45 protein-coding genes and 1 pseudogene (2 of these 46 cut by a window edge) are annotated in these 57,671 nt (G+C 69.0%); 18 read left to right on the top strand and 28 right to left on the bottom strand.

Translation table 11 applies throughout. From position 1 onward, the window contains the following. Positions 1-211: the beginning of a hypothetical protein gene (locus tag VAB18032_RS12870; protein ID WP_013733274.1), read on the bottom strand. Its footprint begins 1,217 nt before the window's first position; 211 of the gene's 1,428 nt are visible here — the first part of the coding sequence; it begins with the start codon at positions 209-211; its stop codon lies beyond the left edge, outside the window. Positions 212-456: 245 nt separating this feature from the next. Here VAB18032_RS12870 and VAB18032_RS12865 point away from each other — a divergent pair, with 245 nt between their 5' ends. From VAB18032_RS12865 to VAB18032_RS12855, 3 genes are read left to right on the top strand one after another with little or no spacing between them, the layout of a single operon-like run. Then, on the top strand, positions 457-1,050 hold the full coding sequence (locus VAB18032_RS12865) for an MOSC domain-containing protein (RefSeq protein ID WP_013733273.1): 594 nt from the start codon (positions 457-459) through the stop codon (positions 1,048-1,050). A gap of 22 nt (positions 1,051-1,072) precedes the next feature. Continuing rightward, complete coding sequence (locus VAB18032_RS12860) at positions 1,073-1,621, top strand: RBBP9/YdeN family alpha/beta hydrolase (RefSeq protein WP_013733272.1); 549 nt, start codon at positions 1,073-1,075, stop codon at positions 1,619-1,621. Between the two features lie 29 nt (positions 1,622-1,650). Further along, entirely contained in the window at positions 1,651-2,178 is a 528-nt protein-coding gene (locus VAB18032_RS12855; protein WP_013733271.1) for a metallophosphoesterase family protein, read from the top strand. On the opposite strand, the gene VAB18032_RS12850 is transcribed toward VAB18032_RS12855, so the two are convergent. Together VAB18032_RS12850 and VAB18032_RS12845 are read right to left on the bottom strand one after the other, a co-directional pair. Further along, on the bottom strand, positions 2,175-3,398 hold the full coding sequence (locus VAB18032_RS12850; protein WP_232510881.1) for a serine hydrolase domain-containing protein: 1,224 nt from the start codon (positions 3,396-3,398) through the stop codon (positions 2,175-2,177). The genes VAB18032_RS12855 and VAB18032_RS12850 overlap by 4 nt on opposite strands. A gap of 79 nt (positions 3,399-3,477) precedes the next feature. Beyond that, positions 3,478-5,112, bottom strand: a complete 1,635-nt coding sequence (locus VAB18032_RS12845; protein ID WP_013733269.1) for a hypothetical protein — start codon at positions 5,110-5,112, stop codon at positions 3,478-3,480. Positions 5,113-5,404: 292 nt separating this feature from the next. On the opposite strand from VAB18032_RS12845, the gene VAB18032_RS12840 reads away from it, so the two are divergent. After that, positions 5,405-6,628 (top strand): DUF2786 domain-containing protein, encoded by a 1,224-nt coding sequence (locus VAB18032_RS12840; protein ID WP_148272263.1) that lies wholly within the window; start codon positions 5,405-5,407, stop codon positions 6,626-6,628. Between the two features lie 71 nt (positions 6,629-6,699). Here the strand turns inward: VAB18032_RS12840 and VAB18032_RS12835 are convergent, their stop codons facing one another. Continuing rightward, positions 6,700-7,137, bottom strand: coding sequence for a DUF6223 family protein (locus VAB18032_RS12835; RefSeq protein WP_043720592.1), 438 nt, complete (start codon positions 7,135-7,137; stop codon positions 6,700-6,702). A 217-nt stretch (positions 7,138-7,354) separates the two neighbouring features. On the opposite strand from VAB18032_RS12835, the gene VAB18032_RS12830 reads away from it, so the two are divergent. Further along, positions 7,355-8,563: a sensor histidine kinase gene (locus VAB18032_RS12830; RefSeq protein ID WP_013733266.1), complete on the top strand. Its 1,209-nt coding sequence runs from the start codon at positions 7,355-7,357 to the stop codon at positions 8,561-8,563. Then, entirely contained in the window at positions 8,560-9,240 is a 681-nt protein-coding gene (locus tag VAB18032_RS12825; protein ID WP_013733265.1) for a response regulator transcription factor, read from the top strand. The genes VAB18032_RS12830 and VAB18032_RS12825 overlap by 4 nt, the downstream gene beginning before the upstream one ends. 7 nt (positions 9,241-9,247) lie before the next feature. On the opposite strand, the gene VAB18032_RS12820 is transcribed toward VAB18032_RS12825, so the two are convergent. The 4 genes from VAB18032_RS12820 to VAB18032_RS32545 are packed head-to-tail and all read right to left on the bottom strand — an operon-like array spanning position 9,248 to position 11,590. Continuing rightward, the gene (locus VAB18032_RS12820) at positions 9,248-10,360 is read right to left on the bottom strand and encodes a Gfo/Idh/MocA family protein (protein ID WP_013733264.1); all 1,113 of its coding nucleotides are present in this window, start codon (positions 10,358-10,360) and stop codon (positions 9,248-9,250) included. Beyond that, positions 10,330-11,040, bottom strand: coding sequence for a ThuA domain-containing protein (locus tag VAB18032_RS12815; protein WP_013733263.1), 711 nt, complete (start codon positions 11,038-11,040; stop codon positions 10,330-10,332). Before VAB18032_RS12815 ends, VAB18032_RS12820 begins: the two co-directional genes overlap by 31 nt. Beyond that, positions 11,037-11,342 carry an alpha/beta hydrolase gene (locus VAB18032_RS32550; RefSeq protein ID WP_013733262.1) on the bottom strand — a complete coding sequence of 102 codons (306 nt, stop codon included), beginning with the start codon at positions 11,340-11,342 and terminating at the stop codon, positions 11,037-11,039. The genes VAB18032_RS12815 and VAB18032_RS32550 overlap by 4 nt, the downstream gene beginning before the upstream one ends. Beyond that, on the bottom strand, positions 11,318-11,590 hold the full coding sequence (locus VAB18032_RS32545) for a hypothetical protein (RefSeq protein WP_050814598.1): 273 nt from the start codon (positions 11,588-11,590) through the stop codon (positions 11,318-11,320). Before VAB18032_RS32545 ends, VAB18032_RS32550 begins: the two co-directional genes overlap by 25 nt. Positions 11,591-12,006: 416 nt before the next feature. On the opposite strand from VAB18032_RS32545, the gene VAB18032_RS12805 reads away from it, so the two are divergent. Then, the gene (locus VAB18032_RS12805) at positions 12,007-13,665 is read left to right on the top strand and encodes a family 43 glycosylhydrolase (protein WP_158309497.1); all 1,659 of its coding nucleotides are present in this window, start codon (positions 12,007-12,009) and stop codon (positions 13,663-13,665) included. Between the two features lie 104 nt (positions 13,666-13,769). On the opposite strand, the gene VAB18032_RS12800 is transcribed toward VAB18032_RS12805, so the two are convergent. After that, positions 13,770-16,670 carry an immunoglobulin-like domain-containing protein gene (locus VAB18032_RS12800; RefSeq protein WP_013733260.1) on the bottom strand — a complete coding sequence of 967 codons (2,901 nt, stop codon included), beginning with the start codon at positions 16,668-16,670 and terminating at the stop codon, positions 13,770-13,772. Positions 16,671-16,915: 245 nt separating this feature from the next. On the opposite strand from VAB18032_RS12800, the gene VAB18032_RS12795 reads away from it, so the two are divergent. Then, positions 16,916-17,836: an NADP-dependent oxidoreductase gene (locus VAB18032_RS12795; RefSeq protein WP_013733259.1), complete on the top strand. Its 921-nt coding sequence runs from the start codon at positions 16,916-16,918 to the stop codon at positions 17,834-17,836. Between the two features lie 107 nt (positions 17,837-17,943). Here VAB18032_RS12795 and VAB18032_RS12790 read toward each other — a convergent pair whose 3' ends face one another. Then, positions 17,944-20,502, bottom strand: coding sequence for a M20/M25/M40 family metallo-hydrolase (locus VAB18032_RS12790; protein ID WP_158309496.1), 2,559 nt, complete (start codon positions 20,500-20,502; stop codon positions 17,944-17,946). A gap of 575 nt (positions 20,503-21,077) precedes the next feature. Between VAB18032_RS12790 and VAB18032_RS12785 the strand changes: the two genes are divergently transcribed. Continuing rightward, positions 21,078-22,397, top strand: a complete 1,320-nt coding sequence (locus VAB18032_RS12785) for a serine/threonine-protein kinase (RefSeq protein ID WP_232510792.1) — start codon at positions 21,078-21,080, stop codon at positions 22,395-22,397. Here VAB18032_RS12785 and VAB18032_RS12780 read toward each other — a convergent pair. Then, the gene (locus tag VAB18032_RS12780) at positions 22,336-22,917 is read right to left on the bottom strand and encodes a hypothetical protein (RefSeq protein ID WP_013733256.1); all 582 of its coding nucleotides are present in this window, start codon (positions 22,915-22,917) and stop codon (positions 22,336-22,338) included. The two genes, VAB18032_RS12785 and VAB18032_RS12780, sit on opposite strands and share 62 nt — an antisense overlap. Before the next feature lie 436 nt (positions 22,918-23,353). On the opposite strand from VAB18032_RS12780, the gene VAB18032_RS12775 reads away from it, so the two are divergent. Next, positions 23,354-25,477: an N-6 DNA methylase gene (locus VAB18032_RS12775; RefSeq protein WP_148272262.1), complete on the top strand. Its 2,124-nt coding sequence runs from the start codon at positions 23,354-23,356 to the stop codon at positions 25,475-25,477. A gap of 47 nt (positions 25,478-25,524) precedes the next feature. Here the strand turns inward: VAB18032_RS12775 and VAB18032_RS33530 are convergent. The 8 genes and pseudogenes from VAB18032_RS33530 to VAB18032_RS12740 form a co-directional block, all read right to left on the bottom strand. Beyond that, positions 25,525-25,644, bottom strand: a pseudogene (locus VAB18032_RS33530) (hypothetical protein); the annotation flags it as partial. A 72-nt stretch (positions 25,645-25,716) separates the two neighbouring features. After that, on the bottom strand, positions 25,717-27,375 hold the full coding sequence (locus VAB18032_RS12770; RefSeq protein ID WP_013733254.1) for an ABC transporter permease: 1,659 nt from the start codon (positions 27,373-27,375) through the stop codon (positions 25,717-25,719). Then, a complete protein-coding gene (locus VAB18032_RS12765) occupies positions 27,375-28,289 on the bottom strand; it encodes an ABC transporter ATP-binding protein (protein WP_013733253.1) in 915 nt (304 codons plus the stop codon). Before VAB18032_RS12765 ends, VAB18032_RS12770 begins: the two co-directional genes overlap by 1 nt. A 110-nt stretch (positions 28,290-28,399) precedes the next feature. Continuing rightward, positions 28,400-29,092 carry a TetR/AcrR family transcriptional regulator gene (locus tag VAB18032_RS12760; RefSeq protein WP_013733252.1) on the bottom strand — a complete coding sequence of 231 codons (693 nt, stop codon included), beginning with the start codon at positions 29,090-29,092 and terminating at the stop codon, positions 28,400-28,402. A gap of 134 nt (positions 29,093-29,226) precedes the next feature. Continuing rightward, entirely contained in the window at positions 29,227-30,462 is a 1,236-nt protein-coding gene (locus VAB18032_RS12755; protein ID WP_013733251.1) for an RCC1 domain-containing protein, read from the bottom strand. Positions 30,463-30,801: 339 nt separating this feature from the next. Continuing rightward, positions 30,802-31,623, bottom strand: a complete 822-nt coding sequence (locus VAB18032_RS12750) for an alpha/beta fold hydrolase (RefSeq protein WP_013733250.1) — start codon at positions 31,621-31,623, stop codon at positions 30,802-30,804. A gap of 19 nt (positions 31,624-31,642) precedes the next feature. Further along, positions 31,643-32,212 carry a DJ-1/PfpI family protein gene (locus VAB18032_RS12745; RefSeq protein WP_013733249.1) on the bottom strand — a complete coding sequence of 190 codons (570 nt, stop codon included), beginning with the start codon at positions 32,210-32,212 and terminating at the stop codon, positions 31,643-31,645. A gap of 88 nt (positions 32,213-32,300) precedes the next feature. Beyond that, positions 32,301-33,044 (bottom strand): GntR family transcriptional regulator, encoded by a 744-nt coding sequence (locus tag VAB18032_RS12740; RefSeq protein WP_013733248.1) that lies wholly within the window; start codon positions 33,042-33,044, stop codon positions 32,301-32,303. Positions 33,045-33,484: 440 nt separating this feature from the next. Between VAB18032_RS12740 and VAB18032_RS12735 the strand changes: the two genes are divergently transcribed. From VAB18032_RS12735 to VAB18032_RS12705, 7 genes are all read left to right on the top strand, one after another. Then, positions 33,485-34,870 carry a sugar ABC transporter substrate-binding protein gene (locus VAB18032_RS12735; RefSeq protein ID WP_232510791.1) on the top strand — a complete coding sequence of 462 codons (1,386 nt, stop codon included), beginning with the start codon at positions 33,485-33,487 and terminating at the stop codon, positions 34,868-34,870. Between the two features lie 14 nt (positions 34,871-34,884). After that, a complete protein-coding gene (locus VAB18032_RS12730; RefSeq protein ID WP_013733246.1) occupies positions 34,885-35,817 on the top strand; it encodes a carbohydrate ABC transporter permease in 933 nt (310 codons plus the stop codon). Then, entirely contained in the window at positions 35,817-36,728 is a 912-nt protein-coding gene (locus VAB18032_RS12725) for a carbohydrate ABC transporter permease (protein ID WP_013733245.1), read from the top strand. Before VAB18032_RS12730 ends, VAB18032_RS12725 begins: the two co-directional genes overlap by 1 nt. Then, positions 36,728-37,795 carry an ABC transporter ATP-binding protein gene (locus VAB18032_RS12720; protein WP_013733244.1) on the top strand — a complete coding sequence of 356 codons (1,068 nt, stop codon included), beginning with the start codon at positions 36,728-36,730 and terminating at the stop codon, positions 37,793-37,795. The genes VAB18032_RS12725 and VAB18032_RS12720 overlap by 1 nt, the downstream gene beginning before the upstream one ends. Next, positions 37,795-38,871 carry an ABC transporter ATP-binding protein gene (locus VAB18032_RS12715; RefSeq protein ID WP_013733243.1) on the top strand — a complete coding sequence of 359 codons (1,077 nt, stop codon included), beginning with the start codon at positions 37,795-37,797 and terminating at the stop codon, positions 38,869-38,871. The genes VAB18032_RS12720 and VAB18032_RS12715 overlap by 1 nt, the downstream gene beginning before the upstream one ends. Positions 38,872-38,963: 92 nt before the next feature. Further along, positions 38,964-40,424 carry an NAD-dependent succinate-semialdehyde dehydrogenase gene (locus VAB18032_RS12710; protein ID WP_013733242.1) on the top strand — a complete coding sequence of 487 codons (1,461 nt, stop codon included), beginning with the start codon at positions 38,964-38,966 and terminating at the stop codon, positions 40,422-40,424. Between the two features lie 125 nt (positions 40,425-40,549). After that, positions 40,550-41,767, top strand: coding sequence for an iron-containing alcohol dehydrogenase (locus VAB18032_RS12705; protein ID WP_013733241.1), 1,218 nt, complete (start codon positions 40,550-40,552; stop codon positions 41,765-41,767). 65 nt (positions 41,768-41,832) lie between these two features. On the opposite strand, the gene VAB18032_RS12700 is transcribed toward VAB18032_RS12705, so the two are convergent. The 3 genes from VAB18032_RS12700 to VAB18032_RS12690 all read right to left on the bottom strand — a co-directional run bounded on the left by VAB18032_RS12700 (position 41,833) and on the right by VAB18032_RS12690 (position 50,418). Continuing rightward, a complete protein-coding gene (locus VAB18032_RS12700) occupies positions 41,833-45,108 on the bottom strand; it encodes a hypothetical protein (RefSeq protein WP_043720577.1) in 3,276 nt (1,091 codons plus the stop codon). Between the two features lie 181 nt (positions 45,109-45,289). Next, on the bottom strand, positions 45,290-46,096 hold the full coding sequence (locus VAB18032_RS12695; RefSeq protein ID WP_043724016.1) for a TIGR02452 family protein: 807 nt from the start codon (positions 46,094-46,096) through the stop codon (positions 45,290-45,292). 107 nt (positions 46,097-46,203) lie between these two features. Next, a complete protein-coding gene (locus tag VAB18032_RS12690) occupies positions 46,204-50,418 on the bottom strand; it encodes a HEAT repeat domain-containing protein (protein ID WP_081476091.1) in 4,215 nt (1,404 codons plus the stop codon). Positions 50,419-50,693: 275 nt separating this feature from the next. Between VAB18032_RS12690 and VAB18032_RS12685 the strand changes: the two genes are divergently transcribed. After that, positions 50,694-51,650 (top strand): SCO2521 family protein, encoded by a 957-nt coding sequence (locus tag VAB18032_RS12685; RefSeq protein ID WP_013733237.1) that lies wholly within the window; start codon positions 50,694-50,696, stop codon positions 51,648-51,650. A 6-nt stretch (positions 51,651-51,656) separates the two neighbouring features. On the opposite strand, the gene VAB18032_RS12680 is transcribed toward VAB18032_RS12685, so the two are convergent. The 6 genes from VAB18032_RS12680 to VAB18032_RS30055 form a co-directional block, all read right to left on the bottom strand. Next, entirely contained in the window at positions 51,657-52,634 is a 978-nt protein-coding gene (locus tag VAB18032_RS12680) for an SCO2522 family protein (RefSeq protein WP_043720571.1), read from the bottom strand. Next, positions 52,619-53,548: an SCO2523 family variant P-loop protein gene (locus VAB18032_RS12675; RefSeq protein ID WP_013733235.1), complete on the bottom strand. Its 930-nt coding sequence runs from the start codon at positions 53,546-53,548 to the stop codon at positions 52,619-52,621. The genes VAB18032_RS12680 and VAB18032_RS12675 overlap by 16 nt, the downstream gene beginning before the upstream one ends. Continuing rightward, the gene (locus tag VAB18032_RS12670) at positions 53,548-55,470 is read right to left on the bottom strand and encodes an SCO2524 family protein (RefSeq protein ID WP_148272261.1); all 1,923 of its coding nucleotides are present in this window, start codon (positions 55,468-55,470) and stop codon (positions 53,548-53,550) included. Before VAB18032_RS12670 ends, VAB18032_RS12675 begins: the two co-directional genes overlap by 1 nt. A 148-nt stretch (positions 55,471-55,618) precedes the next feature. Further along, complete coding sequence (locus VAB18032_RS12665; protein ID WP_013733233.1) at positions 55,619-56,407, bottom strand: SCO2525 family SAM-dependent methyltransferase; 789 nt, start codon at positions 56,405-56,407, stop codon at positions 55,619-55,621. Between the two features lie 125 nt (positions 56,408-56,532). Next, positions 56,533-57,483, bottom strand: a complete 951-nt coding sequence (locus tag VAB18032_RS12660) for a P-loop NTPase fold protein (RefSeq protein ID WP_013733232.1) — start codon at positions 57,481-57,483, stop codon at positions 56,533-56,535. Next, a protein-coding gene (locus VAB18032_RS30055; protein WP_013733231.1) for a WD40 repeat domain-containing protein crosses the window boundary here: on the bottom strand, positions 57,438-57,671 show its final stretch. Its footprint extends 1,668 nt past the window's final position; the window shows 234 of its 1,902 coding nt (coding positions 1,669-1,902); its start codon lies off the right edge, out of view; the stop codon is at positions 57,438-57,440. Before VAB18032_RS30055 ends, VAB18032_RS12660 begins: the two co-directional genes overlap by 46 nt.

Here is a 57,671-nt window from a genome sequence, read left to right as displayed (position 1 = left end):
CGACCATGGCCGCGTTGAGCTGGTTGACGTCCAGGGCGAGGGTCGCGGCGTACAGGTCGCGGTAGTTGCCCAGCACGTACTCGTGGAGGAAGTCCAACGACAGGCGCTGCGCGGCGGCGGTGGAGCGGAACTCGCGCTGGGCGGTCGAGGTGATCGCGGCGTTGACGAACATGACCACGTCCTCGCACGCGATCCGATCCGCCCGCGACATGACTGCGACTGCACCTTCTCTCGTCACCTGGGTGCCGGCCGGGGAATGGGGGCACGAACTGCGAAGCATCGCTTCAGAGGCGGGTTCCGGAAGTCGCACCGAAGTCCCGCGGCCGGCCCCGGCCACGATACCGGTCACGATCAACTCGTCGCGGGGCGTGGATTGGTGACGAAGTGCCTGCGGGCGGGGTCTCGGGTGGCGAAACTGTTTGGACGTCGTGGATGCGCATGAGGGACAGTCGAACGATGGAGAACTCTGTCGCCGTACGTCATCGCTCGATGGACGAGATCATGGCGGGGCTGCACCTGGTGCGGCAGTCCCCCCGGGCTGCTGGCACCCTGGCGTTGGCCGTACGCCGGCCGGCCGTCGACGCCCGCGAGGTGCTGTCGGAGGCCGAACTGGACGCGAGCGTCGGGCTGCTCGGCGACAGTTGGGGTCAACGACCCAGCAAACGCACGCCCGACCGGTCACCGCACCCCGACATGCAGCTCAACGTCATCAACTCCCGGTTCATCGAGCTGATCGCCGGCGCCGATCGCGACGCCTGGGCGCTGGCCGGTGATCAGCTCTACGTCGACCTGGACCTGAGCGTCGAGGCGCTGCCGGCCGGTACGCGTCTGGCGATCGGCGACCGCGCGGTCATCGAGGTGACCGACCAGCCGCACAACGGTTGCGCCAAGTTCGCCGCCCGGTTCGGACGCGACGCCCACAAGGTGGTGTGGACGGAGGAAGGTCAGCGGCTACGGTTGCGCGGCCTCAACGCCCGGGTGGTCGTCGGTGCGACGATCCGGGTGGGCGACGCCATCCGGCAGCTCCCGCCCGGGCAGCTGCTGCCATGACCTCGGGGAACGGCTGGCGACCGTGACGCGTCACCTGGTCGTGCCCGGTCGAGGTGTGCCGTCGGTCGACCACTGGTCGCGCAGCTGGGTGCGGGACCGTCCGGGGTTCCAGTGGGCGCCGGAACCGCCCGGGCCGCCGTACGTCGCCGCCGAACGGGTCGCCGCGCTGCACGCTGCCATCAGCGCTGATGCGGAGCCGGTGATCCTGGTGGCGCACAGCGCGGGATGTCTGACCGTCGCCGTCTGGGCCCGCCAGCACATCGGTCCCGTCCGGGCCGCTCTGCTGGTCACACCGCCGTACCTGGATCCAGACTGGAAACCCGGCCCGGGCGAGAGCGTCGATGTCATCATCGACCACGTGCCACGCGAGCCCCTGCCCTTCCACTCGATCCTGGTCGCCAGTCGCACCGACCCGAACGCCACCTTCGCGCAGTTCGAGGCGTACGCGCGGGATTGGGGTTCGGAGCTGTTCGACGCGGGCGCCGTCGGGCACCTGGACTCCAAGACCGGGTTCGGTCCGTGGCCCGACGGCGAGGATCTGCTCCGGTCGCTGGCCGCGGTGACGGGCTGACCCGGGCCGGTCGGGGCTACGCTGCCGGGATGCGGCTGGTCATCATGGCGGACACGCACGTGCCGAAGCGGGCCCGTGACCTGCCGTCCGGGCTGTGGGCCGCCGTTGACGCCGCCGATCTGGTCATCCATGCCGGCGACTGGGTCAGCGTGGAACTGCTCGACGAGGTGGAGCGGCGCAGCGCCCGGCTGATCGGTGTCCACGGCAACAACGACGGCCCGCAGCTGCGTGCCCGGCTGCCGGAAATCGCCCGGGTGCAGGTGGCCGGGATGCGGATCGCGGTGGTGCACGAGACCGGTCCCGCCGGTGGCCGGGAGCGCCGCTGCGCGGCTCGTTTTCCCGACTGCGACCTGCTCGTCTTCGGGCACTCCCACATCCCGTGGGACAGCGACGCGCCCGGTGGTCTGCGGCTGCTCAATCCCGGCTCGCCGACCGACCGGCGGCGGCAGCCGTACGCGACGTACCTCACCGCCGAGCTGGCCGACGGCCGGCTGGACGCCGTCACCCTGCACGAGGTGACGCCGTCCAGCCGGCCGCAACGCCGTCGGTCGCCCTAGGGTGCCGCCACCACCGCGTCGTTGCCCGGCATCCGGGTCACGCTGGGCAGCTGCGGCACCGCTTCTGCCGAGCGGCTGCTGACATCGCTGGTCGGGCACATCGCGGTGAGCAGGAAGGTCTGCCAGGCGATGTCGAACGGGTGCGGGTCGGGAAGACCGACCTGGTAGTGGCTGATGTTGATGCCGGAGGACACCTGGCGGGTGCCGTCGCGGCTGTGCAGGGAGTAGGTCAGGTGACCGAACACCGCACCGTCGTGGCCCAAGAACTCGCCGCACGGGGTGGGCAGCGAGTAGATGCCGAGACCGTAGGTGCCGGCCTCGGGCAGCCCCGGCAGCATCGGCACCCCGTCGAGCATCTGCTTGAGGGTGGCGGGGCTGAGCAGGTCTCCGTCGAGCAGCGCGCGGAAGAAGGTGTTCAGGTCCGCCGTGGTGGAGATCATCTCGCCGGCCGTCCATCCCCAGCTCATGTTGAACTCGCTGAGGTCGCGTGCGCCGAACGGGGCGAAGTAGGCGCCGCTGTGCGGGCCGCGGATCGTCGGATCGGTGCCCGGGAAGCTCGTCCCGGTGAGCTTCAGTGGCCGCAGGATGCGCCGCTGCACCTCGGCCGGGGCGTCGTTGCCGGTGACCGCCTCGATCAGCAGTCCGGCCAGCACGTAGTTGGTGTTGGAGTAGCTGAACGTCGCACCGGGGGCGCCGGTCGGCGGCATGGCCAGGCCGGTGGCGACCAGGTCCGCCGGGGCGTACGTGGTGACCTGCATCTGGTTGATCGACGCATACGAGTCGATCATGGCGTTGGTGTAGTTGCCGATGCCGCTGGTGTGGTTCAGCAGCATCCGGACGGTGACCTGGTCGCCGCGCTCCCCCGGTACGGTGTCGGGGAGCCACCTGCCGACCGGGTCGTCCAGGCCCAGCCGTCCCTCGTCGACGAGTTGCAGCACGGTGGTGGCGACGAAGGTCTTGGTGATGCTGCCGATGCGGTGACGCATCTGTGGCTGCATCGGTCGAGGTTTGGTCAGATACGCCTGGCCGGCGGCGGCTCGCCAGTCGTGCCGACCGTCGCGCACCTCGGCCAGGACGCCGGGCACGCCGGCTTCGGGTACTGCGGTGAGCGCGGCGCGCAACTCGACGCGGTCCGGCCTGCCGGCGGACGGTCCGGGCTGCGCTGCGGCGGATGCGGGTACGACAGCGATCGTGGCCGCCAGCATCACGCCGGCGGCCACGATCTTCCGTGTCCGAAGAGTACTGAACATAGCTACATGGTCGTCGTGTCCCCGGAGAAACGCACCCTTCGCCGGGAAATCATCGCCCGACTCGTACGGCCAACCGGTCGAGATACTTCACCTGCAGCCACCCGAACGCGACCAGGAAGATCAGCATCATCGGTAGCGGCAGGACCGCGCCGAGGGCCAGTTCGTCGCCGCGCATCCCCCATCGGGCGTACACCATGAGGGCCTCCAGCGGCGCGGGCCGGTACATCGGTGTCGACGCCACGACAAACGGCCAGAGCACCTGTGCGGCGGTGACCAGCCAGGTGACCAGCCCGACCAGCAGGATCATCGGCGCCGCCGGGGCGAGCATGGCGCGCCCGAACCCGGCGCCCGCCCGCCACCGGGGCTCCAGCCCGCGGAACAGCACGGTGAACAGGAACAACGCGGGAATGCTGACCCAGCCCGGCGGCACCAGCCCGAGGAAGGTGTTGAGCTGGTCGAAGTCGCGGGCCCGCAGGTAGGACTCGATGGCCAGCGGCCCGGTGCCGACGAACAGCCACGGCGCGAAGGGCAGCAGGAGCAGCTCGCTGAACCGACCGAGGGGACGCAGGCCCCCGATGGCGAAGCCGGCGGCCGCCGCTACCGCGACCGTGACCACTGCCGACAGCAGGGTCGGCAGCCAGGTCGCCGTCAGCATGCCGCTCAGGTCGGGGGACGGCATCGGCACGGTCTCGTTGGTGAACCGCAGGCTGCGGCGCAGCCACGGCCAGGCCGCCCACAGCATGACGGCGACCACGACCGCCCCCGCGACCGCCAGCCCGATCCGGGCCTGCCGATCACCGGTCGACTCGGTGACCGGAGCGGACTTGCTGACCGCGCCGTGCGGCTGCTCGCGGTGCGTGACGGCCTCGTCGACCACCTCGATGCGGACTCTGGTGAGCAGCAACAGGGCCGTCGCCGCCAGGCCCAGCAGGGCCAGCGGGAGCAGCAGCATCACCGCTGCTGCGGAGCCGCCACCGAGGTTCATCTGCTGCAGGGACTGCAGGACCACATACGTCATGGGCGTACGGCTGTTGCCCGTGATCAGCGTCGGGGTGAAGGTCTGCAGGGTGAGCGCGATGATGCCGAGCATCAGCAGACCGGCGACGGTCAGCGCGGCCGGCAGGGCGTCGCGGCGGTGCGGCCGGCCGCGGAGGGTGCTGAGGAAGGCCGTGGTGGCGACCGCCACCACCAGTCCGGCACCGGTGACAGCGGTGAACTCCACGAGGGTCGCGAGGGGACGGTCCAGCATCGTGCCGGGTTCCATCCGGTCGAGGCGCCAGCCGATGAGCAGCGCCACGGGCGCGTACCCGGCGACCGGGAGCACGACCAGGGCCCGCAGCGCCAGCCGGGCCGGGCGCCCGGCGCGGTCGGCGAGCAGCGCCAGCACCGGGGCGACCAGCAGGGCCAACAGCAGCGGCACCAGCGCCAGGAGCAGGGCCGAGCCCAGGTCACCGAGGAATCCCCGGGTGAAGAGTTGCTCGTAGTTGGCAGAACCCACACCCTCCGCCGGGCCGAGCAGTTGATCACGCTGCGTCGAGCGCCACACGGCCTGCACGGTGGGGAGCAGGTACGACCAGGCGAGAGCGAGTAGGGCGGGTAGCAGCAGGACGAATCCGATACCGATCCGGGTGCCGCGATCCGGTCCGGTACGGCCTGCCGTCATCGTGGGTGCTGCCAGGCTCATGGTGCTCCTCGTCTCGTCGGACTCCGTGGCCGGGCCTGACGATAGGGGCAGCGATCAAGACGGCGCCACCTGACGAACGGGTGCACATCATCGATGTCGCCGCCGTTGAGTACGGGTACGTCGGCATAGCTGAGTACGGATACTCAGTGCGGACGGATCGCGCCGCCCGGCGGCTTCTCGGGGCGGCGGGCGACAGCTCCGTCGGGTGTTGTCGCGCCCGGGGTGAAGTGACCACCGTCGCTGATCCGGCCACTGGCCGAAGGGCCCGGCCCGGACTCCGTAGCCTGGGCTGGTGACATCGGTGCGGGAGCGGATCAGGGCGGTTCTCGCCGGGGCGATCGACTACGAATCAGGGCTGGACGCCCTGGCCGTGACGCGGTCGACCGAGGTCGATCCGGAGTTGGTGGCCGCGAAGGACGAGGCGTGCGCGCGGCTGTGGCGGGGCGGATGGCAGCCGGCCGAGGTGCACCGGGTGGTCGCCCGACGGGGTCAGCCGCGCCAGGCCGAGCTGGTGACCGACGCGGTCGCCGCGCACCTGCGGCGGTTTCCCCGCGACGCCGTCGACGGGCGGTGGCTGGCGCAGGCGGACGCTCTCGGCGCGCAGGTCTGGTGGACCGACGACGCGACGTACGTCGACGAGCTTGCCGCCCGCTGGCGGCTCGACCGGGTGGCCGTACTCGATCTGCTGGTGGGTCTGCTCGTCATCCTGGCCGCGCTCCCGCCGATCGAGGTGCTCGTGCCCCCGCCGGGGTCCGCTCCCCCGCCGGCCGGCGGGTCGGGCGGTGCCGGGTCGTCCCGGATCGACGCCCGGCTGCTGGACCGGGTACGCGCCCTGCTCGCCAAGGCCGAGTCCACGACCTTCCCGGCCGAGGCGGAGACGTACACCGCCAAGGCCCAGGAGTTGGTCACCCGGCACAGCCTGGACGAGGCGCTGCTGGCCGCCCGGGGCGGTGACGCGACGCCGGTGGTGCCGTACGCGCGGCGCATCGGTGTGGATCATCCGCATGAGCGGGAGAAGGCGTCCCTGCTGGATGTCGTCGCCCGCGCCAACCGCTGCCACACGGTGTCGTCACCGGAACTGGCGTTCAGCACCGTCTTCGGCTTCGACACCGACATCGACGCGGTCGACCTGCTCTACACCTCCCTGCTGGTGCAGGCGCACCGGGCGATGGCCCGGGCCGAGCCACCGGGCGGCAAGGCCGGCCGGAACCGCCTGAAAGCGTTCCGGCAATCCTTCCTGGTGGCGTTCGCCGTCCGGATCGACGAACGGCTGACCGACGCGGCACAGCGCGCGTTGGCCGAGGTCACCGCCGGGAGCGGCGGAACGGGGGTGAGTGACCCGGCCGACCTGCTGCCGGTGCTCGCCTCCCGCGACGAGCAGATCCGCGAGACCATGCGGCAGGTCTTCCCGCACACCGTGCGGGCCCGGGCCAGCCGGGTCGACAGCCACGAGGGCTGGGAGTCCGGTCGGCAGGCCGCCGATCGCGCCACCCTACCGACCGACACCCGGCCGTGACGCGCGCCGTTTCGCCGAAACGGTGATTTCCCGCAGCTCCGCATTCCGCCGTTGCGGCGAAACGGAGTCGATCACAGGGAGCGGGCCATGGCCAGCCCACCGAGTCCCAGGCTTGCCAGCCCCACCACCAGGGCTACGACGCCGCCGACGATTCCGTAGCCGGTGCCGGGTCCACCCTCGGCGGCGGCCACCACGTACCCGCCGAGGACCACCCCGATCAGCCCCGCCACCAGGGCGATGGTGGCCCCGAGCCGCCCGGTGCCGATGCGGCTGCGGGGGCGGGTCACGGCCAGCCCGCCGACGACCACACCGGCCAGCGCCGCCAGTGCGCCCACCAGACCCACGAGTCGCCCGGTGGTCAGGTCGTACCCGTCGATGGCTGCTGCCGGTCCGTCGGCGGTGGCCGGGCCGCCGAGCCCGGTCGCGCCGAGCAGTACGGCGAGTGCGACGACTCCGATCACGGCGGCAGCGGTGACGGTCAGCACCTGTCGGATCCTTGATGAGCTCATTCCGTTCTCCTGATCGGCTGGACGGCGATACGGACGCTGTCGGCTTCGGGGGACGCTCAGATCGTCGCGGCGGTGCGGGTGCCGTGGCCTCCGGCAACGGATGGCACCGGCTACGCAGATGGGCGTAGCCGGTTCGGGGCTTGCTACGCCGGTCGTCGTAGCCGGTCGCGCGGTTGTGCGCAGTGATGGCCGTGCGTGTCGGCGGTAGGTTCACGGAATGGAACACCGAGCCGGGTCGCGTCCCCTGCGGGTGGTGGCGCATGACGTGGTGCTCGCGCTGCTCGTCACCGTGATGCAGGTGCAGGGCACGGTCGCCAAGGTCGCCGTCGAGGGCGCGCCACGGCCGCTCACCGACTTCGGGAACCTCGGATACGCGCTGCTGGTGGTCAGTGGTCTGGTCCTGGCCGTGCGCCGTCGGTGGCCGGTGGCCGTGTTCGTGACCGCCGCGCTGGCCAGCCTGGTGTACTACGGTCTCGACTTCCCGGACGCGCCCGGTTGGCTGGGCTTGTTCGTCGCCCTGTACACGCTGGCCGCCTATGGTGACGGACGTCGGTCATTGGTGATCGCCGGTGTGGGTGTCACGGTGCTCGCCGTCGGGTGGTTGGTCGCGGCGGCGGACATCGAGCCGCAGGCCGCCATCGGTTGGGTGTTCTTCCGTATCGGCGCGTCGGTGATGAGCGCGGCGCTCGGCGAATCCGTCCGGTCCCGGCGGGTCATCGCCGCCGACGCCCAGCGGCGTGCGGAGTTGGCCGAACGCAGCCGTGAGGAGGCAGCGCGGGCACGGGTCGACGCCGAGCGCCTGCGGATCGCCCGGGAGGTGCACGACACCGTGGCGCACGCCATCGCCATCATCAACGTCCAGTCCGGAGTCACCGCGCACGTGTTGGACAAGAGACCGGAGCAGGCCCGGGAGGCGTTGCGGGCCATCGAGCTGACCAGTGCCCGGGCGCTGCGGGAGATGCGGACCATTCTCGGCGTACTGCGTGACGACCACGACTCTCGGGTGCCGCAGGCGGGCCTGGAGCAGGTCGACGAGCTTGTCGCCAAGGCGCGTGAGGCCGGACTCGACGTCACTGTCGAGGCGTCCTCGCCCGTTGCGTCGTTGCCGAGCGCGGTGGACGGTGCCGCCTACCGCATCCTGCAGGAGGCGTTCACCAATGTGATCCGTCATGTCGGTCCGACTCGGGTGACTGTCGTGTTGAGCGCCGGGGTCGACGTCCTGGAGGTTCGGGTGACCGACGAGGGCCGCCGCACCCCTCCGCCGGGTGACGGTACGGACGGGCGGGCCGAGCCTGGGCGCGGGATCGTGGGCATGCGTGAGCGTTGTCAGCTGCTCGGCGGGGAACTCGACGCCGAGCCGACGCGGCGCGGAGGGTTCGAGGTCCGGGCCCGGCTGCCCCTCGCACCGGACGGGTCACGCCGGTGATCACGGCAGAGTCGCAGATCAAGGTGCTGCTCGCCGACGACGAGAAGCTGGTGCGTTCCGGGTTCAAGCTGCTGCTCGACCTGGAAGACGACATCACCGTGGTCGGTGAAGCGACGGACGGTGCCGAAGCGGTGGAGGCTGCTCGCAGCGCCCGCCCGGACGTCGTCGTGATGGACATCCGGATGCCGAAGCTGGACGGCATTCAGGCCACGACCCAGATCAGCCGGATGCGCGGGCTGGAGCGGGTACGCATCCTCATCCTCACCACCTACGACACCGATGCCAATGTCTTCGACGCGCTGCAGGCCGGTGCCAGTGGCTTCCTGCTCAAGGACGCCGGACCGGCCGAACTCCTGCACGCCATCCGGGTGGTCGCCGCAGGGGATGCGCTGCTCGCCCCGCGGATCACCCGGCGTCTCATCGGCCAGTTCACGGCACGGCGGACGGCCGCCGGCGCCGCTCAGGAGCGGCTCGCGGTGCTCACCGACCGGGAGCGGGAGGTGCTGGCGCTGGTGGGGCGGGGTCTGAACAACGACGAGATCGGTGGCGAATTGTTCCTCAGCCCGGCGACCGCGCGTACCCATGTCAGCCGTGCGATGGCGAAGCTGGGTGCCCGTGACCGGGCGCAACTGGTCGTCATCGCCTATCAGACCGGGTTGGTCAGCCCCGACGTGTGACCGCGTGTCAGCGGTCGGGCGCGGAGAGCCAGTCGTCGGTCGGGGTGAGCGGGACGGCTGCGGGGCGCTCGACTGTCGTCGTCAGTTCGATCCGTCGGCCCTCGGTCGCCGACCGGAGCAGGGCGGTCATGATGTCGAGGACGTGCAGCGCCATGTCACCGCTGGCCCGTGGTGGGCGTGTCTCGTCGGCCCGGACCAGGTCGATCAGGCCGATCCCTCGGGAGCCGGCGACGTAGCCGGCCTGCGGTGCGAGGGCGTGCCACTCGGGGTCGCCGAGCGTGAGATGGCGGACGGTGCCGTCGAAGTTGTTGGGATCGGGTACGGCGAGGGTGCCGGCCTCCCCGTGCACCTCGATCGGTGCGGCGGTCGTGGCGACGCCGTCGAAGCTGGTCGTGAGCGTCGTCAGCACACCCCCGGCGTGTTCCAGCACCCCGGTCACGTGGGTCGGCACCTCGACCGGGATCCGCTGCCCGAGGCGGGGGCCCGAGCCGATGATCCGGGAGTCACGCAGTTGGCTGGCGGCCCCGATCACCGCCCGGACCGGCCCGAGCAGGTGGACCAGCGCCGAGATGTAGTAGGGCCCCATGTCCAGCAGTGGGCCGCCGCCGGGGACGTAGTAGAAGTCGGGATGCGGGTGCCAGCGCTCGTGTCCGGGGGTGACCATGACGGCCGATGCGGCCAGTGGGCGGCCGATCAGTCCACCGTCGATCGCGGCTCGGGCGGTCTGCGTACCGGTGCCCAGGACGGTGTCCGGCGCGCAGCCGATGCGTACGCCGGCCGACGCCGCCCGGTCGATGATCGACCGGCCCTGCGGGAAGGTGGCGGTGAGGGGTTTCTCGACGTAGACGTTGCGGCCGGCGTCGATCGCCGCGCCCGAGACCTCGGCGTGCGCCGACGGGATGGTCAGGTTGAGCACCGTCATCACGTCGGGGTGGTGGAGCAGCCGCTCGACACTGACCGCCTCGGCGCCGGGAATCGTGGCGGCGGCGGCGACGGCCCGCTCCGCGTCGATGTCGGCCACCGCGACGATGCGCACGGCGGGATGGTCGGCGAGGGTGCTCAGGTACGCGCGGGAGATGAACCCGAGACCTACGATGCCGATGCCGTGCGGGTCGCCCACACCATTCCCCTCTCGATGACGGTCCGCACGCTCGGGTGTTCCAGCACGTCGAGGCTGTGTCCGGGGGTCGTCACGACGATGCGCCCGGCACCCCAGTGTCGGGTCCAGATCGCCGGCGAGGTGACCGGCCGGTGCCACGGTTGCCATTCCCGCGTCGGGTGGGTGGTGGTGGCCAGGACGTCGATCAGGTCGTCGTGCAGCACCCAGTACTGCTCGGTGACCAGGTCGAAGTCCTCGATCCCGGCGGTGATCGGGTGCTGCCGACCATGGTCGGTGATCGTGATCGAGTGGGGCAGGAAGGCGTCCTGTTCCCCGCCGCGGCGATCGCACGGCGGGACGCTCGGATGGGTGGCGAACTGGCCACCCACCAGGTGCAGGTAGTCCGAGCAGGCGCGGAAGGAGTCGACGATGCCGCCGTGCCAGCCGGTGAAACCCGTTCCGGCGGCGACCGCCGTGGCCAGACCGGCCACCTGCTCGCCGGTGATCTGCGACATCGTCATGCACTGCACGATGAGGTCGGTGTCGGCCAGTGCGGTGGCGTCGGCGTAGATCTCCGTCGACCCCTCCACGCGTACCGTGTATCCGTTGACTTCGAGGAACGGGATGAACAAATCCGTCGCCTCGACCGGCCGGTGTCCCTCCCAGCCGCCTCGGACCACCAGGGCTCTACGCCGCGTCACACCCGCTCCTTCCCCGCTGCACCACTGTCGGTCGGTCGACGCCCCGCGCCGTCCGGCCATCGACAACCGTACCCGCTGCCTCTGACAGCGCTACCCCGTGCGGTGGTGACGTCGGCGACGACGGCGGGCTGCGTCATGAACACGGCGTGGCTGGCCGCAACGTTGGTGATCTCCGCGCCGATGCGCTTGGCCATGTGCTGGAGCGTCGCCTGGTCGAAGGCCTTGTCGTCGGTGGCGATGACGGCCCAGCTCGGCTTGTCGCGCCAGGCGGCGTGCTTCACCGGCGTCCCGAAGGCCGACATGTTGATCGGTACCTGCGTGTCGCGGAGGAGGAGGCGGCGTCGGCGGCGAAGGCGGCCTTGAACGTGTCGTGGTTGAGGAAGCCGTAGCCGTCGTTGCCGACGTCGATGATGAAGTCGGGCCGGCTGCTGCGGTAGTGGCTGGCCGCGCCGGATGAGCGCAGCGCCCTGGTGTCGGTGTGCCCGCCGCTTCGCGAGTCGATCCGCGCGGCACGCCCTTTCCCGTGGTGGACTGTCGGCCTGGCGGGCATGACCGGGCAGACGCGCCGCAATCGCCACAAAGGTCAACACCCTGCTCAGATGACATTGACGCCCTTGACATTCTCCAGATTGCATAGTTAACATTGCCGAAATCTTGTTAACGCTAACAGCGCGTCTGGTCCGAGGAAACAGCATCGGATACGACCGAGCACAATGCTCGCGCACCCGCGAACCGGCCCTGCGGGATCCCTCTCGATTACCTTTGAAGGTCGCCTCACCACCGACTAGTCACACCACAGGCCGGTCAACCGGAAAATCGGACTCTTCCGCTCGCTGTTAGCGCTAACTCCATCGCACGGAAGGTTGGGGAATCATGGCTGACGAAAGGGCCGGAAAGCGACGTCGAGGCATAGCGGCTATCGGCCTCGCTCTCGCGGTAGGCGTCGGGATAGGCCAACTGACACCGGTGGCGCCGGCAGCAGCGGAAAAGCCCGAGAAGCCGGGGGCGCAGGGCGTCGGACCCAAGACGCAGCTCGCGAAGGTGCCGCTGAGCGGCGTCGACATGACACAGACGTACGTGAACCCGATCAACCTGCCGGGGATGGCGGTACGCCACATCGTCGGGACGATGCCGCCCACGGACGCGAATGTCGCCAACACCTCGCAGATTCCCGCCAGCTTGAACCTGCCGACGTGGACGGCGGCGTCCGGACGGACTCTCTCCAGCCGGTCCAGCGTCGGTTTCACCAGGATCTCGGAGAACTCGGCGCGCACCGGGGCGGACTGGTCCGCGGTGAACGTCGACGGGACCATCTATCTCTACGCCTCCGGTGCCATGCAGAACGCGCCGAACAACAACCGCACCGTCTGGTCCACGACCGACTACCTCACCTGGACACCGCACGAGATGAACCTGGGCCTGGTGGCGCCCACCGTCGTGCAGGTCGGCGACACCTTCTACATGGCCGGCAACAACACGCCGGTCTACCGAGCGGACTCCCCCACCGGCCCGTGGACCAGCATGGGCAGCTTCCTGCGCCCCAACGGTCAGGTCCTGAGCGTCGGGGACGTGCAGTTCTTCCTCGACACCGACGGCCGGCTGTACCTGACGTACAACATCGGCTCGCCGATCATGGGCGCCGAACTCGACCCGAACAACCCTCGCCAGCTCATCAGCGAGCCGGTGGTGCTCTGGACCTTCGACCCACGCCAGGAGTGGCAGCACATCGGCGACAACAAGGCCACCTACACGCACGGATACGTGGAGGGTTCGCAGCTGTTCAAGCTGGGCGACACGTACTACCTGCAGGTCGCGTCCGGCGGGACGGAGTTCACCACGTACGCGACAGGTGTCATGACGTCGGACCGGCCGCTGTCCGGGTTCACGGAGACGCAGCGCAACCCGATCGGCGCCGGGAACAACCACCCCAGTTCGGTGTATCCGAACGCCGGGCACGGCAGCTTCGTCGTCGACAATGCGGGCAACCTGGTGTTTTTCTACACCTACGTCATCGCCTACGAGGAGTTCTTCGAGCGGCGCCTCGGAATGGACGTCTGCACCGTGATCCCCAACGGCCCGCAGAAGGGTGCGATCGACTGCGAGTTGTCCAACACGCCGCAGCTGGCCCCGGGCAGGAAGATCTCGGGCCGCGACGACGTCGGGCTCTACAACGTGGCCACCAACAGCCAGGCGTACTGGTCGAGCAGCTACGCGCCCGGACGTAACCCGTACTACGGCAGCGACCGGTCCCTGTCGACCTGGTGGGAGCCGGCCGACACCGACAGCGCGCCCACCTACATCAGGGGCTTCGGCACGGTGTTCCACATCTCCGCAGCCCAGATCCAGTGGAAGGAACTCGGGCGCACGTTCACCAAGGACAACGCCGTGCAGTACACCCTGGAGTACAAGGACATCCCCACCAACACGTGGCGGACGCTTGTCGACCGGAGTACGAACACCACCGCGTACACGGCTGACTACGTCACCTTCGACCGGGTGCTGACCAACGCGGTCCGGCTGAAGATCCTGGGTACGACCGAGAACGTGAAGGTCGGCGTCCACGAGCTCAACGTGTTCGGGGAGAACTACCACCTGGTCGCCTCCAAGGGCATGATCACCCCGTAATCCGGTCACCCGGGGCGGCACGAAAGGGAGCGGGCGAGATCAACCGATCTCGCCCGCTCCTTCTTTGTGGCGGTTTCCACACCGCCTCGGCGTACCTGTGCCGGCTACCGCACCGTCAGGTTCTGATAGGTGTCGGCGTGACCCTGGTAGGTCGGGTTGCCGGAGTAGGCCACGTGGACCCGGTAGTTCCCGCGCTTCAGACCGGCGGTCTGCAGCGTGACGACGGCCTTACCGTCGACAAGCGACACCACCTGCACGCTGTCGGCGAAGGTGACCGTGACCTCGCCGGTCGGGGTCGACGCGTCCTTCTTCGGCCCACCCTTCGGCTCGACCGTCACGTTCAACGTGAACGTGTCGCCCCGGACCACCGACGCCGGCGCGGCCTTCGCGTGGACCTTGACGGCCTTCGAACCCTGGGGCACCTGGACCGACGCCGTACCCGCCGACGCCTTCAGGTAGTCGACGCCGAGGTACTCGGCCTTGACCGACCGGGTGCCCGCAGGCAGCCCCGTCGGCAGCGTGACCGTGGCCGCGCCGTCGGTCAGGTAGGCGACCTCCGACCACGAGCCGACGCTGAAGCGCACCTGACCGCCGGTCTCGAACCCGTCGGCCGCGGTGACCGTGGCGGTGGCCGTGGTCGTCTGGGCCCCGCTCGCGTACGGCTCGACCGACACCTCGGTGGTGGTCGTGACGTCGCTGTTCGGGATCCCCCGGATGTCGTTCCACTCGCGCAGGGTCAGCGGGATCACCGTGCCGTGACGCGGCCGGACGACACCGGCGTTGGTCATCGTGATCGGCTTGGCGTTCCAGGTCGGCGCCTCGATGTCCTCGTGGCAGGCGGCCTGGTAGCCACCACCGTTGGTGTACCGGTCACCCCAGAGGTAGAACTCGCCGGGGCAGGCGGTGTCACCGGGGTTGGCCTTGAAGATGACCGGCCCCTCGTAGCCCTGGTTGGCGACCCACGTCGTGCGTCCCAGCGCCGGAGCCAGCAGCGTCCAGTTGTTGATGTTGCTGTCCAGGAAGTCGGTGTGCTTCTCCGAGAAGATGTCCGAACCCTGGTTACCGGCCTCGTTCTTGGTCACCCGGTAGTAGTGGTCGCCGACCTTGATGGCGGTCGTGTCGATCCGCGACAGCGGCGCCGGGTCCTGCCAGACCTGCGGAGCGGAGAACGTCTGGAAGTCGCGCGTCGTGGCGTACCACATCTGCGCGTTGCCCTGACCCGTACGGTTCACCGGGTTGTTCCACAGCGACTGCGCCCAGAAGACGACGTAGGCGCCGATCTCGTCGACCCACAGCGACTCGGGTGCGAAGGCGTTGCCCGCGTCGTCGGGGGCGACCTTCACGTGCCGCTGCGGAGTCCAGTTGACCAGGTCGTGCGACTCGAACACCTCGATGTACTGGGTGTCGTTGATGGCGTAGCCGCCCTGGTCGTACCAGTTCAGGTCGGTGGCGATCATGTAGAACGTGTCGCCGTCGGGTGAGCGGACGATGTGCGGGTCACGAAGGCCCTGGTCGCCCAGCTGGGAGATGAGCGACGGCCGACCCCCGGTCAGACCGGTCCAGTCCAGCGCGGTGTTGCCGTTGGAGGTGGCGAACATGATCTGCTCACCGTCGGCGATCCCCTCACCCTTGAAGTACCCCATGAAGTACCGCTCGTACTCCTCGGTCCGGGGCATGGCGGTGATGGTCACCGGGAACGACTTGGTCTTCGACGCCGACCCCTTGGTGATGGTCGCGGTCAGGGTGGCCTCGACATCCGCACGACCGAAGGCGGGACGGGTCACCTCACCGGTGCCGGTGACGAGGTCGGTGGTCGACGTCCAGGTGATCGTGGACCCGAACTCGCCGGTCGCCGGGAGGTTGATGTTGCCGCGTACGTCGTCGGTGGCGTACAGGGTCAGGTCGAGCGTGTCACGGTCGACCGCCTGCGCGTTGTCGAACTCGGCCTTCACCACGACAGGGATGTCCCGCGTGGCGACCTCCGTAGCGCCCTTGCGGACCGTCGCGGTGAGGACGGCTGTCGCGTCGGGCTGTCCCTGCGCGGGCCGGGTGATCCGGCCGGTCACCGGCACCTTGCGGGCGCTGGTGAGCGCCGGCGGGGTGTAGACCGCGACGACCGACGGGTCCGAACTCGTCCAGGTGATGGCCGAGCCCGCCGCGGAGCCCACCTTGGGCAGCACGATGTCGCGTACGATCGCGCTGGTCAGACCGAGGTCGATGGCGGCGGCGTCGGCGCGGACGCCGTCGGAGACGGTCCGCTGCGCCAGCGCCAGCGTCTCGTCCGGGCTCACTGCCCGGTCGTAGATGCGGAAGTCCCGGAGCGTGCCGCGGAACGAGTAGTGGCCCGAGTTCTGCGAGCGGGCGAGGAAGTTGCAGTTGGTTCCCGCGGCGTTCACCGACGGCGGCGTGGTCAGGTTCGTCTGCGTCGCGTGCAGCACGCCGTCGAGGTAGAGCCGACCGGTCCAGCTGGTGCCGTTCGGGTTCAGCGACTGGGTGTACGTGACGTGCGTCCACGCCCCCTCGGTCATCCGGACCCGGTTCTGCTGCAGGTTCGCCGAACCCACCGCGACGCGGAACCGCTGGGTGTTCGACGCGAAGATGGCGCCCTGGCCGCCGGTGTCGGCGTCACACGACCCGGACTTCGCGCCGAAGCTCCACATCTGGTGCTCGCCGACGTTCGCCGGGTCGATCCACACGTCGTAGTCGACGGTGAGGTTCGACATCCCGGCGGTGAGGTTGTCCGGCAGCTTCACGTACGCGCCTTCAAGGGCGCCCTCGTACGAGTCGGGGTTGAACCTGACTCCGTTCCCGGTCAACGTCGCCTTCTGCGGATTGACGAGGGTGGCGTTCGCCGCCGCGCCGGCGCTACCGGAGTTGACAAGCGTCGTTCCGCTGGTCTCGTCGAGGGCGAAGCGGTGCACCAGGCCCTCGTTGAGCTGGTCGTCAGCCGCGTACGAGGGGGTGGCCGCGAACGAGGTCGAGAGAAGCGCACCCAGGGCAAGCACCGCGATGGTTCTGCCCTTGCGATTCAGCCTGGGACGTGACCTTGGCTGTCTCGATCTCAATGGGTCCTCCTTGGGTGGTGGTGGACTCTCCGGTGTGGATGAGAGCGTTGTTAACGCTAACTTCGACGTACTGCCAGGTCAACGAGCGATGCGGTACTGCCGTGAGCTCGGCTACACGTCCTTGCCCCTGACGTCGGCGTCAGCAATTAGCGTCGCCGGTCGACAACGAGTGAGGGAGTACGACGATGAGCCGCGCGTTTGGGTATCGCACCTTCGGTGGCCCGGAGGTCCAGTTCTACTTCGATCGGCCCGATCCACGGCCCGGCGATGGCGAGATCCTCATCCAGGTGCGGGCCATCGGGGTGGCCCGCATCGATCACATGCTCCGGTCCGGACTCGTCCGGGCGCTCAACGGGCACCTTCCCTTCCCGCAGGTGATGGGGATGGAGGCCGCCGGCGACGTGCTCGCGGTCGGTACCGGCGTCACCGACATCACGGTGGGCGACGCGGTGTTCGGGTTCGCGCTCAGCGGCGCCGGCACGTACGCCCAGACGACGCTCCTGCCGGCGGCGAACGCGGCTCGTAAGCCGGAGGCCCTGCCCTACGAGTGGGCGGCGACGATACCGGTCTCCGGCACCACCGCCCTCGACGGGCTCGACCGGCTCGATCTGCCGGAGGGCTCCACACTGCTGATCAACGGCATCGGGGGCAGCACGGGCCAGATCACCGCGCAGCTCGCTCGAGCGCGGGGCCTGACGGTCATCGGAACCGGCAGCGACAGCAAGCGTGCCGAAGCCGAGGCTCTCGGCGTCACCTTCGCCAGCTACACCGTCGGTGACGTCGTCGAACAGGTACGCGATGTCGCTCCGGCCGGTGTCGACGGCCTGATCGACCTCGTCGGCGGCGACTCGCTGCGGTCGGTCGCCGCGCTGGTGACGGATGCCCGGCAACTGTTGTCGGCCGCCGACGTCGCCGTCAGCGACCTGGGCGGCGAGTACCTGCCCCGCCGCCTCGACCGGGCGTCACTGGAGACGGTTGCCGCACTGATGCTCAACGGCACCGTCGATCCGCGGATCACCCGCACGTTCAGCTTCGACCAGAGCGCGGAGGCACTGGCTGCCGTGGAGACCGGTCACACCGCCGGCAAGCTGGTGATCGCTGTCTGACACGCCGCCGACAGCGGCGATGGACCCCGGCGGCATGACGCACGGAGTGGAACCACCACCGTTGGCAGTGGTTCCACTCCGTTGTCAACGTGCTTCGTACCGCGGCGTCACACGATGGAGATCGACCGCACCTGGGTGTTGCCCTTGGTGTCGACGTACACCTTGTGATCGCCGACGGTGTAGGTGCCAGCGGCATTGTTGTTGATGGTGAACGTGGCCGTCACCGCAGACTCGCTGCCGTCGACATGCGTCCGCTGCACCGTGATGGTCAACTCGTTCGTGTTGCCCTTCAACTTCTTCACCACCGCCGCAGGCTTCGCATCGACGACCGCGTTGGCAACTGTCACGTAGACCGCGTCGGGCGAAGAGAACTCCGCGTTCTTCTGCCCATCACCGAACAGGAAGAAGCCTCGCTGTTCGATCGCCCCACGCCCGGGGAACGGATCCGGGTTCGAGGCCAGGTACGCCGGATTGACGGTGTACAGGTCCGTCTTGGAATCCGCGAGGATGGTCCGCACCCCGGTGTACGGTGCGTCGGTGATCGCGAGGTTGACCGACAGGTAGATGGCGTCGGGGTTGTTGGCCGACATGCGCGAGAAGAAGTACCTGTCCGCACTCTGCCCCGCAGGAACGGCCAGCGGTACGACCCTGTCGCCGACCAGGATGTTGAACTGGAAGTCGCCGTAGCCGCCGGCCACGAACTTCGCCCAGGCCGCGTCCGACATGTGGTCGGGGCGCTCCACCTTGAACTCCAGACGCATCGGCGCCACGTACGTGCTGTTGAGGTACTCGGGGTCGGTCAGGGGCAGGTAGACCCCTCCCGGGGCGTGCCCCAGTGCGAAAGCCGACGCGGTCGGGGCCGAGTTGCCCCGCCCGTTCCACATCGGGATGTTGAACGAGGTGGCACCGAGCAGGGCCTGGTTGCCCAGCTGGTTCGTGCCGACAGCGGCCGACGCGTCCTTGAAGGTTCCGATCGTGACGTCGAGCAGGTCGAGGTCCGAGCGGTCGGCGTTCAACCCCGGCATGTCCGCCCACATGAACTTGGCACCGGCGGGCCCGGAGTACCGGGCCATCTCCAGCATGCCATCGGCCATGATCTTGGTCATCTGCACCGCAGAGTCGACCTTCATCCGCTCGTTCGCCGTGTGCCACCAGCGCTCGTTACCCGGGAGGACGGCGCCGAAGGCAGTCATCTTGTTGCGGAAGTTGCTGGCCAGGGTGCCGCCGGTCGTGCCCTGCGGATAGACCACATCCCTGAGGGAATGGGGATCCGCGAACTCGTCCGGGTTGTGGTCGATCGAGGCCTGGTAGCTGCCGAACTGAAGAGCCGTCAGCGGATTGTCGTGAGTGACGTACAACCCGGCGCCGATGGGCGAGCCGAGGTTGCCGATGGTGAAACCCTTCGCCTGGAAGGCGGCCGTGACCGCAGCCGTCGCCTGGCCGGAGTCAGCCGCGGTGACGTGCATGCTGCGCACATACATCGGCATGCTGAGGTTGCCGGAGGCGTCCGTGTAAAAGCTTGTCGGCGTCTCGGAATTGATGTTTGCCATGAGGGCCAGGGTCAGGTTCGGCGTGCCGTTGTTCGGGTTGCGCAACAGGTTCGCCGGGATTCCCATGTACTTGCCGATATAGGCTTCGCCTTCGACACCGTCGCGGAAGAACAGGTCAGCGATGCCGTCGGCGGCCTTCTTCAACTGCATGTCGGCAGCCGTGCTTCCCAATGCGCCGAGTCCCTTGGAAAGGAGGAACATTCCCCACACGACGGCATTCTTGCCATACTGCGGGGTCGGCATCTCCATCGCCACATCGGTGTTGATCTCCAGCGTGAGCGAGTCGCCGGCGATCGTGGTCTGCACCTTGGGCGTGGTACGCGGAGCAGCCGGGAGCCAACCCTTCGTGGTCGCGGCAGCGGTGATCGCCGACACGAACCGGTCGCGCTCGGCGGAGCCGACCCCCGCCACGTCGAGGGTGAAGATGGCCCGCGAGGCGATCTGCGTGGTGCTGCCGTAGGCGATGTCCTTGAGCGTCGGATCGCCTTCACGCAGGGTGACGCCGGCGGTCGCGGCCGTCAGCCGGAAGGCCTTCGTACGGTCGGCGGACAAGTCCATCGACACCGACGGAGTCACCGATCCGGAGTTTCCGACAATGACCGGGAACCGCGAGTCGGAGGTGTAGGCCGCAATCGGGGTCTCTTCCCGATTGAGGTTCTTGTAGGCCCAGTTGTCGTAGAAGCTCGGATTCGAGTTGTACGGGATGGACTGGAAAGTGGCGGTGTTCGCCGCCGAGGGCGTGCCAGGACCGCCATCTTCGTAGATCCCCATGACGATGCGGATTCGTCGGTCCATAGGCAGTCCGGCCTCCAGCAGCGCCTTGGCCGCGAGCAGCGTCGCCAGCGTCGGGCCGCTGTCATCCTGAATGCCCGCCCCGTAGACCCAGCCGTCCTTGATATAGGGCGAGTGGTAGGCACCAGGAGTGCCGAGATTGCCGTCGGCGTCCCGCCAGCGAGCCAACTGGGCTGCCGAAACGGAAGCCGTCGGCGAGTCGAGGTGACTCAACGCCATGATCATCTCCGGGGCGTCCGGATCACCGATCTCCGCGTAGACGTACTTGTCGGGTTGGCGTTGGACGACCACCGGGAAACCCAGGTCGGTGGCCAGCTTGACCACCCAGGCGAGCTTGGCGACCTTGCGGTCGTACTCGTACTGGTTGGCCGGGGTGTTGCTGACCGGGAACGGGTACGCCGTCGCGGCCGTACCGCCTCGGGAGATGGAGTCGTAGCTCGACCCGTCCAGCATCGCCCCGACCAGGCTGAGCGGGTCGTAGGTGCCGTCCCCCGCCCGCGCGCTGTTGACACGTCCGGCCAACGCCTCGACTTCCGCGTGAATGGCGTCCCGCTCGGCGTCGGACACGGACAGGTCGTAGGTGATGCTCGGCTGGAAGCCCTCCTCGGCGACGCTGGTCGCGGAGGCGTTGGGCGCGGGCGCAAGGGTCGCCGCGAGGGACGCGGCGAGCAGGACGGCGAAACTGGTCGTCCGTCTGTCTCTCATGATTGCTCCAGAACAGGGGGATAACGCGGTAGGGACAGCACACGCCAGCCGTGCCGCCAGCGGCCGACGGCGCGGAATATCTTGAGGATGATCTGAGCACCGGCCAGTACTGCAAGACAGGACCCGCCGGACGCACCGACCATGATCACCCCCCGCGTGCGGGTGGTGACGGGGGCTGTCAGGTCGCGGTCGAGATGACCGCTATGCTGGGCTTCGTGGTGCCCGGCACGAGCCTCAAAGATCGCTACCGGCTGGGCCGGTTTCCCTTGGCGCACAAGGGAATGGGCGAGGTCTGGTCCGCACATGACGCTCTGCTCGACCGCCCTGTCATCGTGAAGTTCGTCAGTCCGGCCATGTCGGACCGGGACGTCGTACGCCGATTCCGCCGCGAGGCGTTGCTGACCGCTCGACTCGACCACCCCGGCGTGCCGGCCGTCTACGACCTGGGCGAGCACGCCGGCCAGCCCTACGTGGTGCTTCAGAAGATCGACGGGATCACGCTCACGGACCTGCTGGCCGAGCAGGGCCCTCTGCCGATCTCATGGGTGGCTGCCATCGGCGCACAGGTCAGCAGCGTTCTCCTCGCGGCACAGCAGATCCACCTGGTGCACCGCGACATCAAGCCGAGCAACATCATGCTGGACACCCACGGCGCGGCGAAGGTGCTCGACTTCGGCTTGGCGGTGATCCGCGACGACGAACGCTATTCGAAGATCACGCAGACCGGGCAGAGCATGGGCACGGTCGGTTACATGTCGCCCGAGCAGATCCTCGGCGAGCACACCGACCACCGCACCGACCTGTACGGGCTGGGAGCCACGCTCTTCGACCTGCTCACCGGCCATCCACCGTTTGACGGCGTCACCACGATGACCACTGTGCGCCATCAGATCGCCGATCCCCCGCCACGCCCCACCCAGCGGCGACCGGACATTCCCCGTGCAGTCGACGATCTGGTGCACTCGCTCCTGGCGGTCGATCCCGACGATCGCCCGGACACCGCTGCGGAGGTCTACGCGCTCCTGGCGCCACTCGCCCGCGAGTTGCCACCGATACCCGGCGTCCTGACCGACACCGTCGAGGCGGTGCAGGCGTACGCCGCGATCGTGGGACGAGTACCCCGCCCGGCCCTGCTCACGTCACCGACGACGAGCGCCCTCGCGGCGTCCGACCTGGAGCAGTCCCTCGAAGAGGCTGAACACCTGCACGCGGCAGGCGAATTCCGTGCCGCCGCACGACGGTGGCGGCACCTGGCCACGCAGCACGAACAGTTGCACGGCGAGAACCATCCCCTGGTCTTCGACCTCCGGCTCCGGGCCGCCCGAGCGCACATACCGCTCGGCGAGCATGGCCGCGCCTCGCGCCAGCTCGACGCTTTGTTGCAGGAGCGCCTGCGTGCGGCCGGGCCGGAGGATGCCGTGGTGCTGGCGCTGCGCCGAGAGATCGCACACCTCATGGCGCAGCGGCAGAGGTTGCCGCGCTCCCGGTCAGACGGACCAGCCGCGGATCGCTGAACGCCGGCGGCAGCAGCACCGCCTTCTGCTCAGGGAAGCGACCGGGGTCGTACCGGAAGATCCGGGCACAGTTCTGCCCACGCGTCTCGGTCGCCAACGCACGCCCAGCCAGTGACGAGTACATGCTGCTGTGCTTCCACCAGGCCGCTTCCTCGCCGTGGCGGTCGAAGCCACGGCCGCTGGCCGCGTGCCCGAACACGTCGTGCACCGCACGGAACATGTCGTTCTCGCCGTCGCTGAGATACGGATGGGCATTGCCACTGGCTGCGCTGGCCCACACCATCAACCGGCGCTGCCGGACGTCGTCGACCATCGCCGCCACGTTCGGGTATGGGTCGACGTCGACGATGTGCACCGATATGCCGAGACCTCCGAACTCCGCCCGACCGATCAGGAAGTGGTACTGCTGCACTGTTTCGCGGCAGAACGCGGCGTACGCGGGATAGGCCCGCTCGTCCCGGGTCGGGGCCGCCATGTAGGCGTCGGCGATGGCCGCGCCGACGACGGGGTCAAGGCGCACTCGCCGGTACACATGAGCGGCCGGAATGCGGGCTCCCCGGCAGTACCGCGCCACGCCCTCGCTGACGTAGGCCACTGGCGGAAAGCACGGGGACAAGACAGTGGACGCTGCGGATGCGAGCAAGGGTGCTCATGGTCCTCCTTCAGTCGGTGCGACGGGCTGGGTACTGGTCAGCGAACTGACGAGGGTGGCTGCGGCTCGCGCACCGCGACGTCGACGCCCCGCGTCGAGTGCTGCTCACGACGAAGCAGATCACCGAGAATCCGAATCTCGGACCGCCGACGGTCCTGATGGACCTTCGCGAACTTTCCGATGGTGGTGCTGTGTCCACGACGGGGCATGACTCCTCCAGAAGGCTATGAACCGCGAATCGCCACGAACGATAACCCGTTGTGAACTCGGTACACAAGGGCGGTCGACGTGCTAACGTTCACGCGTGACTACTGAGTCGAGCGGGACCGCCAACGCGGCAACATTGACTGCCAGCGGCATCGCGCGACTGGCCAATGTGGGTCGAGCGGCGGTCAGCAACTGGCGACGCCGGTACGCCGACTTCCCGACTCCCGTCGGCGGCACCCCGGCCAGCCCATCGTTCGACGCGCAGGAGGTCGAGCACTGGCTACACCGCCACGGTCGACTGCATCAGACCAGCATCGAACAGCAGGCCTGGCGGCACATCGAGAGCTACCAGCCCGCCGCGCACATCAGCGACGTCCTCGGCATCGTCGGCGCCCACCTCCTCGCCCGAGCCGCACGGCCCGATGACTCCGGCGACAGCCCGCCGACCCCGCGACAACTCGTCGCCCGCCTCCGCGCGCTCGACGCCACGCTGGCCACGATGGTCTCCGACGCGCTGCCGAGGCAGTGGACCGCGCAGCTCACCGCGCTCCTGCGCTCGGCCGACCAACTCAGCTCGGCACGTGGCGCCGAGTCCGCCTTCGAATACCTGCACAGTCAGTACGTGAGCTCCGCCCAATCGGTGTCCGGACTCGCCGGCACACCGGAGAGCGTGGCTGACGTGATGGTGGCTGTCGCCGGCGTCGGCACCCACACCTTCGACTTCACCAGCGGCACAGGGTCGATCCTGCGCATGGCCGCCGACCGGGCGCTACGAAGCGGCGCCACCACCCGATGCTTCGCCCAGGAGATCAACCCTCAGTACGCCCTGATCACGTCGTTGCGGCTATGGTTCGTGCACCTGCGGGCACAGCAGGCCGGACATCACACACCACCGCCGGTCGTCCACGTCGGCGACAGCTTGCTCGCCGACGCCCTGCCCGACCTACGCGCCGACGTCGTCGTCGCGAACTTCCCGTTCGGCATCCACGACTGGGGTCACGACCGCCTCGCCTACGACCCCCGCTGGACCTACGGCCTACCCCCACGCACCGAACCCGAACTCGCCTGGGTGCAACACGCCCTGGCGCACCTCTCCCCCAACGGCACCGCCGTTGTGCTCATGCCCCCCGCTACCGCGTCACGGCCCGCCGGCCGACGCATACGTGCCGAACTGATCCGTCGTCACGCGCTACGCGCGATCATCGCCCTGCCCGCCGGACTGATGCTGCCGACAAACATCGGACTGCACATCTGGGTCCTCGCCCAACCCGATCCACAGCACCCGCGCGTCGGCGAACTCCTCTTCGTCGACGCCACCGCCAGCACCGGTCAAGACCTCACCGACACCATCGGCACCGCCTGGGCCGCCTACCAATCCCACCACTACGCGCAGGCACCCGGCGTCCACCGCACCATCGCCGCCATCGATCTACTCGACGACGAAGTCGACCTGACACCGCAGCGTCACGTACCACAACCCACCGAACTCACCGCCGAACCGGCGCGGATCATCGCCAACCTCAGCGACTTCGACCACCTGCTCGAACAGCTGCGACACAGCCTGCCCGCCGTACACCAGACAGACACCGCGCCGCTGCGCCAAGCCCCACACGCCGACATTGCCGACCTCATCCGATCCGGCAGCTTCTCCGTGCACCGGACCGCGACCCGCAGACGAGCCGCCAACGCCACGGTCAATACGCGCGTACTGACCGCCGCCGACATCATGTCCGGCGGCCCCGCCACCGGCTACACCGTCCGCGCCACAGACGAACCCCCAGGACCCCGAGTACGCACCGACGACATCCTCATCTCCGTCATCGGCCACAAAATCATCGCCCGAGTCGCCACCTCGGAACAGCTCGATGCCGAACTCGGGCCAGGCACTCAACTGATCCGCGTCGACACCACCCGCTTCGACCCGTGGTTCGTCGCCGGCGTCATCTCCCGCACCGACAACCTCCGCATCGCCGGCAGAGCAGCCAGCACCATCAACGGCGCCGCGCGCATCGACATCAAACGACTCACCATTCCCGTGATGCCGCTGAGCCAACAGCAGGCCTACGGACAAGCCTTCCGCAAACTCGCCGAGTTCCGAACCACCCTCGACCGAATAACAGGATCCGGCGCCGTCCTGGCACGGGAGATCGTCGACGGCCTCACGACAGGCACTCTCGGCCTCACGCCATCAGTCACGGGGGGTGATCCTCGAGCCTGGTAGACCAGCACGCGATACCGGGCCACCTCCCCGTTGGACGGAGCGTCACCTGCCAGGGAGCCGTCCATCGCCGCGTAGACGTACTTCCCGTCCGGCGAGGTCGTGAGGGCCTCAAGGGTCGCGTTCTCGGGTGCCTCACCATCCGGCGCGACCCGGACAGATCGTTCCAATGTGCAGGCACACGCTCGCCGGCGTTTCGGTTGTCAGGGTGTGCTGGCCTCCGCACGGATCTCGAAGACGGCTCAGGCACCACCGGCCAGGTCGCGTCGCTTGAGGGCGACTGTGGCCGCCCGGAGCAGCGCTGCGGAGAGCAGGGTCAGCACCGCGACCGCAACCATGTTGACGTCCTCCAGCGGGTATTCGCCAATGTGCGCGAACGGTGACAGGTCAAGCACGGCGTCGGGGATGTCGAGGATCGGGGCGAAGTAGCTGGCGATCAGGCCGTAGCCGAGCGCCACCCAGATCACCGGTAGTGCCCTCGGTGCGATCGCGTACAGCAGGGCAGCGATGGCCATGATCTGCCAGACCGCCGGTGTGTGGGCGACGTGGCCGAGCAGCAGCGTCCCGATCAGCCCGGGGTCTTGTGTGCTCAGAGCGGCACCGACGCCCATGCCGACTCCGGCGAGCAGCAGCAGCCAGGCCACGCCGACTGCGGTGACGGCGACGTGACTGCCGAGCCAGGCCGTCCGGCTCACCGCCGTGGCCAGGACCGGCTCGGCCCGCCCGTCGGTCTCCTCGGCACGAAGCGTGTGCACGGCCAGCACCGCGTAAACGCCGACGGCAAGCGCCATGGTCACACCCATCATGCCGAGGTAGCCGTCGAGCATGTTCTCCGAGCCGCCCATGATCGCCAGCAGGTCTCCCGGGGCGTCGGCGAAACTGTCGATCAGCGGTTGGGTGAACGACCCGTACGCCACACCGGCAACGATCAGGGCGATGCTCCAGCCGATCAGTCCGGCCCGCTGTAGCCGGAACGCGAGCGCGAGCGGACTGGCCAGCCAGGCAGCGGCCCGGGGTGCGCCGGGGCGTGGTGGCAGCAGGCCGGCACCGAAATCCCGGCGCGCCGACAGCCCGTAGCCCACCGCCGCGGTCCCCACCGCGAACAGCAGCGATATGGCCAGTGGCCACCAGCGGTCATACACGTATGGTGCGGCCTGCTGGGACCAGCCGATCGGCGACAGCCAGGACAACCAGGACGGTCCGCTGTCCTGCACCGCCGCCATGTCGCCCAGCCCGCGCAGGACGAACGCGGCGCCGAGCGCGGCACCGGCGGCACCGGCGGCCGCACGCGGGTATTCCGACAGTTGCACCGTGACCGCGGCGATGCCGGCGAAGGCCAGCGCCGTCGCACCGACGGACGCACCGAACAGCACCGATCCGGCCAGGTCGTAGCCGCGGCCGGCCATCATGGCGCCGATCAGCAGGGTGACCAGCACCGCCATCGCGACCGTGACGACCAGGGCCGCGGTGAGCTGGGCGTGCCGGCCCAGCACGTTCGCACGGATCAGCTCAGCGCGGCCGGAGCGTTCCTCGGCGCGGGTGTGCCGCACGACGGTGAGCAGCCCCATCAAGCCGGCGCCGATGGTCACGTAGAGGCCGTACTGGCCGACGAGGAACCGTTCGATGGTCAGCTGGTCGAACCCGAGACCGCGTCCACCGAACAGCGCACCGGCGGGGCTGGCGGTGAAGGCGGTCAGACTCTCCAGTTCCTGTGGTGTCGAGGCGATGCTCTCCAGCGCGGTGGCGAAGTACGTCATCAGCAGTGCCAGGCCCAGCGTCCAGGCCGGGAAGCGGACCCGGTCCCGACGCAGCATGAACCGCAGCAGGATGGCAGTGCCGGTGACGGCGCTGGCCCGGAAACGGACGGGAGGTGTGGGGCGGCGTAGCGTCGTCGTGGCCATCACGCCACCTCCGTAGCGCCGGAGCGGGTGAACTGGTCGCCGTAGTGACGTAGCAGCAACTGCTCCAGCGTCGGTGGACGGACGGTCAGCCCCTGCACGTCCAGATCACCCAGCTGACGCACCACGGCGGCGAGGTGGTCGCCGTCGACCTCGAAGCGGATGTGACCGTTCTCGGCGCGCAGTCCGTGCACGCCGGCCGCGCCGGCCAAGGCATCGATGGGCCGGTCGGTGATCGCGTCGACCGTTGTCCGGGTCAAGTGCCGCAAGTCGCTCAGCGAGCCGGTCTCGACGATGGCACCTTGGCGGATGATCGAGACCTGGTCGGCGAGGACCTCGACCTGGGCGAGGATGTGACTCGACAGCAGCACCGTACGCCCGGCGTCCTTGGCCTCGCGGATGCACTCCTGGAACACCGCCTCCATCAGCGGGTCCAGCCCGGCCGTGGGCTCGTCGAGCAGCAGCAGTTCCACGTCGCTTGCCAGCGCCGCGACCAGGGCGACCTTCTGCCGATTGCCCTTGGAGTAGGTGCGGCCCTTCTTACTCGGATCCAGGTCGAAACGCTGGCACAGCTCATCGCGTCGGACCGGGTCGGTACCGCCGCGTAGCCGGGCGAACAGATCGATCGCCTCACCGCCGGTGAGGTTGGGCCACAGCTCCACGTCGCCGGGCACGTAGGCGAGCCGGCGATGCAGGGTCACTGCGTCCGCCCACGGGTCACCACCGAGCAGCCGGACCTGGCCGGCGTCCGCGCGTAGCAGCCCGAGCAGGATCCGAATGGTGGTGGACTTGCCCGCGCCGTTGGGGCCGAGGAAGCCGTGCACGGTACCGGTGGCGACCCGCAGGTCCAGTCCATCCAGCGCCCGTACCCGACCGAAAGACTTGTCGACATGTCGGATGTCAATGGCAGTAGTCATCGCGGTAGACCTCGTTCGAGGAGAGCCCGGCACGGGCCGGGGGAAGATGTCGTCGATCGCCTGGCGTCGACGAGGGAAGAAGGGCCACACGCCCGAGGGGCAGGTGGTGACTAGCCTGCAGCGGTGTCCGCGTCACCGGGGGACGGCGGATCCGGGACGTACATCAGGTACTCATCGAGCATCGACCGGTCGGTGAGCAGCCCTTCGGCGAACAGTTCCAGGGCAGGCAACGCGAAATCATCCATGTAGCGACGGAACAGATGTGCGAACTCCTCCGGGGCGGCATCGGCCCCGTGCAAGGTGAACCACAGCACCATGCTGCCCGTGGCCTGATAGGCCAGATAGCGCGTACGCGCGGCCCCATCCCGACTGGGCTTGATCACCCCGGCGCTCTCGCCCGCTGACAGGTACGCCTCCGCATCGGCGACCATGGCTTCGATCAGCGTCGCCGCCAACTCGCCGCCGGCCTGCAAGCTGCGAAGCAGATACCTCACCAGCGGCGCGTACTGCTCTACCTCGGCCAGCTGCGCCAGCAGCGTCGCGCCGGTGCCGTCGGTCAGCACCTTGGCCTTCTGCTCACGCATCACCGCGAGTACATGGCTGTCGCAGGCGCGCCGCAGCCCGTCCTTTGAACCGAAGTGGTGGACGATCAGTCCGGCAGTGACACCGGCGTCGGCCGCGAGGGCCCGCAACCCGACTCGAAAGCCGTCACGGGCGAACCGGGCGATAGCGGCATCGCGGATGCGACCCACGGTGGCGAACTCACCGCCGTGCTTGTCGGAACTTACCTCTCTCGAGGCCACGACATCAGATTAAACAGTTGTTCAACCGGCGCGCAATACCGACCACGCCCCAGACAACGGGGATACCGTCGGTCCGCGCCGCTGCCCATGGGCGGCGGCGCGGACCGACGGCTCAGGTCACCCGTCGATGCGGGTCAGGCCGGCAGGACCACCTGTCCCGGGGTCGTCCGGCCGGTGGTGGTGCCGTCACCGAGTTGCCCGAGGAAGTTGTCGCCCCAGCACCACAGGGTTCCGTCGGTGCGGACCGCGCAGCCGTGGTGCGACACCGCCAGACTTCCCGTCCAGGTCGTCGCGGTGCCGACTTGGGTCGGGGCCAACCGGTGGGTGGTGGTGCCGTCACCGACCTGCCCATAGGTGTTCCTGCCCCAGCACCACAGGCTGCCGTCGGTACGGGCCGCGCAGGACGAGTCGATGCTCGCCTCGACCCGCGCCCAGGTGGTGGCGGTACCGATCTGCAGTGGCGTGGTCTGGTGGCCGCTGCCCCCGCCCAACTGGCCGTACCCGTTCTCGCCCCAGCACCACAGGGTCCCGTCGGTGCGGACCGCACAGGTGTGGACGTACCCGGTCGTCACTGCGGACCACGTGGTCGCAGTGCCCACCTGGGTCGGGGTCGTCTTGTAGCTCATGATGCCCAGACCGAGCTGCCCGTCGGAACTGCTGCCCCAGCACCACAGGGTTCCGTCGGTGCGGACGGCGCAGCTGTGCCCGTATCCGGTGGCGACCCTCGCCCAGGTGGTCGCCGTGCCGACCTGGAGGGGGGTGGGCGACATCAGGGGGGTCATGCCGACGCCGAGCTGGGCGTGAGTGTTCAGGCCCCAGCACCACAGGGTGCCGGTGGTCCGTACCGCGCAGGTGTGATTGTTGCTGGTGCTGACGCTGGCCCAGGTGGTGGCGTCGCCGATCCGGACCGGAGCGGTCCGGCTCGTGGTGGTCCCGTCGCCGAGCTGCCCGTTGTTGTTGGCACCCCAGCACCAGAGCGTTCCGTCCGTGCGCACCGCGCAGGTGTTGCTCTTACCGGCGTCGACCTGCGCCCAGGTGGTGGCGTCGCCGATCCGGACCGGAGCGGTCCGGCTCGTGGTGGTCCCGTCGCCGAGCTGGCCGTTGAAGTTGTTGCCCCAGCACCAGAGCGTCCCGTCGGTGCGGATCACACAGGTGTGCAGATCACCCGTGGCGACCTGGGACACCGCCGCGGCGGCGACCGAGGCGCTCGACGTGCCCCGGTCGGCGGGGCTGCCGCCCGCCGCGGCCGCCCCCGCCGTAAGGCCGACGGCGAGCACGGTGATTCCCACGACGGCCGTCGCCGCGGCAACGGCGGTTCGGGCTGCCCGCCGCCACCGTGTCCGCAGCCGGCCCTCCTGATGTTCCTTCACGTCTTGTTCTCCCAAGGCATCGTCGGTTGTGCAGAGTGGAGGCGGCGCTGCCTCGGTAGGTCGTCAGCGACCTGTCACTTCATGTCGATCAGCACGGTTGGCAAACAGGACGAACTCGATCCCGAATTACGGGTACGGTTCGGCGGCAAGGCGCGCCGGCATGCTGCGAGTGCGATCAACTGACCGTGGCAGGCGGGTCGTTGCCCAGACGTCCCCATGCCCTCAGCCGATACAAGAGGGTCGGGTGTTCCCGCGCGGATGGCTCGCAGCAATCTTGCCGCACACCAAAGACAACCGTCAATGTGACTGCGTCCCAGCCTCAGGGGCCTGCCGCAGCGATTAGGGGCAGAGGTCCGGGTGGAGGAAGCAGGACAGCAGTTGCCTGAACTCGTGCGGGTGCTCGATCGCCGGCACGTGCCCGCATCGGCCGAACACGTGCAGACGGACATCGGGCAGGTGTGCGAGGAGAGGCTGGGCTGCCGTTTCGAGCGGGGTGACCCGGTCCTCAGCGCCGTGGACGAGCAGAACGGGCGCGCGGATCGCCGCCAGCGTCTGCGCGGAGAGGCTGAGGTCGTCGGCCCATCGTGCCCGGGGTGGCGGGAACAGCGAGGCGAATGCATCCGCCCCCGCTCGCATCGCGGCCGCGCGGGCATCGACGGCCGCATCGGTCACGAGCGTCTGGTCGAGGACGAGGCGACTCAGCATGTCTCGTGCGCCGAGCACGCTGGCGGGTACGGCCCAGATCGCGTCGAGGTCGGCGGACAGCGGCGCGCCGGGGGCGCCCATCGTCGAGACTGCCACGACCCGGGTGACCTGCTGGGGGCGGGCGGCCGCCAACGCCAGTGCCACGGCACCGCCCATGGAGTGACCCACCACGGTGTAGTGCTCGATACCGAGAGCATCCATGAGGCCTGCGGCCTGCTCCGTCCACAGCCGGAGCCCGCCCCTGGAGCCGGGTGGGACGGGTGTGCGGCCGAACCCGGCCTGGTCAGGAGCGACGAAGTGCCAGGACGTGCCCAGCGCCTGCGCGGTGGCCGCCCAGGCTCCGGACCCGGTCGTGCCGGGTCCGGAGCCGTGCAGCATCAGCACCGCGGGTCCGGTGCCGCTCTCCATGAGGTGGACGGGAGAGCCGTGGACCGTGACGGTCCGAAGTGCCGTCATCGGGGCATGCCAGGTGTGCTCAAGTCGATGCGGGGTCGACGGACTTCGAGAAGACTTCCATCATCGCCCTGCCGAACTGCGGCATGTCGGGCCACCCGCGGCAGGAGACGAGGTTGCCGTCCACGACGTCGGGAGCGTCGATGACCGTCGCGCCCGCGTTCTCCATGTCACCGGTGATGGGTGGGAAGCATGCGGTCTTTCGACCTTTCAGGAGCCCGTACACCGCGGGTACCTGGGCGCCGTGGCAGACCAGCGCGATGGGGAGGTTGCGGGCGAAGAAGTGTTCGGTGATGCGCCGGACGTCGGCGTCAACCCGAATCCACTCGGGGGCTCGTCCGCCGGGGATGATGAGGGCGTCGTAGCGTTCGACGTCGACCTCGGCCCAGGGCACGTCGACCGGCAGCTTCCGGCCGTTCTTCTCCACGTAGGCGTCGGAGTTGGGGTCGAACTCGTGGATGACCAGTTGGACGTCACGCATCGTCCGTGACGAGACGTCGACGTCCCAACCGCCTTCCTGCACGCGGTAGTAGGGGTACATGGTGTCAAGTTCTTCGGCGGCGTCGCCGGTCAGGAGCAGCGCTCTGGGCACCTGCTTCTCCTCGCATCTGGGGACGGGCGAGATAGATCCAATACGATCCGATCCGATCGGTTCAGCATTACCCGGCCCCGTCCGCCCGTCAAGCCTCTACCGCCACCGGGTCCGTCTGCTCAAGTTCGTCGAACAGTCGCCGGAAACGCTCGCCGGAGCGCAGGATGTGCCGGCGCATCGCGTAGGCGGCGGCGTCGGGGTCTCGTGCGGCGATCGCGGCCACGACGTCCTCGTGCTCGGCCATGGCCAGGTGGGTGACCTGGGCGTCGCGGTGCAGCCGGAAGAGGTGCACGTGGCTGTGCAGGCGAGCGAGCGTTTCGCGGATGACCTGGTTCTCCGCGCTCAGGGCGACGAGGTCGTGGAAGGCGGCGTCGCGTAGACCGAAGGCGCCGTAGGCTGCCGGCCCGTCTCCCCCTTCCAGTTCGGCCATCTCCCCCAGCATTCGTCGCAGGCCGGCCACCTGCGCCAACGTTGCGCGTTCGGCGGATCTGCGGGCCGCTGCCGGTTCGAGGAGCAGGCGGACCTCCAGCATGTCCTCGAATCGACTACGGGTGATCTGAGGGGGAATGCGGTAGCCGGCGTGGGGTACGCGTACGACCAGGCCCTCGGACTCCATGCGGTTCAGGGCGTCCCGGATCGGTGTCTGCGAGACTCCCAGCTCGCGGGCCAGGACGTCGATCGTGACGCGGGAGCCGGGCTCGATCCGCAGCGACATCAGCTGTCCGAGCAGCGTGTCGTACACCTCGTCGGCCAGCCGGCCGCCCGCTCTTCCCGACGATCCTCCGCCCGTCACGACCCTGCGGCCCCGCGCGATCATCGCTTCGTCGTCCATCGTGGCGTGAGGTCCTTCCTTGCGCTCTTCGGGAACCCATTGACATCAGTTACACCGCTGCGACATGCTGACGCCCCACCGGATCGTATAGGAAACGTGGCGACTGATCGCCAGTGTGCACCCCGCAGGGCACCGTCCACCACCGCTCTGCTCGATCACTTGAAGCTCCCCTCAGCATGCGCGACGTCGGGCCCGGTTCGTCACCGGGCTGCAGTTGGACCGACGACCTTCTCGGCGGCATGACGGCCCCGTACATCGCGGCGCACTCGTGACGCCGGTCCGCCGGTCGCCCTCGGGCGACGGCAGGGCGCCACGTGCGGAACAACCCAGCACCTGCTCGGCGAAGCACATAGCGAGGTTCTCGAAGTCCGAACCAGAAAGCAGGCAGGAAGATGCGGCATTCACAGCGAATGGATCGATTGTCCGCTCCCCGGCGGAAGGTGCAGCTGGCGACGGCGGCCATGCTGCTGATGGCCACGACCGTGGCGGCGTGCGGCGATGGCGGGGACGACGGTGCGACGGCGAGCGCGCCGAAGGCGCCGGCGACCATCCCGGAGCTCACCAAGGACCCGCTGACCCTCAGTTTCATCTGGTTCGACTGGCCTCCCGCCCAGGCCCTCGAAGACTTCGCGAACGCGGAGTACACGAAGGAACGGTCGAACGTCACCGTCAAGGTCAACACCGTGCCGAACGCGAACTGGCACGACGCGATGTTCACCCAGTTCGCCGCGCGCAAGACCGACTTCGACATCGCGATCCTGGACTCGCAGCACATCGGCGAGGCCGTGACGAACGGCAACATCCTCGACATCACCGACTTCGTCAAGAACAACATCGAGGTCGACGCCTACAACCCGTACCTGCTGGCGGCGTACGGCCAGTTCCCGCAGGCGGAGACCGGCCAGCGCGACGAGAACGCCAGCCTGTACGGGCTGCCGCTGCTCGGCGACACCTGGACGATGATCTACCGCAAGGACCTGATCGGCGACAAGCCGCCGCAGACCTGGGACGAGATGATCTCCGTCGCCGAGAAGTGTCAGGCGGACAACCCGGGCGTCAGCGGGTTGGCTTTCCACCAGGCCAACGGCTCCGACGCCGCGGCCGTCACCTACAACACGGTGAACGGCGTCTACGGCGGCAACCTGTGGGACCCGAAGACGCGCAAGATCGACGGCGTTCTCAACGACGCCGCGGGCCATGAGGCGATGGACGTCCTGGTCAACAAGATGAAGCCGTTGACCGCCAGGGGCTCCGGCAACTGGTTCATCGATGAGGTGAACGCGGCGGTCGCTCAGGGCAAGGCCTGCATCGCGTTCAACTGGATCGCTGCGAGCGGCGGGCTGCTCGATCCGAAGGAGTCGACGCTCGGCACCACCCGGGAGCAGATCCTCGACAAGCTGGGCTTCGCCACCCTGCCGAGCCAGAAGACAAACCTGGTGCCGCTCGGCGGCATGGGGATGCACGTGTCGGCCTACTCCGCCGAGGCGAACCAGGTGGAGGCCCGGAATTTCATGAAGTGGTTCCAGCGGGCTGATGTCCAGAAGAAGTGGGCTGCGGCCGGTGGCGTGCCGTCGCGTACGGACGCCCTGTCCTCGCCCGAGTTCCTCAACGCCGGGCCGTTCAACCAGGTGTACGCCGACTCGGTGCCGCGGATGCGGGACATGTGGAACGTGCCCGAGTACGCGCGCCTGGTCGACATCGAGAACACCAACGTCAACGCGGCTCTCAACGGGGCGAAGAACCCGAAGGCTGCGCTCGACGACATCGCCAAGGAGCAGCAGAGCGTACTCGACTCCAGCGGCCGCAAGGGTGGCGGCGGACTGTGAGTGGCCCCGTACCTGTGACGACCGACGATGCCGGGCAGGGGGCGGCGACGCCGCCACCTGCACCGGGTCGGTCCCGCCGGCTGAGCGACCGCGGGCTGGCGGTGGCGTTCATCTCCCCCGCGTTGCTGCTGTTGCTCGCGATGTCGGTGTTCCCGCTGCTGTGGGCGCTGTACCTGTCGTTCACCGACTACTCGGCCACCCGCGGCGGGCGCGCCTACTTCGTCGGGTTCGGCAACTACACCGCCATCCTGACGTCGGCGCAGGTCCACCAGCGGGCCCTGACCACGTTGATCTACGTGGTCGGCGCGGTCACCCTGCAGACGGTGCTCGGCTTCACCATCGCGTACCTGATCTCCCGACGTACCCGTGGGCGAGGGCTGCTGACCACGTTGTTCCTGGTCCCGATGATGCTGTCGCCGGTCGTGGTCGGGCTGTTCTGGCGGTTCATGCTCGACGCCCAGTTCGGCGTGGTCAACAGCATGCTCGGGTCGCTCGGCCTGGGGCAGGTGGAGTGGCTGACCCGGCAGCGCACGGCGTTGATCTCCCTGATCGTGGTCGACACCTGGCAGTGGACGCCGTTCATCATGCTCATCGCGTTGGCGGGGCTCACCGCGGTGCCCAAGTACCTGTACGAGGCCGCCTCGATCGACCGGGCGTCGGAGTGGTTCCGGTTCCGCACCATCACCCTTCCGCTGGTGTGGCCGCTGCTGCTCATTGCCGTGTTGTTCCGGGCCATCGAGGCCTTCCGGCTGTTCGACCTCGTCTACATCCTCACCAGCGGCGGCCCGGGTGTCTCCACCGAGACGCTGTCGTTCCACGTCTACAAGGTCGCGTTCCTGGGCTTCAACACCGGAACCGCATCGGCGTACGGGATCCTCATGGTCCTCGTCGTCATCGTCCTCTCGCAGATCTACCTGCGCTACCTGAACAGACTCAAGGAGGGCTGATGGCCGTCTCCGTCGACGAGGCCGTGTCCACAGGTCCTGCCCGGGATCGCACGACCCCCGCGCGCCGCCGGGGCGGTCGGGGTCGCTCGGTGCTGGAGGTCGCGCTGCTGACCGTGCTGGCCGTCGTGATGCTTTTCCCGGTGCTGTGGATGATCGAGACGTCCATCAAGGAGAACCGGGACGTCTACGCCGTCCCCGCCGAGTTCTTCGGCTTCACGGTCACGATGGAACATTTCAAGGACGTGTTCGTCGGCCCCGACGGCGGTCGCTCGGCCCTGTCCGTGGCGTTCCTCAACTCCGTCCTGGTCGCCGGGGCCTCCACGGTGCTGGCCACCCTGCTGGGGGTGCCGGCGGCCTGGGCCTACTCACGCTTCGCCGTGAAGGCCAAGAAGGACCAACTGTTCTTCATTCTGTCCACCCGCTTCATGCCGCCCGTGGTGGTCGTGATCCCGATCTTCCTCATGTACCGCCAGGTCGGACTCATCGACAGCAAGCTCGGCCTGATCCTCATCTACGCCGCATACAACCTGCCGTTCACGATCTGGATGATGAAGGGATTCGTCGACGAAGTGCCCTCGGAGTACGAGGACGCCGCCATGCTCGACGGGTACACCCGTCTGCAGGCGTTCCGGCGATACACCCTTCCCCTGCTCGTGCCCGGCATCGCCGCGACGGCGGTCTTCGCCCTCATCTTCTCGTGGAACGAGTTCGTGTTCGCCATCTTCCTCACCTCCAGCGACAGCGTGCGCACCGCCCCACCCGCCATCGCCGGCCTCATCGGTGGCACCACGACGGACTGGGGTCTGGTGGCCGCCGCCTCCGTGGTGTTCGCCCTACCGGTGCTCGTCTTCGCCTACCTGGTCCGCAAGCACCTCATCGCCGGTGTGACGCTCGGGGCGGTGCGACGCTGATGGCCGGCATCGAGGTGACCGCCCTGCACAAGCGTTACCCGGACGGCACGGTCGCGGTCGAACAGGTGGACTTGTCGATCGGCCACGGCGAGTTGTTCGTGATGCTCGGCCCGTCGGGTTGCGGCAAGACGACCACGCTGCGCGCCATCGCCGGCCTGGAGCGGCAGACGAAAGGCGACATCCGCATCGGCGACACGCTGGTCAACGACCTGCCGCCGGCCGAGCGGGACATCGCCATGGTGTTCCAGTTCTACGCCCTCTACCCGCATCTGAAGACCCGCGACAACCTGGCGTTCCCCCTGCGGGCCGAGGGGCTGCCCAAGTCGGAAGTGCTCAAGCGGGTCGACGAGGCCGCCCGGCTGATGCGGCTCGGTCCGCTGATGGACCGGCGACCGCGTCAACTGTCCGGCGGGGAGCAGCAGCGCGTCGCGCTCGCCCGCGCCCTGGTGCGACGGCCGCGCGCATTCCTGATGGACGAGCCGCTCACCAACCTGGACGCGGAGCTGCGGGCGGACATGCGTACCGAGATCAAGCACCTGCAGGGAGAGTTGGGGGCGACGATGGTCTACGTCACCCACGACCAGGTCGAAGCGATGTCGCTCGGTCACCGGATCGCCATCCTCAACAAGGGCCGCGTCGAGCAGATCGGCACCCCGCTGGAGGTCTACGACCGTCCGGCGAGTCTCTTCTGCGCCGCCTTCATCGGCTCACCGCCGATGAACCTGATCGAGGTGGAGGTGGCCGACGGGGCGTTGCGCGCTCAGGGCGGGCTGGCCCTCACGCCACCGCCCGGTCTGTCCCGCGACTGTCACCTGGTCGCAGGTGTGCGGCCGGAGGCCCTGGAGGTCACCGCACCGGGGGCGGAGCGTTCGGTCCCGGCCCGCGTGGTCTCGGCGGAGTGGCTGGGCGACGAAATCATCTACGTCGTCGACCACGGCGGCCAGCGCGACGTGCGGGTGCGGATGCCACCGACTGTCCGTTTCGACGCTGACGCACCGGTCGGGCTCCGGCACACCGGCGCGACCCCGGCGGTCTACGACCTGCGTACGGAAGAGCTGGTGGCCTGATGGGAACCGTGGCAGCGCACGGGCTGTGCAAGTCCTTCGGCAAGGTCCAGGCCCTGAACGGGGTGAGTCTGGACGTGCCGGACGGTGCCTTCTTCGTCGTCCTCGGACCCTCCGGGGCGGGCAAGACGACGACGCTGCGGGCGATCGCCGGTCTGGAGAAGCTCGACGCCGGGTCGGTGCACCTGGACGGCGCGGACGCGACTGGTGACGCTCCGGCCGAACGCGACCTGGCCATGGTCTTCCAGAGCTACGCCCTCTACCCGCGACACACCGTGTACGAGAACATCGCATCGCCGCTGCGGGCACGCCGCAGTTCGTCCAGCGAGATCGCCGCTGCCGTCGAGCAGATGTCGCGCCTGCTGCACATCGAACGTCTGCTGCAGCGTCGTCCCGCGCAGTTGTCCGGCGGTGAGATGCAGCGGGTCGCCCTGGCCCGGGCGCTGGTCCGTAGCCCGCGCGCGTTCCTCATGGACGAGCCGCTGACGAACCTCGACCTCAAGCTCCGCGTCGAGATGCGTACCGAGCTCACCCGCATCCACCGCAGCCTCGGAGCAACCTTCATCTACGTGACGAACGACCAGGTCGAGGCCCTGTCCATGGCCGACCAGGTCGCGGTCCTCAAGGAGGGAACGGTGCAACAGGTCGGCACACCGACCGAGGTGTACGAGCGTCCCGCCAACCAGTGGGTCGCCGGATTCGTCGGCAGCCCTCCGATCAGCCTGCTCGCCTGCCATGCCGAGGGAGATCGTCTGGTCGGTGCGCAGGGGTGGACGCTGCCGCGGCCCCGCTGGAGCACCGCGCAGGACGGTCAGCCGCTGCTGCTGGGCCTGCGGGCGGAGGACCTGTCCGTCGAGCAACGCGGGGACGCGTCGTTGCCGGGAGAGCTCTACGGGCTTGAGCCGCTCGGTGACCGGACGGTGGTCGACGTCCAGGTGGGGACGACGATCGTCAAGGTCAAGGCACGGCCCACCGTCACCGGTACGCCGGGCGAACGGCTGCAGGTCACGGTCGACCTGGACCGCGCGCACCTGTTCGACGCGGACACCGGCCTGTCGGTGTCCGAGGCGGGGCGGTAACCCGCGCCGGGCGCGACGACACGCCGCGCCCGGCTCGTCCTTGCCTGCGCCCAGGTGCAGCCCCAGCGTTGATGATCACAGGAGGCGACGCGATGAGTGACCCGACGAACGTCCTGGCCCCCGAGCACCGGCGGCTGCGCATCGGCGACGCCTGGCGCGATGCCGCAAGCGGGGCCACCTTCGCCGTCGAAGACCCGGCCACCGGCAAGAGCATCGCCGAGGTGGCGGACGCCGGTGTCGTCGACGGGCTCGCCGCTCTGGACGCGGCGAGCAGGGCGGCGGCCCAGTGGGCGGCGACCCCGCCACGGAAACGGTCAGAGTTGCTGACCGCGACGTACCGGGCGCTGACCGGACGATCCGAGGAGGTCGCCCGGCTGATAACCCTGGAGATGGGCAAGCCGCTGGCCGAAGCTCGGGCCGAGGTGGCGTACGGCGCGGAGTTCTTCCGATGGTTCGCCGAGGAGGCGGTACGCGTCGAGGGCCGCTACAGCACCGCTCCCACAGGTGGGTATCGCATCCTCACCGTGCCGAAGCCGGTCGGCCCGTGCGTGTTCGTGACGCCCTGGAACTTCCCGTTGGCCATGGGCGCCCGCAAGATCGCTCCCGCGCTGGCCGCGGGCTGCACGACGATCACCAAGCCGGCCGCCCAGACACCACTGACCATGCTGTTGCTGGCCCGCATCATGGAAGAGGTAGGCGTTCCCCCGGGCGTCGTCAACGTGGTGACCACCAAACGTTCCGGCGAGGTGGTCTCCGCGCTGCTGGCCGACGGTCGGACCCGCAAGCTGTCGTTCACCGGGTCGACCGAGGTCGGGCGGATCCTGCTCCGACAGGCAGCGGACAACGTGCTGCGTACCTCCATGGAGTTGGGCGGCAACGCTGCCCTGATCGTGTGTGCCGACGCGGACCTGGACGTCGCGCTCGACGGCGCCATGGTGGCCAAGATGCGCAACATCGGGCAGTCCTGCGTCGCCGCAAACCGGATCTACGTCGAGGAACCGGTGCGCGAGGAGTTCACGGCACGCTTCGCCGAACGGATGGCCGCGCTGTCGGTGGGTCATGGTCTCGACGACGGCGTGGACGTCGGAGCGTTGATCGACGCCACCTCGGTCACCACGATCGACGACCTCGTCGCCGACGCCGTCGACCGTGGTGCCCGGGTCCTGGTGGGCGGCGAACGTCCGGACGGGCCGGGCCACTTCTACCCGCCCACCGTCCTCACCGACGTGCCCGACGACGCGCGGATGCTGCAGGCGGAGATCTTCGGCCCGGTGGCGCCGATCATCTCGTTCGCCTCCGACGAGGAGGTGATCGCCAAGGCCAACGACACCGAGTACGGCCTTGTCGGCTACGTCTTCACCCGTGACCTGCGACGAGCGCTGCGCTTCATCGAAGGGCTGGACACGGGGATGCTCGGCGTCAACCGTGGTCTGATCTCGGACCCGTCAGCACCGTTCGGAGGCGTGAAGCAGTCCGGGATCGGCAGGGAAGGGTCGCACGAGGGCATCCTCGAGTACCTCGACCTCACCTACGCCGCGATCGACCTCCCGTGACCGGCCTGCTGCCCGGCCGCTCAGCGTGTGCCTGCGTCACCCGGAGGGTCAACTGTCCCCGGTCTCGCAGGTGACCTGGACGTCCGCCCCGCCAATCGTCGCCGACATTCCGGAGAGGCACCGACATGCTTGAGACCGTCCGCGGACCACGTCAACTGATCGTGGGCGAAGGGGTCGCGCAGAACATTCCCCGAGTGGTGGCCGAGAGCGGTTCGCGCGTCCTCATCGTCACCGACCAGGTGCTTCTGGGGCAGCCGGGCGTGGCCGACATCGTGGCCGCCGTACGGGAGAAGGTCGAGGTCGTCGAGGTGTTCTCCGACGCGACCGCAGACGTGCCACTCACCGACGTCGCCCTGGCCGTCTCGGCCGCCGCCGAGGTGGACGCCGACGTGATCCTCGCCATCGGCGGCGGCACGGTCATCGACCTCGCCAAAATCGTCGGCGTCATCCGCCGCCACGGCGGAACACCGCGCGACTACTACGGCGAGTCGAGAGTGCCGGGCCCGACGATTCCCCTCGTCGCGGTCCCGACGACGTCAGGCACCGGCTCCGAACTCACCCCCGTCTCGGTGTTGACCGACCCGGACCGCGCCCTGAAGGTCGGGGTCTCCAGCGTCCACATCGTGCCCGACTTCGCCATCGTCGACCCCGAACTCACCTACACCTGCCCGGCGACCGTCACCGCCCACTCCGGCATCGACGCGTTCTGCCACGCGGTGGAGAGCTACACCGCCCGACCCCGGGCCCACGGACCACGCGACCCGGTGGAGCAGGTGTTCCTCGGCCGCAACCCGGTCACCGACCACTACGCGCTCCAGGCCGCGCGGCGCATCGCCCGTAGCCTGCGTCGTGCGGTCAGCAACGGAGGCGACACGCAGGCACGCGCCGACATGTCCTACGGGTCCATGCTCGCCGGGCTCGCCTTCTCCCACGCGGGCAACGCGGCCCCGCACGCCCTCCAGTACCCCATCGGCGCCGCCACGCACACGCCGCACGGCCTGGGCGTCGGGCTGCTACTGCCCTACGCGCTGGACGCGGCCCGGGACGCCATCGGCGACCGGCTGGCCGTCCTCGCCAGGGTGTGCGGGCTCGACGTGACCGACGCCTCGGATGCCGAGGCCACAGACACGTTCCTCACCTGGCTCGACGGGCTCCTTGCCGACATCGGCATCCCGCCCACCTTGGCGGACATCGGCGTGGCCCGCGCCGACCTCCCCCGCTTCGCGGAGATGGCCAGTGGCGTCACCCGCTTGATCCAGAACCATCCCGGCCCGACCGACACCGCCAGCCTGACCGCGATCCTCGAAGCGGCCTGGACCGGCGATCGAACCCGACGGCCCTGACCCCGCGCGGAGATGGTGACCGGGAGACTGGCGCCCCGATAACGGTGGGGACACGGCTGCCCCGGTCAGCTCATGTCGATGGCGTATGCCTCTGCGCGCACGTCGAGGTCCGGGTGCTGACGTAGCCGGATCAGCAGGTCTCGCCATGGCGTTTTCCATCCGAAGCTGGCGCCGTGACGGACCAGCGATACCGCGAACAGGCCACCGGCGAGGTCGCCGCGCTCTGCCAGGTCGACGATGATGGTGGCGAGAGCGTCGGTGTCGGGCCACTCGTGCAGGCTGCGCAGGCGGGCGCCGACGCGTTCGGCGGTGCGGACCGCGAGGGCGGGTCGACCTTCGCACAGGTCGGCGATCTCGTCGAGATTGTCGAGTCGGTGGAGGTCGACCAGCAGCGCGGTTGCCGTGCCGGTGAAGCCGGGTCGGGTGGCGAGCCAGCGTGCTGATTCGACAAGTGTGCTGCGGTCGGCACTGGGCGGCTGGTAGCCGGATCGGACGGCCGCACCCCTGGCGAGAAGGTCGATGCGGCGTCGGTGCGGGCGGTCACCCGTGGCGGGGTCGCCAGGATGCTTGTCGTCGGCATCCCGGGCGACGAGACGTGTCAGCGCGTCACGGAGTACGTCTTCTCCCCCGGCTTCGAGTAGGTCGGCGACCTCGGTGGACGTGATCGTCTCGTCGAGGTCGATGAGGCGGTGCACGACGAGGTCGGCGATTCCGGTCAGCCACGGTGACCAGACCCCGAGTTGGACAAACGCGGCACGTCGGATCTCCCGGTCGGTGGCCCGACAGGCGTCGACGACGAGCGCGCCGTAGGCCGGGCGGTGCCGGTGCGGGATCGTGCCCGGGTACGCGCCGAGGACGGCGCGGCGCTCCTCCCGGCTACCGTCGACGGCGGCCCGCAGGATCGTCCAGCTCGCGTCGGTGTGTAGCCGCTGCCGGGCGGCGGACACGATCGCCGTGCGCACGTCGCGGTGCGCGTCCGGGCGTCGGTGGACGTCGAGCAGGGTCGTCATCGTCTGCGGCGGCCCGTAGCGGGCCAGCAGCCGAGCTGCCTCCTTCCGGCTGGTGATCTTCCCCGCGCCGGTGAGCACCTCGCTGAGCAGCGGCACCAGCCGCGACGGTGCGACGTGCCGAGCGGCCCGGCCTGCCGCGTACAGCGCGACCCGAGCCCGGTCGCTGTCGGCGTACCGCAGCAGGAGCCGCAGTGCCTCGTCGGGCCGGTCCGTCCAGACCAGCGCGCCCAGCGCTGCCTCGGCAATCGCCACCTCAGGGGCGTCGACGTGGCGCAACACCAACTCCCGTCCCGCACCCGGAACGCGGGCAGCGGTCCAGATCGCCGCCGCCCGGAACCACACCTTCTGCCCTGCGTCGGCGATGACGAGTTCCTGCAGGTGCACGAAGCGGGCCTGTTGGCGGGGCAGCCAACGCTCCGGGTGCACCGCCCGGACGGGAACCCACGGCGTTCCCGCCTCGATGAACCGGCCGCGGGGACGGTGGTCCAGCGCCTGGTCGAGCAGGTCGGTGCGGACGGTGCAGATCGTCGTCCACACCTCGTCGATCGTCACCGCCGACGGATCGGTCGCGACTACCTCGGCGACGCGGCCCGCACGCGTACGTGGATCGTCGAGCCACAATCCGATTGCGGTACGGGCCACCGAGGGCAGCGTGTGCGGGCCGATCGCGCGACGCAGCAGGTCCTGCAGTTGCGGCACGCGCCAGGCTCGTTTGCCGAACGCGTAGCTGAGCGCGAAGAGCGGCCCGTACCGGCCCCGGTCGATGCCGGCCGTGACCCAGTCGTGCAGCCGCTGGAAGACCAGCGTCTCCTGCCCTCGCCGCAGCACCGTGTCGAAGCGGCGCAGCACCGGCACGTGGGCACCGGCGCTCACCAGGTCGATCGTGAGTAGCGCCCACTCCCGCAGCGGCGGCACGGCGACGTGGTGTTGCAGCACGTCGACGGCGAGGCTACTCAGTGCTGTCGTGGTGGCGGCGGAGGCGTCACGGGCGTCGACCGCGTCGGTGCTCAGCTGCGTGAGACCGGCTGCCGTGTCCGCGGTGAGCAGTGGCGCCACCCTCGCCAGTGCGGTGAGCGCGGCGGCCCGGACCGGATCCTGCTCGTTACGCAGCCGACCGAGCCGCACAACCACCTCCGCCACCGCCTGTGGGTCACGGGATCGGCGGGCGGCCTGCACCAGCAGCGTGTAGCTGTGCGCCCGCTCGTCGGCGTCGCCCGAACGCAGCGCGTTCTCCAGCGCCGCGGACGCCTGCGGCCAGTTCAGGTACGCCGACCATGTCCGTACGTCGGCCTCCCGTTCGCGGATCTTCGGCAGGCCCAGCACCCGGTTCGCCTCACGCACCCGGACCGCGGCCGGCAGCACCTCCATGATCTCGGCGCTCGGTATCCACGCCGCCGTGTCGACCTCGGCCAGGGCACGGTCGTACAGCTCCCCACGCCGGGCCGGCGCGACAGCATCGAGCAGTGCCGCTAGGGCCCGGCTGCGGTCGTGGAGCCGACTGGCCAGCGGCACCAACTCGTCGGTGGGCAGCACCGCCAGCCGCCGCAGCACAGCCGGCGGAAGCGCGGAACGCCGCAGCCACGCAGCCCGGCCAGGCGCGGTGAGCAGCCGGATAACCCGGCTGGCGTCGTACGCCGCGAGCACCCCGTACGCGGTGAGAGGGCCGGGTAGCCACTCCTCAGGCGCGTACCGTTCGAGCAGGTCGAGTGCCTGCGCCGGGTCGCACCTCAGCACCGCGGCAGCGGCCTCGACCCAGATCCTTTGCCGCAGTTCGGGTCGGGCTGCGGCGAGCCGCTCGCGGACGCGGTCCAGCAGCGGGCCGGAGTGCCACCGGACAAGCCGCTCCAGGCGCGTCGCGTGCTCCAGGTCGGGCAGCAACGCCCGCACCGTCGCGGTGCCGCATGCCGGCAACAAGGCGGCGGCTTCTTCATCACCGAACTGGGCACGGATCTCGCCGATCAGCGCATCGGCGATGTCCGGTGCGGGCCGGCGGCGAAGATCCCGATAGACACGCCGTCGCTCTACCGCCGGCCGATCGGTGACCTCACCGATCGGGAGACCTACACGCAGCGCCGAGGTGAGCGCGGCACCCCTGATCGATGGCTGGGGATCACGCAGCGCCGCGACGACGCCATCGCTGTCCCCCGCCACCCGCGCCGCGACGAAAGCGAGGTGCCGCTCGTAGGGGCCCCGCTCGCGGAGGTCGGCACACACCTGCACCCGGTCATGGGCAGTCTGCGCCCACTGCGCGAGACGGTTCATCCGTTTGCGGTAGGGCAACGGATCGAGCGAGTTCAGCAGGTCATGGGTGGCAGTGAGCACAGCGTGCATTCTGCCCTCCACCCCATCCGCGAGGAGATCGATATATCGTCCCGCTCGGCGGCAGCCAGCCGTCGTCAGCAAGGATCTGCCGGATCTCGATGGAGCCGAGATGCCTGCGGACGGCGTCGGGTAGCAGCGCCGCCGCAGTCCGCCTGTTGAGGGCGTGCGTCCGCGCTCCCAGCCGCCGATTTCACGGCAGTTCCGGAAAGCGCTCCACGAAGGTGCGATACACCGGTGTGCCCGGCAGACCATCGCGGATGGCAAACACCACGCGGTCGAATCGGTCGACCATCTCCAACGCGTCGGCGAACGCACCGGCCACCGCGGCGGGGTCGTTACGGAACACGCCGCACCCCCACGCGCCCAACACCAGCGTCCGATGCCCGTGCGCCGCCGCGGCCTGCAGCACCCGCCGGGCGCGCCGGACCAGCACCGCTGGTACGTCCGTCGCGTGCTCGGGCTGGTTGCGGAGGATCGCGCCAAGGTTCGGCGCCGCAGCGGTCAGGAACGATGTGGTGTACGGCTGGTCGAGCAGGTTGCCCTTGTCGTCACGGAACACCGGCACGTTCGGGGAGTAGATGACGCGGTCGCTGTACCGCAGATCCCGCTGTCCTCGATGGAACGTGTAGAACTCTGGTGCCGCAAGCAGACATGGGTACAGCGCCGATGCGCGGGCGATGCTCTCCTCCTGCGCTTTCGCCCCGCCCAGGAACCCGCCACCCGGGTTCTTCGCCGACGCGAACACCAGACAGGCCGCCCCAGGCCCAAGCCGGTAGGCCGCCTGCAACGTCGACTCGTACGTCACCTCCACCTCACCCGCGCCAGGCGCCGCGTTTCCCACCGCGAGGACCTCGTTCGGCAGATGATGGCGCGTGCCGGCGACTGCGGCACGTACCGCCTCGCCGATGACGACCTCATCACCGGCGGCGTTGCGATAGCCTCCCGACTCGGCGATCGCCACCGTCTGCCGAGCGATCTCACGAAGACGACCACTCACCGGCACACCCGGTGAGTCGGAAGGTGAAGGGTCCGCACAGCCAGCAGGCTAGGCAGGTAGCGCGGCTGCCGACAAGCGGTTTCCCGGGCCCTGCACGAGGCCGTGGATCACGGAAAGTCGTCGGGCGTGATGTCGGGCAGCGTGGCGAGTAGTTGCCCGGCCAGCCGCTGTACGGTGTCGTCGTCCCGCTCGCGGCCGAGCCGGATGAGCAGCTCTCGAGTCCGGGTGTCTCGGTAGTGGTGTCGGGTCAGTGCCAGCAATGCGGTCCGGCGGATCTCCCAGTCGTTGTCAGCGGCCAGCCGGAGCAGCAGCTCCGGCACTCCGGCCCGGCCGGCCAGGGTCGCGCCGAGTTGTTCCACCGCTCGGCGCCGGACCTCCAGGGCCGGGTCGTCGCGGACCAGTCCGACGAGCAGCACCTGAACCTCGGGGTCGGTGCCGAAGTGTTCGCCGAGCGCGGCGGCGATGCGGGCACGGATCGCGGGGTCCTGGTCGGACAGGCGGCGCATCAGTCGCAGTGTCACCGCCATGGAGGCGCTCCCCTGCTCGGTGAGGCAGCAGACCGCGGCGTCGAACACGGTCGGGTCGGTGTCTGACTCGACGCATTCCAGCAGCGTGTCGGTCACCACGTCGGGACTGCCGTATCGGCAGAGCGTCCGCACGGCGGCCAACCGGATACCGACGTAGCTGTCCCGGCGGGCTCGCCGGCACAGTGTTTCCACAAGGCTGTCGGTCTCGCCGTGCCGGGCGAGTGCGTCGGCGGCCGCGCGCAGCACGTTCGGGTCGGGATCTCGGCTGACCTGTTCGGCCAGGCACTCCCGTACGGCGGGGTCGGGTGGGTCGGCGAGCCGGGCCAGGCTTCGGGTGACCCGCAGTCGGACGAGCGCGTCGCGCTCTTCGAAGGCTCGGCTGATGAGCAGGTCGCGGGTGGCACGGCCGAACAGTTGTCGGCCGGTGAGCAGGTCGACGGCGGCGAGCCGGACGCTGGCGGTCGGGTCGCGTCGGGCGCTGGCCAGTAGTAGCTCTTCGGTACGCGGGTCTGGGTGGGTCTCGGCCAGGGCGCGTACCGCGGCGAGGCGCACGGTGGCGTCCTCGTCGGCGCGAGCCGCCCGCGCCACCACGGTCCAGCAGGCGTCGTCGGTGCTGTCCCGGTCGATCAGTGCGGTCACGGCGGCAGCCCGCACGGAGGCGTCCTCGTCCTGTTCAATCTGATCGATCAGCCGGGCCCGGCAGCGGCCGTCCGGGTCTGGCACGAGCGTCAACCGCTGTACGGCGGTGGCGCGGAGCCGGGCGGAGCTGTCTGAGCCGGCCAGCTTCAGCAACAGCTCGGTCTGCTCCGGGCCGGCCCGTCCCGGCAGCAGTCTGGTCACCAGGCAGCGCCGCACCTCGTCCGGGGAGTCGCCGGTCATTCGCTGTAGCGCGCGACTGCGGGCGGTCTCGGCGTGCTCGGGCAGGGCCAGCAGGGCTGTCAGCGCCTCCTGCACGACTGCGGGATCGGAGTCCGTGGCCAGTAGTCGCTGGAGGGTGCCGGGTGCGTCCGGCAGGTCGGTGCCGCGCGCGGTGAGCACGGCGACCGCCGCCCGTCGTACCGTGGTGGTGTTGTCCTCGGTGGCCCGGAGCAGGACGTGGCGGATGTTGTCGCTGAGTTCCGCCCGACCGCCGAGAGACTGTACGGCCAGCGCGCGGATCGCGGGGTCGGGCGAGTCGGTGAGGTCGCGTAGCTCGTGGATGAGGTCGGCATCGGCGCCGAAGTGAGTGATCAGGGCCCGTACGGCGGCCTGCCGAACGGCGGTGGAGACCTCGGCTCTGGCCTGTGTGATCAGGATGTCCCGGTAGCGGTGACGGTCGCCGTCGGTGGCGTTCAGCCGGCCGGCGGCTTCGGCGAGCCCGGCGACCAGGGCGAGGTGGGCTTGCCGCTCGCGGCCGTGCTGGAGCTCCCGGACCAGCAGTTCCTCCAGGTGTTCCTCGGTGGTGGACAGCGCTGCGGCGATCCGGGTGGCAAAGGTGGAGCCGGAGCGCCAGCTGGTGCGTACTCCGCGGCGGCGGTACCAGTTGAGGAAGGTGTGCCGGCCGGGCCAGTTCGGCCCGAGTGCCCGCACCGACGAGAGCAGTTCCTGTTCGGTGAGCTCCGTCAGGTTGGGGTCGTCGGCGGAGATGCCGTGTTCGACAAGCAGGACGATCTGGCACAGCACGGCGTTACCTGCAGCGGTCAGTTCGGCGGGCTGTGGGGTTTCGGCCACGCATTGTGCGGCCAGCACCAGGTTCCAGGGCGGGGCGGTCAGGTTCAGCGGCGGCCAGGGTTGGGTGGTCTCGGTGGCGAGCAGGGTGATCAGCTCGTTGGCGATCCGGGCGGGTAGGGCACCGGCGACGAGGCGCAGCACCTCTCGCCAGGACGGGTCGGCCCAGTGTTCGCGGAAGAGGGCGCGGAGCCGGTCGAGGTCCCAGGCACCGGGGTCGTTTTCGAACCTGTCCACGATCTCCTCGGCGCAGAAGAATTCCAGGAACGCGCGGTGTACGAACCCGAACAGTCGCAGTCCGTATCGTTCCAGGATGAAGCTTCGGTGACGCAGTTTTTCGATCATCGAGTAGGCCATGGCGAGCGCCCGCTCGTTCTCGAAACCGTAGAACGCGACGAGGTGGTCCCGGAAGACGCGGCCCAGTTCGTCAGAGTCGATGTAGTTGCCTGCTGGTCCCGATTCCCGGAACTGCATGTGGAATGCCAGGTGACGCAGTAGTCGGCGCTTCGCCTGCAGGTCCAGCGAGGGTACGTCGCCGTGGCTCTCCCGCAGTTGTTTGGTCACGTCCCACTCGGAGATGAGGACGTCGGTGACGTGTGCGTACAGTCGGCGTCGGTTGCGGGGCAGGGGGTGGCTGCGGCCGACGATCGTCATGAGCATCAGCAGGAGGGGGTTGCCGGCGATCTCGTGCATCGCTCGGGAGTTGCGCAGCATGTCGAGGAGCTGTCGTCGTTGCCGTTGTGCTTCGACAGCTGGGGTGGGCATGACGTAGCGGTACCAGTTGTCGAGAAACTGGGTGATCTGTTCGTCGTCGAGGTCTTCGAGGGTGAAGTGGTCGAACCCGGCGTTGGCGAATGTGTGTCGCTGGTAGCCGGCTGCCCGTGAGGTGACCACTGACAGCACTCCCGGGTACTCGTTGGCGAAGGTGGCGATCTGTGCGGCCACCTCTTCGCGCTGGGCCGGGTCGAACACCTCGTCGAGTCCGTCGAAGAGGAAGAGGGCCTGGCCGCCTTGGCGCAGGTATGACTCCAGCACCTCCTGGTCGATTCCGGTCAGTCCCTGTTGGTGGCGGTGGCCGACGTAGTCGAGTAAGCCGTCGCAGCGGCCGTCGCCGCGGTGCGCGGCGTAGGAGCGAAGCTCGATCAGCACGGGCAGGTACTGGTTGAGCGCCGCGAGTCGCGGTTCGTCGCAGGCTCCGGCCAGTGCCAGTGCCAGGTACTGTGCGGCCGCTGACTTGCCGGAGCCGGGGTCGCCGAGCAGGACGATCGTTCGGCGGCCGGGGTCGCAGACCACGTCGAACAGCGAGAGCGCGTCCTTGGCCGCGTACTCCTCCCAGAGTCGTTCGAGCTCTTCCGGGTTCACCACGCCGGGTAGGCCGCTGGTGTCGCCGTCGGATGTGGTGCCGGCCCATCGCCACCAGGCCAGTGGCATCTCCGGGCGGGCTTCCTCGTGTACTCGGGGCTCGACGAACAATTTCGGCAGTCCGACGGTGAGGTAGCCGATGGTGGGACGTGGTGAGACGGCGTCGACCGGGACGGCTTGGTATCTGAGTGCCAGTTGCTTGTGGTAGTGGCTGCGTACGGCTTCGGGTAGGTGGGTGTCCGGATCGGCGGGTCCACGTGCGGGAGAGCGTCCACTGCGTACGTCGGCCAGCGCTGCGGTGACCTTGGCGGTGAGGTCGTCGACGCTGGTGAAGAAGGCGCACAGGTGTCGTTCCTTGAGTTCGCGGCGCAGTTCGACGATTCGTTCGCCGTCGGCGCCCCGGTCGACCTGGTCGACCGGCCAGGGGGTCTCCTCGGCGAGGAGGAAGACCAGGCAGGGTTTTCCGGCCGCGAGTGCCTCGCGGTACTCCAGTTCGGTGATGGAGGATTCCTGACCGGGCGGGCGGAATCCGTAGCGCCAGGCAAAAAGTCCGATGTAGAGGTCGCAGCGGCGTACGTCGGCCAGGCAGCGGTCGAGCGGTGGTCGGACGTCGGCACCGTACGCTTCCATGGCGACGTCCTCGATCTCCAGACGGCGTGCCACTGCGTGTACGGCAGCGCGATATTCCAGCAGGTCTTTCTGAGTGGCCGAAAGGTAGACCTTCATAAACGGCAACTCCAGGGGTAGCTGGCGTCCGCACTATCGAAAATATCAGTCGTCGTCACCTTCGTGCGGCCGGTGACGCTCCGCCGCCATAGGATTCCCGCCGATGTCGGGCCTATGATGCCCCCAGGGCAGATGCCGACCCGCTGGTCGATTCCGTTTTCGCCGGGTCCCGTTACCTCAAAGGGGTCGGTGTCGGCGCAGGTCACGGCGAGGGTAATCAGCGGGGGTCGCATTCCGCAGGATGATTGCGGGCGGACGGCGATGCGGAGGAAGCCATGATCACTTTCGGTGAGGTGCACACCAACCTGCTTCAACACAGCACGGCGCTGGTTCAGGAGCAGAGTTCGGAGGTGCTCAGCCTGGTCGAAGGCGAGGCCGTGCTGACATCCCGCCGTCCGTCGCTCTATGCGGTCTCGCCCGATGTGCGCACCGGCGTGGACTGCTGGCTGCCCAGCGCCAGGCGGAGGAGGCTACGGGGGGTGGGCGCGGTGGTCACCCGGGCCATCATCACCGGTGGCCGAATCGTGCAGGCGTCGTCGGTCATCCAGGTCGTCGCCGGAGAACGCCGCCAGCCCTGGTCGCACTATCTGGCCAACCCGGGCGTCCTGGAGACGGTCGGCAAGCTGGACAGCGCCGACCTGACCTCGGGGTTCCTGCACGGCAATGACGCGGACGTGCTGAACCTGGAGGCGATCACCGGGCGGGTGCTCGACGGGGTGCAGATGTCCGACCTGCTGGACCGGCGTCCGCCGCTGCGTGCGGCGCGTACCCGGCTGCGCTGGACCGCGCAGGTGGGCCAGCAGCCGGACCGGGAGGTTTCGGCCATCGTCACCGTGGACTCCCCGACCCTGCGTACGGTCGAACTGGTGCTCGCCCCGCAGGACGTGCCGGCGGCCGTGGCCGGTCTCTGCGAGGACCTCGCGTTGCACGACTGGCTGCTGACCACGCTCTCATCCCTGATGGAGGCCGTTGTCACCCGGTCGGGCAACGGGCAGGAGCATGTCGAGCGATTGCGTCCCGTGTTGGAGCACCTGCTACATCTGTGGTTGCCGGGCGCGCGGGTCGACCCGCGACTGCGGCCGATCTGGGACCGGTTGGAGCAGGTGCCCGGATTCAGCCGCCAGTGGAACTCGTCGGTGAACTGGATCCGCGATCAGATCAGTGTGGGCAACCTGGCGCTACTGCGTGACCTGGCGAGCCGCATGTCGGTCGACCAGCCATGTGGGCGCTGAGCACACTCACCCGCCGATGAACACGTAACTCAGCCGGTCGACGAGCTCGCTGGGCAGGTCCAGGCCTTCACCACCGGCGCGCCGGGTGATCTGTTGCGCGACCGCCGGCGGTACCGCCACCTGACCGAGGATGGTCCGTACCGCCAGCTCGACCGGCAGGTACTGGGTGTCCATGAGGGTCAGTGTGCGGTACGCGCAAAACGGCGCGGCGGTCGGGTTGAGCTGGACGATCGCAGGCAACTCGTCCCAGTCGGCGGGTAGCTCGCCGGTGAGCCGGCTGGGTTGCATCAGGGTCTGCCCGCGGTGTCGCAGCACGCCCAGCCGGGCCATCTGCCAGACCGATGCGAGCAGCGCGCACGCCCACTCCCGGGTCTGCGGTTCGTCGGACCACAGCTCTATGTCGACGAAGATCGAGTGCCGGGGGTCACCGGACTGCACCGGCGGGGACCAGGGGCGAGGCAGGGTCATCGCCGGCGCGTCCACGTACCCGGGTGAGCGCATGCCGTTGGACAGCCACCCGGATTCACTGAGCGGGGGCCGGCTTCCGGTGGTGTGCCGAGGTGGCTCCACCACGAGGGTGTCGACCACCATCTGGGCGAGTTCGACGCCGCCGTGACGGGCGAAGCTGGATTCCCGAGCCACGTAGTCCAACACCAGGCCCAGCTCTGCCGCGGCACTCTGCACCTGTGGGATCACCTCGCGGGGTGAGCCGAACCGGTGGAAGTAATCGTCCACCATGAAGCAGGTGCTGATCCGCGGCTGGCGCGGGGCCGACAGTCCCTGGCGGGCCAGCGCCGGGATCGCCGGTGACCAGTCGGCGATGCGCGCGAACCTGCGCCGCAGGTCCTGGCAGCCGCTGCCGAAGTCGTCCGCGTAGAAGTGGCCCAACTCGACCGACAGATGTGAGTACGCCACGCTCTCTGTCCGACGCACCGCAGCTGCCTCCTGGAACCTGACATCCACGTCGATCACACGGTTTCCCATGCGGTCTCGTCGAAGAGCTTTTCGGTCAGCTCCACGATGGCGTCCACCGTCTTCACATTCGCAATCTTGGCTTGTACGTCATGGTCCGAGATGAGCTGTTCGCGCCACTGCAACAGCGGGTCCAGCGGTACCGCGCCGAGCAGCGTCGTGCGTCCGACACCTCGACGGCGGGCCAGTTCCGACAGTTCCGTGTCGCACTTGCGCAGGAATGCCTGCTGCGCGAGGTCGAGGTGGCCGACCTCGGGGCCGCGGGAGTCGATCACTGCCGTGCGGATGAAACGCAGCGACTCCCGCAGCCGCTCCGGCTCGTGGCCGTACTCCTTGGCCATGGCGAGGATGCCACCCGCCTCAAAGGCGAGATCAGCCGCCGCGGTGACGTGCTGAGGAGTCCAGCGATGGAAGACCAACCAGCGCGCGACCACCTTGCGTAGCGCGGGGGTCGCGGTGGCAGCCAGCACCATCTGACTGGCGTACGACCGGCCGGCGCTGAGGTCCACGAGGGTCAGGTCGAACTCCTCTTCCAGTCGGAGGAAGAGCTCGGCGCAGCGTTTGGCGATGTCGTTGGTGAACCCGAACTCACTGCCGTTGCGCTGGCCGGGTAGGAGCACCAACGGACCCGAACCGATCGGTCGCTGGCGCAGGCTGGCCCGTTCCGAGCTACCCCACACGTCCAACTGCTCGGGAAACGGGATTTCTCCGCGCAGGTAGCGGTGCAGGCCGCCGTTGTTGGGTCCTGCGCCCTCCACCCCGTTGACGGCGTCCGGGATCTGAAACGTGATGCCGGCGGTAGGCGAGCCGAAGTCGTAGTCCAGGTAACAGGTGGGACGGCCGGACAGGGCGCTGCGGTAGGCGATGTTCGCGGCGGTCACCGAACGACCGGTGCCACCCTTGTGCGACGTGACGAAGACCAGCATCAGATCCCCTCGCTGGCTTTCTGCTGCCCGGTAGTAACGTCGTTGAGCAGGAGCAGCAGCGTGTTCGCCAGGGCGGCCGCCGTGCCCGGGCGTTCGTCCACCAGCAGTTGCGCCTGGCGCAGGCTCGCCCGGATGCTGCGCATGCTGCGTTGCATCGCCTCGCCGGCGAACGTGCCGCGCATCAACTCCCGGTCGAACAGGTATTCCGCTTCGTCGATCAGATCCTGCGCGTACCCGGAGAGCCGGGCTGCGCGCGGGAAGGGCCGATCCCAGAGCAGCTGACCGGCGTTGACCAGCGCCTGTACGACCCGCGCGGTCAGATACCAGGAGGGCGCTTCCGGCCTGGGAGCCAGCCCGGGGAAAGCGCCGCCGGCATGGTCCCACAGCCCTCGGTGCCGGCCGTCGGGAATGCGGCGCAGCAGCAGGTGGTCCCACACCTCGTCGGCCAACTCGAGCAGTTCGCTGCGCCGCCGGGCGTTGCTCAGCAGACCGGCGACGGTGATCGCCCGCTGCAGCAGCACGGTGGAGAACTCGTTCACGACCCACGTCATGATCGGCTTGGACGTGTCGTCGTTGAGGGTGACCCGCTTACCGGGAGTGTGCACAAGCAGCGCTGACTCGCCGGGCGTTGCGCGTCGGGTGACGCGGGCCCGCTGGGCCAGTTCCACCAGGACCGCGGCGATGCGGCCGAGTTCCTCGTCGCCGCCCCGTCCGACCGCGAGCAGTCCCTTGACTGCCAGCGACGTCGCTTGGAGGGTGTAGTAGTCGGTGCGGTCGCCGTCGGTCGTGCGCCACGGGATGTCCTCGATGGGCCATCGCCGACGGTTGCCGAAGGTCGCCACCGTCGCCCAGTAGGTCCGGGTCAGCTCCCAGCGTAGCTGCAGCGCCCGGGACAACCGCTGTTGTTCCTCGTTGAGCAGGCCGAGCAGGCGGGTACGTTCGGAGTTCAGGTCTTCGATGGCATCCATCGCGATGACCGTGAAGTAGAGGTAGGGGGCATTCTCGGCCGAGCCTTCGCGTTGCCGGCCGATCGACTCGCTGGTGGGGACTTCCTCGGCGCCGGCGATGATGCCCCACGACCAGCCGCATTCGAAGAGCATGTCGCTGTTGTCGAGGTCTTCGGTGACCCGGCCCGACCCGATGACCACGCTGCGCAGACTGGCCATGGTGTCTCGCAACTGCTCGCGCAGCGCCGCGACGAGTTCCCGGCGCGGTAGCTCGTCCTGGTTGACCATGTCGCACAGTCGTCGGCCGTACTCGTCGGTGGAGGTGAAGACGAAGGTGCTGAAGCTACGCAGCAGGCCCACCATGGCGGCGGTGAGCCGAATGCTGGCCATCGTCTCCAACTCGTCCAGTTGCGCGAGCAGTTCCCGTCGCTGGGTGGCACTGCGGTAGACCTTGACGAAACCGATGGTCGCCAGCGTGAGGGTGACGGAGACGGCGAACGAGTCGACGATGTCCTGGGACCGTTGTTCCTCGGTGAGCTCCGGGCCGCCCTCGACGGGGGTGAGGTAGCCGCCGCCGCCGAAGACGGGCGTGCCGTCCTCGGCGGTGTACCGCCGGAAGTAATCGATCATGACGGTGACCAGCCGGCGGGGTATTTCGATCGCACCGCCGAGGGAGTTGAGGGCCTCGATCACCTCGTCGTCGGCGCGGTCGGGGTCGTCGAGCGACAGCGCAGGGATCTTCGATGCGGGCAGGAGCAAGGTCAGCAGTTGCTCGGCATCATTTATGGAATTGCTACCGCTTCGGCCGCCCCAGTGCCATTCGCCTTTTTCCCAGCAGCTCCGCACCGTGGCCCGCCAGATGTCGAGGATCTCCTGGCGCGGCTGTATCCGCATGATCCACCGCCGTCTGCATGTAGTCGCCGACTCGGAATTGCTGGTGTTGCTGTGCGCACGGTGATCCACGATGACCGGCACGGATGTGCAGTGTCATGGTAACGGGCCGGTCGAGTGTCACCGGAGACGCTCTGCCACCCGCATGTCAGCGAGCCGCAGGACATGGTGCAGGGTTCCACGCGGCAGACCGGGGCATCCGGTCGGGGGCTTCCATGACAGTCGCCGGCGCCTATCCGCGGGTGCGGCCGGTGGTCAGCAGCATGCTCTGGTATCCGTCGCGCAACGGCGGTCGAGGGCGCTCCTCGTGGACGGTCACGTCGTACGCGCCGGCCGCGATGCCAGCCACCACCTCGGCGCGGTGCAACGCCACGGCCGGAAACGAGCGCAGGCCGACGCGGTATCCGACGGATCCGAGCATGACGGCCACGGCGAAGGGTGCGCCGGGACGCAGCGCCCGCAGGAACCGGGCGACGGCGTGTTCGGCCTCCGCCCGGTCGGCCGAGATGGAGCAGGCCACGAAAAACATCGTGCCCGCGTCCCAGGTGTGCTGCGGCAGGTCGAAGACGCTGGTCCGGCAGACCTGGCCGACCTGAGCCAGGCGCTGTCGCGGATCCGACAGCGCCGCGTACGCCGGATGCTCGACGCAGACCTGCCAGTACGGATCCCAGAGTTCGTCGTAGCCGTCGACCTGCGTACGCAGCCAGCGCACGTTCGACGTGGACAATTCACACAAATCGATGGCACGCGCGAACGGCAGGAGCGTCAGGGCCGGATAGAGGTTGGCGCCCGATCCGACGTCGACACAACGCGCGTCGGTCAGCTTCGCTGCGGCGAAGAAGTCCCGGGTTCGGCGGAGCAGCTCCCGGTCGTCGGAGCGCAGGTCCGCGTAGTTGTGCCGGACATAGGCCTGCGGGTCGAACCTGTCCCACTCGACCTCGGTGTTCACCGGCCCCGGGGACTGCATCGGCACGGATGACGCGGAATCGCCACGACCGCCGGCCTCCGGGGTCAACGCCATGGACGTGCCTCCATCGGTCTCAGCGGATCACACTGGGTTCTCGCTCCGGCGCGCTCGGTGCACTGGCCATTGTGTATCGAACCTGTTACCTGCCCGCAAGTGACGGCACGTCACCGCGGACAGCGTCAGAAGAGCGCTCGGGTGAGCTTGAGGAGCTCAGCATCGCAGTGGTCGCGGAGGAGTTGGCGGAGGCCGGCCAGTGCGTGCGCATGCACATCCACGTCGATCCCGAGCCGCTCGACGGCCTCTGCCCAGGCTGCGTCGGCGGCGGCGGTCTTCGCGAGCAGGTCGAGCCCGCGGGCCGTCGGGTCGAGGTAGCGGTGCAGCGGGCGCTGTAACGCCGGCCACCGGGTGACGATCTCGGCGACGAGTACGAGGTGGCGGGCGCGACGGATCGCCTGGTCCGGGGGGACCGGCTCGCCCGAGGCAAGCAGGCGTTCGTAGAGCTGCCAGACGTTGAGCAGCCGTTTGGCCTCGCGCAGGGAGCGGTTGGGCTGCGCGGCCAGCCGGCGCGCGATCAGGCTACTGACCTCAGGATGCCGCTCGATGGTCCGCCATGGCACCGTCTCCACCGGAATGGCTGCTGGAGGTACGGGGGCGGATCGAGTCCCTCGGAGCTCGACTGCCGGCTTCGAACGCGGCGCCGGCACGGGCGGTGCGGCGGTGGGCGGGACGGAGGCCGGACGTGGGGCCGGCGCGGTGATTCGGTCGACGAACTCGCCGACTGCTGGTTCGGGGATCTGCGGGAGCACCACCGGGAGTTGAACAAGCTTGCGCAGAAAGGCCCACCCCGGGCTCGGGTCGTCGCCGTACCGGGCGACGCCGGATCCGCCGAGTGCGGCGTACACGTTGTCGAGGTGCGCTGCGATGATCTCGGGATCGAGTGCGACAACGAACCGTGCGCGCAAGCCTTGGCGGGTGGTGACCCCGGAGAGGAACAGGTTGATCGCCTCGAACACCTCCGCAGCGGTGCCCGGCCGGCAGCGGTCGATGTCGTCAACAAAGACGACCAACTCGTATCCGGCCCGACTCAGGTCGCCGATGACTTCCCCGATGTCGTGTCCTCCGAAGTCCACACGTCCAGGTTCCACACGCCGCCGGTGTGCCCGGTCATCGGCCCACCGACGGCTGTCCCCGACTGAAGGTCCCACCGCCGGATCGTGCTGTCGTTGGAGCCGGCGGAGGCGAGCATCGGACGGCCGGCGGTATCGGTCCAGGTGACCAGCGACCGGACGGCGCCGGCGTGTGCGGTGAGGGACGGCCC

The organism is Micromonospora maris AB-18-032, from assembly GCF_000204155.1.
GTDB lineage: Bacteria > Actinomycetota > Actinomycetes > Mycobacteriales > Micromonosporaceae > Micromonospora > Micromonospora gifhornensis.
The sequence above is the reverse complement of the archived record's forward strand: the minus strand, read 5'-3'. Positions and strand labels throughout refer to the sequence as shown.

Excerpts from the sequence above, each read along its gene's own strand:
- VAB18032_RS12750 (WP_013733250.1), bottom strand. The coding sequence starts at position 31,623 with ATGACGGCACTTCGGACCGTCACGGTCCACGGCTCTCCCGTCCACCTC.
- VAB18032_RS12680 (WP_043720571.1), bottom strand. The coding sequence starts at position 52,634 with ATGGGAAACCGTGTGATCGACGTGGATGTCAGGTTCCAGGAGGCAGCT.
- VAB18032_RS12725 (WP_013733245.1), top strand. The coding sequence starts at position 35,817 with ATGGCCGTCTCCGTCGACGAGGCCGTGTCCACAGGTCCTGCCCGGGAT.
- VAB18032_RS12720 (WP_013733244.1), top strand. The coding sequence starts at position 36,728 with ATGGCCGGCATCGAGGTGACCGCCCTGCACAAGCGTTACCCGGACGGC.
- VAB18032_RS32550 (WP_013733262.1), bottom strand. The coding sequence starts at position 11,342 with ATGTCGGCCTTCGGGACGCCGGTGAAGCACGCCGCCTGGCGCGACAAG.
- VAB18032_RS12665 (WP_013733233.1), bottom strand. The coding sequence starts at position 56,407 with ATGGCGTTGACCCCGGAGGCCGGCGGTCGTGGCGATTCCGCGTCATCC.
- VAB18032_RS12765 (WP_013733253.1), bottom strand. The coding sequence starts at position 28,289 with ATGACTACTGCCATTGACATCCGACATGTCGACAAGTCTTTCGGTCGG.
- VAB18032_RS12675 (WP_013733235.1), bottom strand. The coding sequence starts at position 53,548 with ATGCTGGTCTTCGTCACGTCGCACAAGGGTGGCACCGGTCGTTCGGTG.
- VAB18032_RS12865 (WP_013733273.1), top strand. The coding sequence starts at position 457 with ATGGAGAACTCTGTCGCCGTACGTCATCGCTCGATGGACGAGATCATG.
- VAB18032_RS12685 (WP_013733237.1), top strand. The coding sequence starts at position 50,694 with ATGATCACTTTCGGTGAGGTGCACACCAACCTGCTTCAACACAGCACG.
- VAB18032_RS12845 (WP_013733269.1), bottom strand. The coding sequence starts at position 5,112 with ATGAGCCTGGCAGCACCCACGATGACGGCAGGCCGTACCGGACCGGAT.
- VAB18032_RS12830 (WP_013733266.1), top strand. The coding sequence starts at position 7,355 with ATGGAACACCGAGCCGGGTCGCGTCCCCTGCGGGTGGTGGCGCATGAC.
- VAB18032_RS32545 (WP_050814598.1), bottom strand. The coding sequence starts at position 11,590 with ATGCCCGCCAGGCCGACAGTCCACCACGGGAAAGGGCGTGCCGCGCGG.
- VAB18032_RS12715 (WP_013733243.1), top strand. The coding sequence starts at position 37,795 with ATGGGAACCGTGGCAGCGCACGGGCTGTGCAAGTCCTTCGGCAAGGTC.
- VAB18032_RS12740 (WP_013733248.1), bottom strand. The coding sequence starts at position 33,044 with ATGGACGACGAAGCGATGATCGCGCGGGGCCGCAGGGTCGTGACGGGC.
- VAB18032_RS12770 (WP_013733254.1), bottom strand. The coding sequence starts at position 27,375 with ATGGCCACGACGACGCTACGCCGCCCCACACCTCCCGTCCGTTTCCGG.
- VAB18032_RS12705 (WP_013733241.1), top strand. The coding sequence starts at position 40,550 with ATGCTTGAGACCGTCCGCGGACCACGTCAACTGATCGTGGGCGAAGGG.
- VAB18032_RS12700 (WP_043720577.1), bottom strand. The coding sequence starts at position 45,108 with ATGCACGCTGTGCTCACTGCCACCCATGACCTGCTGAACTCGCTCGAT.
- VAB18032_RS12710 (WP_013733242.1), top strand. The coding sequence starts at position 38,964 with ATGAGTGACCCGACGAACGTCCTGGCCCCCGAGCACCGGCGGCTGCGC.
- VAB18032_RS12855 (WP_013733271.1), top strand. The coding sequence starts at position 1,651 with ATGCGGCTGGTCATCATGGCGGACACGCACGTGCCGAAGCGGGCCCGT.
- VAB18032_RS12785 (WP_232510792.1), top strand. The coding sequence starts at position 21,078 with ATGACCGCTATGCTGGGCTTCGTGGTGCCCGGCACGAGCCTCAAAGAT.
- VAB18032_RS12795 (WP_013733259.1), top strand. The coding sequence starts at position 16,916 with ATGAGCCGCGCGTTTGGGTATCGCACCTTCGGTGGCCCGGAGGTCCAG.
- VAB18032_RS12835 (WP_043720592.1), bottom strand. The coding sequence starts at position 7,137 with ATGAGCTCATCAAGGATCCGACAGGTGCTGACCGTCACCGCTGCCGCC.
- VAB18032_RS12690 (WP_081476091.1), bottom strand. The coding sequence starts at position 50,418 with ATGAAGGTCTACCTTTCGGCCACTCAGAAAGACCTGCTGGAATATCGC.